Origin of the sequence: Pseudarthrobacter raffinosi (assembly GCF_023913735.1) — a bacterium.
Classification (GTDB): Bacteria; Actinomycetota; Actinomycetes; order Actinomycetales; family Micrococcaceae; genus Arthrobacter; species Arthrobacter raffinosi.
Genome location: NZ_JAMXBH010000005.1, coordinates 1 through 57671, shown reverse-complemented (window position 1 = coordinate 57671; position 57671 = coordinate 1). Strand labels below are relative to the sequence as shown.

The following is a 57671-nucleotide window of genomic DNA, read 5'->3' as shown; positions in this document are numbered from 1 at the left end:
CAACCTCCCGGCAAGGACGGCGTCCGGTACTTCGTGAACGCGATCCGGACGGCGTTCCCCGATATTAAAGTCAAGTCAATGGAAGCGTCATTGGCTGACGGAAACATGGAGGCGTGCCACGTAATTCTCACGGGCACTCATCGTGGCGAGATGGCCGGCATGGCAGCAACCGGCAAAAGCGTCGAATTCGGCACCACCGACATTATTCGCGTCGAGGACGGCAAGGTGGCTGAGCATTGGGGAACCACGGACAACCTGAGCCTCATGCAGCAGCTCGGTGCCATCCCTACCTAGGGCTCATCTGACGGGCGTCCGCAATCGGGCCAACCCTCGAAGGGCCTTCCGCCGTCGTCCTAGCCGACGGCGGGAGGCCCCTTTGTGCGGCAGTGTCCGCATCGTCGACACCCGCTGGGACCCGCCGGTCACTCTCGGGGTGCGGCTGGTCAGCACTATTGCCAATTGCCTCCAGCACGTGGGGCAGGCCGCGTACGCCAAGGGCCTGAACCCCTGACTGATACTGCCGAGCTGCTGGTGTGAGATCCGCCGTCGTGGGCCAGACGGACGGCGCACCGGGGAGATGAAGTCATGGTGAAGATGTTGAACATTCCCCAATAACTGCAGGTCCGCGTAGTTGCAGCGCGTCAGCTACCAACAGTCACTCAGCCGCCACGAAAGGCCTACCAAACATGGTCCCGAGAACGGGCCATCCGGTTTCGTCCCGGCCGAAGCTACGCGTCAGCATCAGGTGTCGGCCGTCCTTTACAGCCACAACGACCACTAAGGCTTCGTCACGATCGGCCCTGATGTGTTCACTGCGTGAAACGATGTGCTTATGGAGATTCCAGGGACGTTGGACGCGCATCGCCTTGGCGACGAACATCCTTCCGAAGCGGACATCGATCTGTACCGCGTGCTCAGCGCTGACATCTCAGCCGGCGTCGCCGTGGTTTCTACATTGCTGCACAAGCGCGACTACGCAGCAACAGTGACTGCTTTTCTCTCCGTCTCCTATGATCCGCCTACGATGCTTGTCAGCCTCTACGCGGGCTCACGCATTGGCGAAGCAATTGCCACGAGGGGTACGTGGGCGTTGAGTCTGTTGCGCAGCAAGCATCAAGGCGCAGCGGATTGGCTGGCCAGTCAAGGGACCCCCGTTGAGGGCCTGCTGGCCCAGGTTCCCTACCGCCGCGGCCCGGCCACCGGATCGGTGATCCTCGATGGATCGATCGCGTACTTCGAGCTGCGAACGGTTGCAATCCATCCTGCGGCAACGCATCTGCTCATCGTCGGAGAGGTACTTGCGATGGGTAGTGACGCTCCAGCGGCGGAAGTACCGGACCCCCTCATACATTTTGCTTCTGCCTACCACCGGCTGGCGCCCTAGAAGTTACCCACAAAGGCGGCGAAGACCGCTGATCTCCCGGGTTACCACCTGCCCGCACACGGCACCCCGACCTGAATCAAAACCCACCATTGCCGGAGGCACAGCGGCACCTCAAGTGCCGGATGGGTCCAGTTCTGCCTCTTATGGCGGGTCTGTACCAACAATTATTTGTCGGCCTCTTGCGGCATTCACGTCGACGGGGCGGCAAACTAAGGAGACCCACCATGGGTTTGGGTGAGAAGATCCATAACGCTGCCGGGAAACTTCACGGCAAGGCAAAGAAGCAGCAGGCGATGCCACCGGCAACGACCGGCTGAAGCACCCCGGCTGGATCCTCAGGGCGTCATGGAATCCTTCGCCTGCAGGGCAGCGAGTGAGACACACCGGACTTCAGCCCGCCTCGACGGTGGTCAGACGTCGTTTTCGTGGTTAGCTCGCGGCTGGCAGTGCGTCAGGGATCCGGGGTTTCGTGTTTCCTGCGAACGTGAACTTGGCGTCGTCGCCTTCGCCGTCCACGTCCACTACAACGATGTCGCCGGCGTGGAGCTCGCCGAACAGGATCTTCTCGGAGAGCTGGTCCTCGATCTCGCGCTGGATGGTGCGGCGCAGCGGCCGGGCACCCATGGCCGGGTCGTACCCGCGGGTCGCCAGGAGCACCTTGGCCGCGGTGGTGAGCTCGATGCCCATGTCCTTGTCCTTGAGGCGCTTCTCCAGGCGGCCAACGAACATGTCCACGATCTCGATGATCTCGTCCTGGGTGAGCTGCGGGAACACCACAACGTCATCCACACGGTTCAGGAACTCCGGACGGAAGTGCTGCTTGAGCTCTTCCGTCACACGGGCGCGCATCCGGTTGTAGCCGGTCTGCGTGTCTGTGCCGGACTGGAAGCCGGTGGCCACGCTCTTGGAGATGTCCCGGGTGCCCAGGTTTGTGGTCATGATGATCACGGTGTTCTTGAAGTCCACCACCCGGCCATGGCTATCGGTCAGGCGGCCGTCTTCCAGGATCTGCAGGAGTGAGTTGAACAGGTCAGCGTGTGCCTTCTCCACCTCGTCGAACAGGACCACGGAGAACGGACGGCGCCGGACCTTTTCGGTCAGCTGGCCGCCCTCGTCGTAGCCGACGTAGCCAGGAGGGGCACCGAAGAGCCGCGAAACCGCGTGCTTCTCGGAGTACTCGGACATGTCCAGCGTGATGAGGGCGTCTTCCTCGCCGAACAGGAACTCAGCCAGGGCCTTGGCGAGCTCGGTCTTGCCGACGCCCGTGGGGCCGGCGAAGATGAACGAGCCGCCCGGACGCTTCGGGTCCTTCAGGCCTGCACGGGTACGGCGGATAGCCCGCGAAATCGACCTAACCGCCTCCTCCTGGCCCACCACGCGCTGGTGCAGCTCGTCTTCCATCCTCAGCAGACGGCTGGATTCCTCCTCGGTCAGCTTGAAGACCGGGATGCCGGTGGAGTTCGCCAGCACCTCGGCGATGAGTTCCTCATCAACTTCGGAGATGTCGTCCATGCCGCCGGTCTTCCAGTGGCGCTCCTTCTCTCTGCGCACCTCGACGAGCTTCTGCTCCTGGTCGCGGAGCGAAGCGGCACCCTCGTAGTCCTCCGCATCCAACGCGGACTCCTTCTCCAGCTTCACGGCGGCGATCCGCTCATCCATCGCCTTGAGCTCCGGCGGGGCGGTCATCCGGCGGATGCGCAACCGGGCACCGGCCTCATCGATCAGGTCGATCGCCTTGTCCGGCAGGAAGCGGTCCGAGATGTAACGCTCCGAGAGATTCGCCGCTGCGACCAGCGCGCCGTCGGTGATGGTGACCCGGTGGTGCGCCTCGTAGCGGTCGCGGAGGCCCTTGAGGATCTCGATCGCGTCGGCCACGGAGGGTTCCTTGATCTGGATCGGCTGGAAGCGGCGCTCAAGCGCGGCATCCTTCTCGATGTGCTTGCGGTACTCATCCAAGGTGGTGGCACCGATGGTCTGCAGCTCGCCGCGGGCCAGCAACGGCTTCAGGATCGAAGCCGCATCGATCGCACCCTCGGCCGCACCGGCACCCACAAGCGTGTGGATTTCGTCGATGAAGAGGATGATGTCGCCGCGGGTGCGGATTTCCTTCAGGACCTTCTTCAGGCGCTCTTCGAAGTCACCGCGGTACCGGGAGCCGGCCACGAGTGAACCGAGGTCCAGGGTGTACAGCTGCTTGTCCTTGATGGTTTCCGGGACGTCGCCGCGGACAATCGCCTGGGCCAGGCCCTCGACGACGGCGGTCTTGCCGACGCCGGGCTCACCGATCAGGACAGGGTTGTTCTTGGTGCGGCGCGACAGGACCTGCATAACGCGTTCCATCTCGGACTCGCGACCGATCACCGGGTCCAGCTTGTTCTCGCGCGCAGCCTGGGTGAGGTTGCGGCCGAACTGGTCCAGGACCACGGAACCGGCGGGAGTGCCCTCGGGCTGGCCGGGGCCCGGGCCCTGGCCCTGGCCCTGGCCCTCGCCTGCGCCCATGGTCTCCTTGCCCTGGTAGCCCGAGAGCAGCTGGATAACCTGCTGGCGGACGCGGTTGAGGTCTGCGCCCAGCTTGACCAGCACCTGGGCGGCCACACCCTCACCCTCACGGACGAGGCCCAGCAGGATATGCTCCGTGCCGATGTAGTTGTGCCCCAGCTGCAGGGCCTCGCGCAGAGCCAGCTCCAGCACCTTCTTGGCCCGCGGGGTAAAGGGGATGTGGCCGGATGGGGCCTGCTGGCCCTGGCCGATGATCTCCTGCACCTGTTCGCGCACGCCGTCGAGCGAAATGCCCATGGACTCAAGAGCTTTGGCGGCAACGCCTTCACCTTCATGGATCAGACCCAAGAGGATGTGTTCGGTACCAATGTAATTGTGGTTCAGCATGCGTGCCTCTTCTTGGGCAAGCACAACTACGCGACGGGCACGGTCCGTAAATCGCTCAAACATTTTCGCCACACTCCTGGCTGCCGCCTATCTTGATCCTACGTCGCCGCGGGCCCTCATGGGGGGGACTTCGCCGAGAGGCAAGGTATTTGTGACTTCAGCGGTACGTGTCCTCTTTTTCGCAGCATTAGTTGTCCTGGCGCATCAACTGGTGACTTGATGAACTCGCGACCTTCCGACTGCTGAGGTGCTTGATGGGATGCCTTTGTAGCCACAGACCTCCCGTCTCAACTGCTGAGTAGCTTCCGCGTACGTTAGCGGAACAACTAGACCGAAGTTACGCAGGTTGAGACGCCGGAATGGGAAATCGTAGTCCCCCTCTCAAAGGCTGGGAGACTATTTGGTGTCAAGTTCCCGTGGCTGTCGGTGTCTGTGGTGCAGGGCGTAGCTGTCAAACACCTCCGACGACGTCGTTTCTGGATGGCCGAACTTGCCGCGGAGTACCTCTGCGAGATCGTCCAGCGCTGCATGAAGTATCCGTCCGGCAAACCGTAGTTCCGGGTTTTCACTGAGCTTGGCCTCAGACGCCAACTGGTAGGCGTAGGCAACGGTAGCCGGCAGGGAACCCTCTTCTCGACTTCGCGGAAGTAGTAAGTTTCATGGAACGACAGCAAATCTATGCTGACGGAAGCCACGTTTTGGGCCAGTGATTCGAGACTTGCTGGTGGAGGCTAGCAGCATTGGCGTCTGGGCGGTCATCGGGCGCCCGGAGTCGTCGGCGCGTCCAAATGCGGCGGAGTGCACCTGGACACCGTCCCGGACGACGGCGATCGCGGCGCCCGGCGATCAGTTGGCGGTCGCGCAATCTCTTCTTCTCCCGGTTTGGGTGCCCCGCCGGTGAAGATCGTGAACATATCAGAAATAGCTACGAATGTTCACTATCTTCACCATTTGTTTCTCATGCCTGTTATGGTGAATATATGGAACATCCGGCTGAAACTCCGTTCTTCCGTGCCATGGATTCGAAATCCTTTGGCGCTTCGGTCCGTAGCGCCCGTCAGGAGCGGAAGCTGACGCAGAGCGGCTTGGCCGAGCTCATCAACGCGAGCCGTCACACCATCGTCCGCCTGGAACAGGGCGAGAATGTTTCTTTGGAGACGGCCATCGCGGCGGTGCGGGCCCTTGAGCGGGACATTGCCCTTATTCCGCGGTTTTCACGTTTGGACGTCAAGCAGTGAGGCGGAATGAGCGGCTGGCCGTCTGGCTGCATGGCCGGCGGATTGCCTGGCTCACGGGAACGTCGTTGCGTCCGCGGCTTGGATACCTCCCGGACCTTGTAGCTGAGTACGGTGCCGGCGCTGCCCTGCTCTCGTTGTCCTTGCCGTTGCAGTCCAAAGCCATCAACGGTCCGGCAGTGCTGAACTTCTTCGATGGACTCCTCCCGGAAGGTCAGGTTCGTGCGCACCTGGCCGACCTGCACGGCGTTGCTTCCACGGACATCAAAGCGTTGCTCGCGGCGGTGGGCGCTGACTGTGCCGGCGCCGTGCAGGTCCTTCCCGACGGCGTGGATCCCGAGGAGGGGGGAGAACTGCTGCCGATGACCGAGCAGGAAGTCGTGGCCGCCGTCGAGTCCCTCCCCACTTGGGACCTCCCTGAGGACTTCGCCATCACCACGTCCCTTGGCGGTGTCCAGTCCAAGGTCCTGTTGTCCAGCAGCTTGTCGTCAGGCGACAGTGGCTGGTATTGGCCGGCCCGGGGCGCCGCCTCCACGCACATCATCAAACCCGACCCGCTTGATTCACCGATTCCGGACTTGCTGGCGGCCGAACATTGGGCGCTTGAGCTGGCCAGGGCGGCAGGCCTTCGTGCGGCACGGACACGGATGGAGACGTTCGGCACCCGGGATGCCCTGGTAGTGGAACGCTATGACCGAACCGAGGACCACAAGCGGATTCATCAGGAAGACTTCACGCAGGTTCTGGGGATTGCGTCTGCGGCAAAGTACGATCAGTCGACCGCGGCACCGTCACGCCTCGCGCAAGTGGCTGCGGTCGCGTCGCCGCACAGCCGAAATGCTGCGGCTTTCAAGAGTGAGTTGTTGAAGGCTGTGGCTTTCAATGTCCTTATCGGCAACGGCGACGCCCATTCCAAGAACTACTCGGTGCTTATCCGGGAAACGGGCGAGGTGCAGTTAGCGCCCCTGTATGACGTCGCGCCAACGCTGCTGCTCTATGCGCGCAGCTCCAATGCAGGGCATTCAGTGGCCGGTCAGGCCCGGCTGAACTACATCACCCTGGACCATCTTGTGAGGGAGGCTGGCAGTTGGGGGATGGACGTCGAGGAAGCCCGCTCCGGCGTGACGGGCATCCTCGTTGCGGCGGCGGAGGCTCATGCGTCCGTTCCCCAGCGCCTCGCGCACCTGCCCGCCCTCGTGGCTGCTCGTGCAGAAGATCTCATTGCCGGAAGCACGGCGCGCAGGCAGCTGTAACCGGTCCAGGTGCCGCCGTCGGTCGCCTCAGGTGTACATGAGGGAGCCGGGCGTGGTGAGCTTTTCGCCGGTTTCCAGCCAGGTTTTGAGGCCGGAGAGGATCATCGGCCAGCCGCCGTAGAGCTGTTCGTTGGCGCCTTCGCGGAGCTGGTCGTGGGTGACGGTGAGGTGGCAGGAATCGCCCACCGGTTCGATTTCCCAGGTGATGCGTGAGGTGCCTTCGGCCTTCACGTCCTCGCCCCACAGGGCGCGCATGGTCTGGACCAGGCGGCGCGGGGGAACAACTTCAATGTTTTCGCCCTCGCCCAGGAGCGCTCCGTCCGCCTTCGGGTTGCCCATTTCGAAGCGGCTGCCCGTGGTCCAGTCCGATTTGATGCTGTTGCCGAACTGGTACTTGCTGCGGATCTCGCTGTCCGTAATGGCTTCCCAGAGCCGCTCCGGAGTGGTCTTGATATAGATTTCGAAGATCTTTTCCATGGGACTTTCCAATCTGGTTTTGAGGTCGCTGAGGGCAGCGGCCCATGGTTGTGCATATTTGCTGACCCAGCGGTCGTGGACCAGGCGGATGGGCACCGGATTGAGGAAATGGAGTTTCTCGCGGCCCCGACGGCGGGTGACCACCAGGCCGGCTTCCTCCAGCAGCTTGAGGTGCTTCATGACCCCATAGCGGGTCATCTCGAAGTGCGCCTCGAGCGCGTGAAGGGTCTGCCCGTCTTCCCGGAAGAGCTCATCGAGCAGGTCCCGGCGGGTGGGGTCGGCGAGGGCCTTGAATACGGCGTCCACGGCTCAAGAATAGGTGACCATTTAGTCACATGTCAACGGGTTTTAGAAGTCGTTTCCCATAAGCACATGACTCGGGAAATGCGTGTCAGTGGGCGGGCGCAGGTGGGACGATGAATCCGTGGACCAATTCTTTGACTTCCTTCGCCACTACTGGTGGCTCGTCTTCCCTCTCGGCGGAATGGCCGGAGGGTGGGCAAGGCAGTGCTCCAAGGCCAGCGAACGCCGGCACCGTCGCCGTCTGGAGCTGTACAAGCTCAAGAACCAGGCGGTCCAGGCGGAACAAGCCAGCCAGGCCCAGGTCGCCGCCCTGGTGGCAGCGCATGATGCCGTGAACCGGCGGTGGCTGGACTACGAGCTCGACGTGGGGAAACTTATCGATTTCCCGGTCATGACGGATGTGCGCGAACCCCTGACGGTCGCCTTCCTCCGGGCCAAGCGGGAGGCCGACGGTTTGCGGCCGGCCAAGCCGGAGGAGATTACGACGGCCGCCCGGCTGACGGAATACCGGGCGGCCGTGCACAGCTTCCGAGCTGGCGTTCGACGTCGCCGAGCGGGAAGCCAAGCGGACCAAGGACAGCAACTTCACGGGGCCCGAACGCCAGCGGCTGGCAACGGCCAGGAAGCTGCTCAACATCGCCTCCGACAACGCGGCGACACCTGCCGAACGGCAGACCGCATACAAGCGCGCCCGGCGGGAACTGGACGGTCTCATCGTCCTGCCCGAGGCCACGGTAGCGGCGCTGGAAGTAAAGATTGCCGGCGAACTGAACGCACCACACGCCCCGGAATAAGGGAGAGTACGACGGCGGTACCAGGGTTGGGAGCGGGCGCCATTCGACTGACCTGCGCCCAGGTAGTAACTAACCATTGACTACGGGTTCCAGCGGTCTAACATGAGGCGCATCAGGACATTTCAAGGAGGAGATGTGTGATGTCACGCGCCGAAGTAGAGCAGCTTGACGACCGCGGAATGGCGGCCTGGGACCAGCACGATACGGCGGCGTTCGCCGACCTGCTGGCCGATGATTTCACTTTTACGGACGTGATGGCCCCCGAGCCGTTCCGCACGCGGGAGCAGGTCCGGGCCTACATGGACACCTGGTTCATGGCGTTTCCGGATATGCGCATCCGGGCCACCCGGCGGGTGATCAGTGATGACGAGGTGGCGGCGGAAGTGGAGTTCACCGGCACGAACACCGGGCCGGTGCGGATGGGGGACCAGGAAATTCCGGCCACTGGCAAATCCGTAGTGGGAACAGGAACCTATTTCGCCTCCGTCACCGACGGAAAGATCACCTCGTTCCGCGCCCACCCGGATGTTGCCGCACTGATGGGGCAGCTTGGGCTGATGCCCGGGATGTGACCGGGGCACGAGGCTGGCCAGCGCCGGCGCCCAGGGGGTGGTGAGCCTTTCGCCGGTTTGGGGCGAGCTCGACTCGCCGCACGCCCCGGAGTAGGTCCGTGACCCAAGGCAACGATGCACCAGACTTAGGGGCGTGACGAACAAACCCCGTCCCGGCCTCGCGATCGCTGCGCTCAGCCTCGGCACCTCCCTGAACCCGCTGAACTCGTCCATGATCGCCGTCGCGCTGGTGGTCCTGCGGGAGGATTTCGCGCTCGACGTCGCCACCGTCACTTGGGTGATCACCTCGTTCTACCTCGCGTCCGCAGCCGGGCAGCCGCTCATGGGCAGGCTCGCGGACCGCTTCGGGCCGCGCCGCCTGTTCACGTTCGGAATGGCCCTGGTGGCGGTGACGTGTGCGCTGGCTCCGTTTGCGCCCAACTTCGCGCTGGTTTGCGTGGCCCGCGCGCTCATGGCCGTGGGGACCGCGACGGCGTACCCGTCCGCCGTCGTGATGGTCACCGAACTGAGCCGCCTGGCGAAGCTGCCCTCCACCCGCCCGCTGGGCCGGATCCAGATGGCGAACACGTCGGCGGCCGCGGTGGGACCCGTCGTCGGCGGATTGCTGGTGAGCCTGCTGGGCTGGCAGGCGCTGTTCGCCGTCAACGTGCCGCTCGCGCTGCTGGCGCTGATTGTGGTGCACCGGGCGGCGCCGGCCGATGCCGGCCGCGAAACCGGGAAGCTCTCAACCCTGATCCGTGACTCCGACATCCCTGGCATCCTGGCCTTCGTCGCCTCGCTGATGCTCGCGATGATGGCGCTGCTGAACGTGATGCCGGGATACCGCTGGTGGCTCCTCGGCGCCGCAACCGTCATTGCCGCGCTGTTCGCGTGGCGGGAGCTGCGCTTCCGCCCGCCGTTCCTCGACTTGCGGCTGCTGGGCCGGAACCGGCCGCTGCTGCTGGTGTATCTCGTGTTCGTCGTCTTCAGCGGCGTCTACTACTTTGCGTTCTTCGGCCTGCCGCAGCTGCTGCAGGAGGCAGGACATTACGACGCCGGACTGGTGGGCTTGCTGATGCTGCCCCTGGCGGCGATGTCCGTGCTGGTCACCCCGGTGACGGTACGGCTGATTGAGCGGTTCGGCGTGCGTTCGGTGTTGATCGCCGGTGCGCTGATCCTGCTGGTTGCCTCGGGCGGACTGGGGGCGTTGACGGTGTCCCTGTGGCCGCCCTTGGTGTTTGTGCTGACCGCATTGATGGGTGTGCCTTACGGGGTGGTGAGCACGGCGTCGAACCAGGGCCTGTACGTGTCCGCCCGGCCGGAGGAGAGGGGAGTGGCGGCCGGCATTTTCCAGACCTGCCGCTACCTTGGCGCCATCACAGCAACGGTACTGATCGGTGTGCTGTACGGGCCCGGGGTGAACCAGTCGAACTGGGGACTGATGGTTCTGGTGATGCTGGGGCTGGGCGCCGTGGTGCTGGCGTTGGCGGTGGCGTGGCAGCGGAAGGGCGCTTAGCTGCAGCTTCGAAAAGCTGCCGCCCGGCCGCGAACTCCAAGCCAGGGAGCCTAGCCCTTAACCTCGTACGCCTTGGGCAGCTTCAGGCCGCGTTCCTCCATGAGGGTGCGCAGGCGGGTGGGGTAATCGGTGATGATGCCGTCCACGCCGAGGGCCATCAGGCGCTCCATGTCCGCGGTGGTGTTCACGGTCCACGGGATGACGGGCAGGCCCAGTTCGTGGGCTTCGGCGATCATCGCGGGGGTGACGGAGCGGAACGTGGGGGAGACGACGTCGTACCCCTGCGCGGCCGCTGCCTTGGGGAGGGAACCATCGTAGTCGTCGATGTCGATGCCGCCTAGATTGGGGCTCGCGCCGGGCTGGCCCACGCCCATCCAGGCGTCGCCGCTGGAGAGCGCCACCAGCGGGAGTTCGGGCGCGATCTCGTTGGTGAGGTTCAGCGAGGACCAGTCGAAGGACTGCAGGGTGGTCCGGTCCGCCATGCCGGAGGCCTCGATCTCGGCCACCACGGCCTTGGTGAGCGCTTCCATCCCGGCGCCGCCCACCTCGCTGTTCTCCACCTTGGTCTCCACGTTGAAGCGGACCTTGGCGGCGTCGGTGTCGCGGACCAGCTGGTAGACGTCCTTGAGCTCGGCGATCCGGTTGCCCTCGATGACGTCCTGCGCCGGGTAGCCGGGCAGCTGCACGAAGCCGCAGTTGAGCGTCTTGACCTGCGCGAGTGACAGCCCGGCCACCCGGTCGCCCACGTAGGGGAACTCAGGGTCATTGGCGGTGGCGGGTGCGGTGTCCACGCACTTGTTGGCCTGGATGGTGTCGTCGTGCCACACGATGACCTTGCCGTCCTCGGTCAGGTGCGTGTCCAGCTCCAGGGTGCTCACGCCCAGGGCCAGGGAGTTCGCGAACGCTGCCAGGGACTCCTCGGTCCATTCGCCGCGGCCGCCGCGGTGGCTCTGCAGATCGAAGGAGCCGTTGCGCTCGTTCACCTTGATCGCGGACGTGGCGGTTCCGGCAGCGTTCGACGACGGCGTGCCGGCTTCGTTCTCCGGGGCGGCGACGCCGGGGCTCGCCAGGGCGGCGATCAGTGCGGCGGCTGCCGCTGCAGTCAGGACTGGGCGCATGAGTGGTTTCCTCCTGGGGTGACGGGGACCGGCAGATGGCCGGTGACCCATCCACGCTAGGGAGGGCAGGTGGCGCGCGTGGGGCCTTGAGTTGGAGGGGAGGTTAACGCGGAGCGGAGGTTACACGGGGTTGTTCGGCCGGCTGTCCGCCGCAATAGACTCGGAGCATGCCAATCTCGCGCCTTGACCTAGGTATCCACACTCAGCCGTCCGCCCTCGAGCATCTCGGGGCCGATCTGTGAGCGGCGGTCTCGTCGCCCTGCTCGACGACGTCGCAGCCCTGGCCCGCATAGCCGCCGCCTCGGTGGACGACGTCGCGGCCGGAGCCGCCAAAGCGGGGGTCAAGGCCGCCGGCGTGGTCATCGACGACGCCGCCGTCACCCCGCAGTACGTGTCCGGCGCGGACCCGTCCCGCGAACTGCCGATGATCAAGAAAATCTTCTGGGGCTCGCTCCGAAACAAGCTGTTGATCATCCTGCCGGCACTGCTGCTCATCAGCGCCTTCGTCCCATGGGCCATCCCGTTCATCCTCATGGCGGGCGGCACGTACCTCTGCTACGAGGGCGCCGAGAAGGTCTGGCACAAGCTCCGCGGCCACCACACCGCGGAGGAAGACGCGCCGGCGGTTGAACGCGGTCCGGAGGCCGAGGCCAAAGTCATCAAGGGCGCCATCACTACCGACTTCATCCTCTCCTGCGAGATCATGGTCATCTCCATGAACGAGGTGGCCCAGGATTCCTTGTTGTCCCGGGCGATTATCCTGGTGGTCGTGGCCCTGGTGATCACGGTGGCCGTCTACGGGGCCGTCGCACTCATCGTCAAGATGGACGACATCGGGATGCACCTGGCCGCCAAAGATTCCGCCGGCTCCCAGCGCACCGGTGAGCTGCTCGTCAAGGGGATGCCCGCCGTGCTGGCCGGGATAACCTTTATCGGGACAATCGCCATGCTCTGGGTGGGTGGCCACATCATGCTGCAGGGTGCACACGACCTCGGCTGGCACGCACCCTATGACCTGGTCCATGTCCTCGAGCACCCCTTCGCCGGGATCGCTGTTGTGGGCGGCTTCCTGGCCTGGCTCGTCAATACCTTGTGCTCGGCCGTCATCGGACTCGCTTGGGGCCTCGTCGTGATGGCGATCGTGCATCCGCTGCTCAACGCGCTGCCGTTCGGCAAAAAGAAGGGCGGGCACGAGGAGGGCGACATCCGCGCCGAACTTGCCGGCTATCGGCCGACGAAACGTGACGAGGATCCGGCCTCCTAGCCAATCGGCGGCGCGGCGCCCGGTCCGTCGAACAACGCGCTGGTGCTGCTCTGGGGCACCACGACGTGGACGGCGTTGCGCTGGACGGTGAAGTCGGTTGGCGTGGTGGTCGCGATCTCGCCGTCGAGGTTCACCGGCAGCGGCTGGTCGGTGACCAGCCGGACACGTCTGGTGGTCAGGTGGTACACCCGGTCGTGTTTGATGAAGCTTCCGTCCTTGAGCAACCGCGCGATACTCACATGCTCCCGGAGCGGTCCCGCCAGGATGGCGTAGATGTCGAGGGTGTGGTCGTCGATCCCTGCCGTGGGGGAGACCGTGTTGCCGCCGCCGTAATGCCGGCCATTGCCTACGGCCACCTGAAGCAGGCTGTCGAGTTCCATCGGCTCGTGGTCCCCGTCGGGGAACTCGAGACGGGCCCGGAACGCCTTGTGCCGGGCATAAGCCGTTAGCGTGGCGATGCTGTAGGCCAATGGCCCGATGTACCGCTTCAGGCGGGGGCTGAGAGCTTCGGTGACAGCCACCGACAGGCCCACGGACGCGACGTTGAGGAAGGGCTCACCGTTGGCCCGGCCGAGGTCGATGTCCACTACTTTCCCGTCGGCGATGGTGGCGCAGGCCTCGGCAAGGTTGTTGGGTATCTCCAGCGTACGGGCGAAGTCGTTGGCGGTGCCCAGCGGAAGAACGCCGAGCACAACGTTGGTGCCGGCAACCCGGCCGGCGGCGTAGGACACAGTCCCGTCGCCGCCGCCGACAACCACCAGGTCGTGCCCGTCCGCAAGCACCCGATCAAGCGTCCCGGCCAGGTCTGCCCCCGAGTGCACATGGTGCACGGCGGAGACCGGCACGCCTGCCTTTCGCATCGTGTCCACGGCAAGTTCGTGTGCCGCCCCTCGGCGTGATCCGGCGTTGATCACCACGGCGGCAGAGCGTGCGTCCCGGGCAGATTTCATGTGGGCCATGTTAGGCGCCGGACCTGTGCGTTTCCTATGGTGCCGGCGGAGGAGTACGACGGCGGCGACTGAGTTCCAGCCGAAGGAACCTGCTTGTGGGGGAACCCAAGGTACCGCGGCACCTTTATTCTGTGAACGGAGCGGGGGCCGGGAAGCGGCAGGGGACGGAGCCTGGCAAAGAGGAAATCGAGGGCCATCGCTGCCACAACGGCCGGCGGCAGCGGAAGGTTCTCGTAGACCGACTTCACGCGTCCCAGGATGCATAGAGAACTGCCGTCGGCTGCCATGGGTTCAGGGTACGCCGGGTGAGCCGGGCGGCCCCGTGGTGTGGCCGCCTCGTTGTGCAGTTACTCGGTGACTGCCGCCAAAACATGGCCGCCCTGGCGCGGAGCAGGAGTGCTGCGGCGGCGCCAGTAGGCGGCCAGCACGGCACCGGAAACGTTGTGCCAGACGGAGAAGATAGCGCCGGGGAGGGCCGCTTCAGGAGTCAGGTACTGCCGTGCCAGCCCCGCTGCCAGGCCGGAATTCTGCATGCCGACCTCGATCGCTGTGGTGCGCCTGGAAGGAATCGGCAGCCTGAACAGACGGGCCGCGCCGTATCCGAGGGCGTATCCGAGGGCGTTGTGCAGGATCACGGCTGCGAGGACCAGCAGGCCGGCGGAGAAGATGGCCTTTGCACTCCCTGAAACTACCGCGATCACCACGATGGTGATGGCAATGACCGAAATCCACGGAAGGGCGGGCAGTGCCTTGTTGACGAGCCGGGGCAGGAAGAGCCGGATCACAAGTCCCAGCAGTACGGGGAGCAGCACGATCTGGACAATGGACCACGCCATGGAGCCGGCGTTCACCGGCATGTACTGGCCGGCCAGCCAGAGTGCCAGCACAGGGGTCAGCAGCGGAGCAATGAGGGTAGAAACAGTGGTCATTGCCACGGACAGGGCGACGTCGCCCTTTGCCAGGTAGGACACCACGTTGGAGGCAGTGCCGCCGGGGCAGCAGCCCACCAGGATGACGCCGGCGGCCAGCGCCGGCGGCAGGTACAGTGCCATGGCGATCAGCAAGCCGAGGAACGGCATGATGGCGTACTGCGCCACCACGCCGATCACCACCGGAACGGGGCGCTTCGCAATGATGGCGAAGTCAGGCGGCGTGAGCGTAAGGCCCATGCCGAACATGATTATTCCCAGCAGCGGGTTGATCCACGGCGCCAGCCCGGTAAAGGCGTCCGGGGCGGCAAGCGCCACGGCGCCTCCGGCCAGGATCAGCAGGGGAAACAGGGTGACGGCCACGCGGGCGCTGCGTTCTTCGGCAGCGGAAGCCGTAGTTGAGGGTGCGGATGATGAAGACATGCCTACCTGAGTATCACAATGAGAGTTCTGTTTCGGAATCAGCCGGGTTGATGACGGGGAAAAGTGCTGGTCAGCAGCTCTGTACTGTGCGGGGTGCCTTGCCGGATGGAGCCGGGGAAGGACCAAATCGACGACGGCGGCACCCGCGTGAGTGCCGCCGTCGCCCGTTACCCCGACGAGTGGTTACGTGCCTGTCCCCTTCCCGTGGCTTACCCGTTGGTGACCGTTTACCCGGCCCTGTGAGGGTGGATGCGCCGGCTAGAACGGCCGGCAGCATTCACTCGACCCGGAGGATCTTCGTGTACTTGATTGCCAGACCGTCCAAGCTCCATCCTGCCCGGCCGTTGGCCTTGACCGCCGGCACCCTGGCCGTCATTGCCGCGGCCTCCCTTCTGAACGCTTCCACCGGCAACGCCGCCGAGCCCAGCGACTGGGCCGACTCGGCCTACCGCGGCAGCGTCAATGTAGTGGCGGGGCCTGACGAGAACCAGCAGGTGATAGACGGCGTCGCCTTTGTGGACGCGGACCAGGACTCCGTGCAGGACGGCAACGAGCGCGGTCTGACCGGGGTGACCCTATCAAACGGGCGTGACGTCACGAAGACCGACAGCCAGGGCCGCTACGAGCTGCCGGCGTTCGACAACATGACCGTGTCCGTGACCCAGCCCCGCGGCTACCAGGTTCCGGTGGATGCGGACAACGTGGCCCAGTTCTTCTACCACCACCTGCCCGCGGGTTCCCCGGAGCTGAAGTTCGGGGGCATCGAGCCCACCGGACCGCTGCCGGACCAGGTGAACTTCCCGCTGGCCAAGAGCGGCCTGACTCAATCGCCTGAGCAGCACTGCGTCATCGGCGGCGACGTCCAGACCTACGACCAGGACGAGGTGGAATACGCCCGTACCGGCGCCTTCGCCGACCTGGCCGCGCGCACGGACTACGCTGGCTGCGGCGCCTTGTTCATCGGCGACGTGGTGGGCGATGACCTCTCGTTGTACCCGCAGACCCGTGAGCTGTCAGGCATGCTGAACGGCCCGGCCCGTTTCCTGCCCGGCAACCACGACCTTGATTTCGACGCCACCAGCAGCGAGCACACGTTCGACACGTTCAAGGCCCAGCTCGGTCCGGAATACTACTCCTACGACGCCGGCAAGGCCCACGTCGTCGCCCTGAACACTGTGGAATTCCCCACCAAGCTTCCGGCAGCCAAGGGCGACTACACCGGTTCGCTGGATGAGCAGCAGCTTGAATGGCTCCGCAATGACATCGCCCAGGTGCCGAAGAACCAGTTGATCGTCCTGGCCGCCCACATCCCGCTGCTGGACTACGCCGACCAGGGCAGCAGCAAGCACCAGGTGGAGCAGGTCAAGGAGGTCTACAAGATCCTCGAAGGCCGCGAAGTGGTCGCACTGGGCGGACACACCCACAGCATCGAGAACCTCCGCGAAGGCGACTCGCTGGCGGGCTGGTCCGAGCTGTTCGGCATCGACGCCCTGCCGTTCACCCACATCACCGCCGGCGCCATCTCCGGCGACTGGTACTCCGGACGCCAGACCGCCGAAGGCTACCCGCTCGCATACCAGCGCGACGGCGGCCTGCCGGGCGTGCTGACGCTGGACATCAAGAACACCGAGTTCCAGGAGCGCTTCACCGTCCGCGGCGAGGACGAATCACTGCAGATGTCACTGGGCCTGAACACGCCGCGCTACCGCGACTGGTACGCCCAGAACCTAGCCAAGAAGGGCAGCGCCCCCGCATTCGCCGACCCGCTGACGGTCTCCCGCGACGACCTAGCCAACAGCACCTGGCTGACCACCAACTTCTGGATGGGCAGCACCGGATCCACGGTGAAGGTACAGCTCGACGGCGGCGAGACGGTTGAGGCGGTCCGCACGCAGCAGATGCAGGGCGAAGGCCAGCTGGTCGGCGCTGAATACTCCGACCCGGTTGCTGTTCAGGAGCAGCTGGTCAACGGCGGAAGCCTGGCCGACCGCATGATGCACCTGTGGCGGCTGGAAGTACCCAACGACCTCGCCGCGGGCGAGCACACCGCAACTGTCACCGCCACGGACGTGTACGGCCGGATCTTCACGGAGACCCTGACGTTCCAGGTTGCTGGCTAACGACTCTCAGCAGTTCCGCTGCTTGGCGGACAGGGAAAGGCCCTGGCACGAGGATTGAACTGCTCCCCGAAATTTGGACTGAAAATTCAGTTCTAACTTACGGGGAGCAGTTTCATGTTAAGGGCAGTTCGTTGTCTGAGGAGTAGCGCGAAGCCGCGGTGGCGCTGTTTGTGACCGGGGTGGGGTCCAGGGCCCTAGCGATCCGGTCACGCCAGCCAGCGCCACCAGCGTGACCGCTCCGGTTCCGGCGTCGGCTCCGGCTCCGGCTCCTCGCCCAAGGCCAGCGCTGCCTCGACGATGTCGTCCGCGGTGAGCGTCATGACGGCCTCACGATCGAGCGCGTCGAGACTTTGTTCCTCGTCGAGCGACAGCCGCAGCGCCTGGCGGTTGATCGCCTGCTCGAACAGCGTGCGGGCGAACCGGGCGTTGCCGGAGTCCTCGCCCGCGTGAAGTCCGGTAAAGATGCGGCGCAGCACCTGGTCCGCACCCGGCTCCAGCATGTACTCGTGCTGGGCCAGCATCTGGTGGAAGATCGTCTGGAGTGCGTCGACGGAGTAGTCGGGGAACGTGATCTCGCGGGCGAACCGGGAGCGCAGTCCGGGGTTCGAGAGCAAGAAGGACTCCATCAGCCGCGGGTACCCGGCCACGATCACGACCAGGCGGTGGCGGTGGTCCTCCATCCGCTTGAGCAGGACCTCGATCGCCTCGGGGCCGAAGTCCATCCGGCCGTCCTCCGGGGCCAGCGCGTAGGCCTCGTCGATGAACAGGACGCCGTCCAGCGCACGCCGGATCACCCGGTCCGTCTTAATGGCGGTCGCGCCGACGTACTGCCCCACCAGGCCCGAACGGTCGACCTCGACCAGGTGGCCTTTCTGCAGCAGACCGACCGCGCGGTACATCTCGGCCAGGAGCCGCGCCACGGTGGTCTTGCCCGTGCCCGGGTTTCCGAGGAACACCAGATGCTGTGATGTGGCCACCTCCGGCAGGCCATGCGTCTTACGGCGGGCCTGGACCTGAAGCAGTGCGACGAGGGCCCGCACCTGTTCCTTCACGGTCTCCAGCCCGACCAGGGCGTCGAGCTCGGCCTGCAGCTCGGACAGCGGCCGGGCCGGCCCGGGCCTCCCACCGATGAGATCGCCGACCAGATCATCAACGCGCTCCGAACCGTGCAGCCTGAGCTGATCGGTCAGATGGCCGACGGTTTCGCGCAGGTCGTCAAGCGGATTGCGGCTGGCAGCCATGCATCCACTGTAGTACTCGATTCCCCACCGGGATGGGGTTGGCCTCACCAGTATCAACTCCCTTTTGGTCGTAGTACTCATGCAGGCACTGGCCGTGCTTTCGGTGTTGACTACGGCACCAAGGATGAGGCAGAAGTTGCAGGCCGGGAAGCGGCCCAGGCCGACAAGGTAGAGCACGTCATCAAGGCCAGGACGGCCAGATCGGCTCCAAGAATAGCTACGGCAATGATCCCGGGAACAGTTCAAATGTGCCGGGGCTTTTCGCTGTCCGAAGCCATGATGCCTCCGGGGCCTTAGCGAGGTACGACGGCGGCGCCAGGCTCCTAGCCCTTATCCGCGCCGTCTCCGGTGTCCTCCCACATGACATCCAGATTGTGGAAGATCACGGGTCCGTCGCACAGTTCCGCCATTTTGGCAGCGAACTCCGCCGTTTCCGGCCGGCCGGAGTTCTCCATCGCCGACTCAAAGGATTCGAAGTCGACGATGGTGAAGTAGGTGCCCGGGTGGTCCCTGTCCGCCGTGGCAACAATCCGGCGGAACGTGGCCGGAGCGCTCCCCTCGGTTCTTGAGGGACGGCCCAGTTCTTCAATCTCCTTGATACGGGACGTCTTGAATTCGATGATCTGCACAAACCCGGCCATGACGGCTCCTTGACGGCGGTGGACGTTGATGCGGATCAGACTAGTCCCCGCATCGGATGGCGAACAGCCGCCTTGCGTAAACGTGAGCCTTCCCACGTTATTTTGAGTAGCTCACGATAAGACGTAAAGTTAGGTACAGGCCATCATAGCCCTCGAGTGCCGCACCGGTGAACATACCCGGGCCAGCGGGGCAAGCGACACAACGCGCAACCGCCCTCCTGCTTGAGCGGCACAAGAACCCGAATGGCCCTCATCCTGAAACGCCAAGGAGAACCCATGACATTGCTGACCCAACGCCCCGCAACATCCTCATCCACCACCGAAACCACCCTCAAGACCGCTACCGGGATCACTGTCGCTGACACCGCAGTACGCGGCGGCAGCTACGTGACTCTCCCCGCCGGCAGCGTCCCCGCCGGCGTCGAGGGCAGCTATGTCACCGTCGCCGGTGCCCGAAACCTGCCCCCCAGCACCCGTGGCAGCTATGTCACAGTGGACGGCACTCCCGTTGTTGCCGCCAGCGTCATCGAGGGCAGCTACGTAACGCTTCCGACGGCGGCCTAGGGTCCAGCGCCCTGCGGGGATAGCACCACCGCCGGGCATCAAAGGAGGCCGACGGCGACACTGGGTGTCGTCATCGGCCTCCTTTTTCGTGCCATCCGGGCAGTTAGCCCGCCACTGCCGCCTTCGCCGCCCTCGAGGCCTCCATCCATTCGCTCAGCCATGGGGCCCGGACGCTCGACGTGATGCGGCAGTCGGCCACGAAGGTTCCCTTGGCGCCGGCATCGATCCAATCCGTGAGTGCGGCAAGGTCCGCCAGTGAGTGGATGATCGCCGACTCGGCACCGAGCGCGCGGGCGATGCCGCTGAAGTCCACCTCGGGGATCAGCATGGGCTTTTCGGTCAGACCCTGGGAGCCGTACTGGTGGATTTCGGCTCCGTAGGCGGCATCGTTGTAGATCACGACGACGGCGCTGCTTGCCGCACCAATGAGCGATTCGAGATCGGACAGGCCCATCAGGAAACCGCCGTCGCCGGAGGCCAGCACCAGGGTGCGGCCGTCGTCCACTGCGCGGGCTGCCCCGACGGCGCTGGCAAGGCCGAGCCCGATGGCCTGGTAGGCGGTCCCCACCATGACCAGGTCCTGGGGCCTGGGGATGCGCCAGTACATGGGTGCCCAGCCGACGAAGTGCCCGCCGTCCTGGACCACCGTGCGGCGCTCCGGCAGCACGGCGTCCAATGCTGTGGCCAGGGAGCGCGGGTCCAGCCGGCCGTCCGGGGTCTCGTCGGAGCCTGGGTGGTGGGCCGGTCCTTCGGCCAGGCGGTTGCGGGCTTCCGCGCGCCAGCCTTCTGCGCGGCTGGGGTCCGGCGAGGCCAGGCCATCCAGCATCCTCAGGATGTGTCCCGCAGCAGACTTCACGTCCGCGCTGACGAACGTATCCACCCGGGGGTGCGTCGGCTGCAGGGCGGCATCGATCTGGATGACGGTGCTGTCCGGGCCGAGCAGGTGCCCGAACCGCATGGTGAAGGGGCTCAGGCTTGCCCCGGCCACGAGGACCACGTCGGCCCCACCCATGAGCCCGGCCGCGGTGTCGGTGCCGAAACCGCCCGCGACGCCCAGGTACCCCTCGCCTTTGAGGAGGTTGAGCGCCAGGGCGGTTCCGGCGGTCAGTGCGCCGAGGCGGTCGGCGAGCTCGCGGAGCTCCGGACCGGCTCCGGCGAGATGCGCACCGCGGCCGGCGAGGATCAGCGGCCGTTTCGCCCCTGCGAGCAGGCGGGCTACCTGCCCAAGGCCGCCGTCGACGTCGTCACTCACCGCCGGTGCCGGCGGCTCGGAAAGCTCTTCGTCCGCTGCCTCGAGTGCCGCGAGGTCGTAGGGGATGGCAATCACGACGGCGGTCCGCTTGGTCAGTGCGTACTCCACTGCCTGCCGCGTGATGGAGCCCGCGGCTTCGCGGGTGACGGTGAAGGTCGCCGCGCCGAGGCCCGCCGCGATTGCCGCCTGGTCCACGTCCTGGGGCCGGGCGCCAGTGCTCGGAGCGTCCCCGGTGACCAGCACGACGGGGATTTGTGCCTGGACCGCCTCCGCGAGGGCGGTGAGTGCATTGGTGTAGCCGGGGCCGTAGGTGGTGGTGCCCGCTGCGAGACGTCCTGACGTTCGGTAGTAGGCGTCGGCCGCGGCGATGGCGGCGCCTTCATGGCGGACGGGGGAGAATCGGAGGCCCAGCTTTTCCGCGGCGTCCAGGAAGTAGACGTTTCCGTTGCCCATAACGCCGAACACATCGCTGAGATAGCTGCTGAGAACCTGTGCCACGCGGCCGGAGACGGTAAGTGAAGTCATGCAGGAATCTTGTGCGCTGGTCAACAGATAGGCAAGAGAGTCGAGTTCGATTGGGATATTTGGCAATAGAAGGCAGCCAGAAGTGAAAATTTGCGCACTTGTGGCGTGCATCACCCGCACTTAGGTCGAAGGGCGGGATTCCTGCTCCGAGAGCCGGCTCAGGAGGCCGTCGTAGCGGGGCGGCATGAGTTCCAGCACGGAAATGGCCGTGCTGGTCCGTTGGATCCCCTCGATTTCCAGGATCTGGTTGGTGATGCGGTAGAGATCGGCCGTACTGCGTGCCACCACCTTGGCCATGAGGTCCGCGTCCCCGGTGGTGGCGTGCACCTCGATGACCTCCGGAATCGCGGCGAGCCCGTCTTCCACCGCACCTGTCCGGGTCTGGCTGATGGACAGTGAGAGGAAAGCCATGAGGTCATAGCCAAGCGCGGCGGGATCCAGTCTCCGGCTGAAGGAGCGGAGGGCGCCGCTGCGCTCGAGCCGTGCCAGCCTGGCGTGGACCGTATTCCGTGCGACGCCGAGCGTCCGCGAGAGTGCCAGGGCGCTGGCTTCCGGGTCCTTGTCTAGGGCCAGGATGATCCTGCCGTCGAGGGAATCCAGAGTGCGAGAGTTCTGGATGGTCATATTTTCACCACAGTCAGTAGAAGTTGAGCAGAAGTCCCAATGCGTTGAGGGTATCTTGCAATGTGGGCAGGGTCACAACCATGATCGGTCCTCATGACCCGTGATCAGCTCCTGACTGCACCGGAAACCGCACTTCCCACCGTTCGCGGCGCGGTGGCCGGCCTCCCGCCCTACGTCCCGGGCCGGCGCAGCGCCGGCATGGACATCGCAGCCCTCGCCAGCAACGAAAGCCACTACGAGCCACTGCCCGCTGCTGCCGCTGCGGTGGCCGAAGCGGCCGGCACCATGAACCGCTACCCTGACTCGGCCGCCGTCGAGCTCCGCGAAAGGATTGCGCGCCACTTCGGCGTCACCGCGGGGGAGATTGCGGTGGGACCGGGCAGCGTCGGCGTCCTCCAGCAGATCATCACCGGACTGTGCGACGCCGGCGATGAGGTGATCTTCGCGTGGCGCTCCTTCGAGGCCTACCCCATCCTGGTTGAGCTGGCAGGCGCGCGGCCGGTCCGCATCCCGCTGGACGGCGCTGAGGGCCACGACCTCGATGCCATGGCGGCAGCCGTCACTGCCCGCACCAAGGTGATCCTGCTCTGCACCCCCAACAATCCGACGGGCGTGCCGATCAGCCACGAACGCATCGAGGCCTTCCTGCGAACTGTCCGCTCCGACATCCTCGTGGTGATCGATGAGGCCTATGTGGAATACGCCGAAGCGGGCAGCGGCCCCGATTCCCTGGCCCTCTACCGCCAGTACCCGAACGTCGGCATCCTGCGCACCTTCTCGAAGGCCTACGGACTCGCCGGCCTGCGCGTGGGATACGCCGTGGCGGCGCCGGCCATCGCCGAGGGACTGCGCCGGACCGCCCTTCCCTTCTCCGTGAGCGCGCTGGCCCAGAAGGCGGCCATCGCTTCGCTGGACGCCGGGGAGGAGATGGAAGCCAGGGTGGCCGAGGTCAAGCAGGAGCGCGGCCGCATGGCCGCGCAGCTCGAAGCCCGGGGCTGGAACCTGCAGCCGAGCCAGGGCAATTTCCTGTGGATCCGTGCGGATGACGATCTCTGCGCGAGGCTGGTGGACGCGTTCGACAGCGCCAGCATCCTGGTCCGGGCGTACCAGGGCGACGGCGTGCGGATCACCGTTGCCGATCCCGCCTCGAACGACCGCGTGCTCCGGCTGCTCGAAGCCCACGCTGCCTGACAAATCGACTGACCTGAAATTCAATCCGTTCCACCTACAAACCAGAGGACTCCCCATGGAACAACAGACAAAGACGTCTGGCCGCGCACTGGGCGCGGCACTCAAACCCCGCCAGCTCACCATGATGGGGCTCGGAAGCGCCATCGGCGCGGGCCTCTTCATCGGCTCCGGCGCCGGCATCCAGGCCGCCGGGCCGGCCGTGCTGATCTCCTACCTCGTGGCCGGCACCCTCATCATCCTGGTGATGTGGGCCCTCGGCGAGATGGCCGCCGCCAATCCGGACAGCGGTGCCTTCTCCGTCTATACCGCCAAGGCCTACGGGCCCGTTGCCGGTGCCACGGTGGGCTGGCTGTGGTGGCTGCAGCTCGTGATTGTCATCGCGGCCGAAGCGCTCGGTGCGGCAGGCCTGCTGTCCACCATCTTCCCCGCCCTCCCGGTGTGGCTCATGGCCTTCGTGTTCATCGTGGTGCTCACCGCTGTGAACCTCACCAGTGTGAAGAACTTCGGTGAGTTCGAGTTCTGGTTCGCCCTGCTCAAGGTGGCAGCTATCGTCGGGTTCCTCCTGGTGGGCGCCGCCCTGCTCTTCGGCTGGCTGCCGGGCGTGCAGTCGCCGGGCCTGGCCAACTTCACCGGCGACGGATTCGCGCCCGATGGCTTCGCCGGGATCGCCACGGCACTCTTCGTGGTGGCATTCGCGTTCGGCGGCACCGAGATCGTGTCCGTGGCGGCAGCTGAGACCGCGGAACCGGCACGCAGCGTGCGGACAGCAGTCCGCACGGTGCTGTGGCGCATCCTGGTCTTCTACATCGGTGCGATCTTCGTTATCGCGGCGGTGGTTCCCGTAGGTTCGGCAGGGCTGAAGAGCCCGTTCGCCGCGGTGTTGGAGGCCGCCGGCATGCCCGGCGCAGCCACCGCCATCACCCTGGTGGCCGTCGCAGCGCTGCTCTCCGCCCTCAACGCCAACCTCTACGGTGCCTCCCGGATGGCGTTCTCCCTCGCCGAGCGGGGTGAAGCGCCGCGTCTACTTGCTTCTGTGTCCAAGGCCCAAGTACCTGTTGTCGCAGTCCTGGCCAGCGTCGCTTTCGGCGTTGTCACGGTTGTGCTGGAGTTGGCTTTCCCCGAGAAGGTCCTCCCCGTCCTGCTCAATATCGTGGGTTCGACCTGCCTGCTGGTGTGGACGTCCGCGCTCCTCGCCCAGCTCGCGCTGCGCCTCCGCGCCGACCGCGAGGGAACCGTGCTTCCCCTGCGGATGCCCGGCTTCCCCTGGCTCACGGGCATGGGTCTCCTCATCCTCGCGGCGATCTTCACAGTGGGCTTCATCGGCGAGGATTCCCGTCCCCAGCTCCTGAGCACGTTCGCACTCGTAGCGCTTCTGGCGGTGGCCAACTGGCTCCACCACCGCTCGGGCAAGGTTCCACCCATGATCGAAGCTTCGGACGGTGCCAAGCAACCGGTGCTCATCGACTAACTCAGGCGCTGGAGGCCTTTCGTTGGGCCCTTGTGTACCAAGATGTCCGGCTTAGGCCGGGCATCTTGGCGGATACCATGGGGGTGGTGGATGCCGATTTCGGGTTGGGGCCTGGCATTCGGCGGTGGATCTGTCGCTAGAGACAGTGGCTCTCGGGTGCGGGAGCTGTTCCCGATGTTCCGGCAGCGGAGGCTGCCGTAGCCCTGGTCGACCTTGCTTGCCACGGAGCACTTAGCCGGGTCGGGGTGGCTAGCGCCAGCCGCTCCGACCCGCGGTTCGGGGTGGAGCAGCACAATTCCGAGGGCAGCATCACTGGTTCGGTGCCCAATCTGACGGCGACACAAAGTCAGTCTTCCGCTCGCAGTCCCGGGAACACCCTGGGCCTATCCCGGGACGTGGCCTCGGCCAACCCGAGCTCCCGGCCCTGTTTCGAAGTGCGCGGCCCCGGGAAGTCCCAGCAAACTACTAGGGCATCCGTGCCCGGATGTTGCCGAGCCGTCACTGCTATTAGCTGGTGACGGAACGGGCGACGTCATGGTTCTCCAGCGCCCATCTAGGGGCGGCACCATACTGTTGTTGGGCCCGTCGAGCTCGTTGGTTCCAGGTGAGAATCCCGACAGGGTGAGGTCGTGTCGGAGGGCACGGAAGCGGAGTGCGCCGCTAAGGCGCGAAAGTCCAATAGATTTCCGACTGCCCATCCAGACAACGTTGCCGAAGTCCCTCCCTCGTCTTCGGATCCCTATTTCCGTCCAGCAACGATTTTATGTCCTGAAGTAATGGTCTAGATTCTGCGTAATAGTCGTGGCCTATGAAGGACTGGTCAAGGCCGGATACCTCAATCGTATCGATTCCAGGCAGGACAGTAATGGGCGGGGCGTAACCCACTCGTACGCCTTTTTGAAGGAAGGCGGAGGCCTGTAACGCGCGGTCGGCATCCGAAACGTACATAACGGAATGACTTGAAATGGTGGGATAGCTGACAGCAAGTTGAGTAAAGAGATTCGGCTCCAGATCCGGCGCGGCAAGAATCAGAACATCAAATTCAATGTTGTGCGGGGATGAACGAGTGCTCAGTATCTGAATTGCGCGAGCAACGACAAGGTTACCCATGGAATGTACGACAAAGTTCACCTTATCGAGGTCAGTGTCCTCGAAAAGCGTTTCTATGAACACGGCAAGGTGCTGAGCCGCCGACTCCGCGGCGTTACGATCTGCAAGGTAGGATCGCAGACTTACCTTTGCTCGGGAAGGCCAACTAAAAAAAGCGGTTAGGCCCTCAAAGTTTAAATCATAACCTAATTGAGCCGCCCGCACCGCGGCAGACGCAAAAGAATTATTGAAGCCATGAATATAAACCAAGGCTGATCTACTTCCTGGCTCATTCTCAGCAAATTGGAGCCGAACAGATGACTGAAAAAGCTCACGCTTAGTGTGAGGAATGATTTCTTCGAGTGTCAATCTTTCACGTTTGGTACTCGGTTTGAGTATGCGTCTGATTAGTGATGGTCCCACGGTCCCAATTTTGTGAGATTTTGGGATATTTACCAGACACTCCCCGTAATTCAACTTATCAGAAGAGTCGTTGCCGTTCAGGAATCCAAGTCGATGATTTCCTGGGTCTTGGGCTCGTCGGTTTGTGCCGTACCAGATTCGATGGACAACCCCGTCTTCACCCAATTTAGGCCGGAACTCATCTACGTTCGTCGTTGGTACAGTCGGCGGGGATATCGGTATGGGTTTGTGAACCGTTGGCGGTTTAGGGCCAGTTTTCCACTTCCGTGTGTCGCGCCTATTGGCCGGGCCGTCGGAATTGTCTTGGGCCGTTCCTGGGCGCATCGGCCGTTCTTCAGCGGGTGGAGTTTTCCTGTAAAGCCAGCCTTGGAGCGCGATGGTTCCTGCCGTTTCGAGTGCTTGACTTAGTTGAAAAACCTGCAAAGTTTTTGGAGCGGTAACTGTTATATCTCCGATGTTGAATCTCAGGGGCGCTCCCAAGCTGGACTGCTGATCTGCTTCAAGGTAGGCAAGAAAATCAAACCTTCTATTTTGGTTCCTTTCTTCCCGCGGAGCTAAGTTAGGGACGTCAAAGTTGGCAAGGAATTCAAGAGCCTCCCATGGTAGCCGAGCCCGGCTGGCTTCAGTTGACGCAACGTAACCTGTTGTGGTCGATATATCAGCCGCAACTTGCTCGAGTGCCTGACCTCGGATACCTCCGGACTTCTCAACCAGGTTAAGAAATGACTGAACCTGAAATAGCTGTCGTTCACGTGCCGCCGTACTTGCTCGGTTTGCTGACTCGGAGAAAGCTCCCACAGTTACTATGGAATGTTCGATCCAATCGGTAGGGCGCGAAATATTCATCGAGCCCATCATGGGCTCCTGTTCCCATAGTGACGTCATAAGAAAGCCGAATGCCTGGGTCGGTAGCGAGGCATTAGGGCGATGCGATGCCGTAATTGCGTACATAGCAACCGCGACCGCTGTCCGAAGGAGATTTTGAATATACAAATCTGCGGTATTGGTGCGTTGTTGTGGGGTATCGGCTGCAAAGTATGTCGATTCAATATTTCGACGCAAAATGGTAAGGTTCGTGAGCACCGGTGTTTCCTCATATTTAGCTGGCAACGTTTGTCTGTGCATGCGTTATACACTTGGACGGAAATTCTGATTCGTGGTCCCAGCTGGTCCTGACAGCGTGTCCCCAGCTGATATTATCTTCCACGGCCAGCAGGGGCATGTCCTAGGGTCATCCGACATGTACAGACCAGGGTTATCAACGGAGTCTAGGCGCCGCAAACCAGACTGCCAAAGTAATCGATTAGTCGCTGTTGGAGATCAAAAGGGGAAACTGCAATGGCTTTAGGTCTTCCGGTGTCGGTTCCAGTAGTCCCTGGCTCCGAGGGCCACGAATTGCTTTTGCCACGTGCGTGATATTGGACTGTGGTTGATGCCACCGCCCCTTGCCTGCAACCGGTCATGCCGAGCTATCGGGCGTCATGCTGTGGTCCCTACCTGCGAGCTCCGGCAACGCAAGCCAGCAGCGGGGGACTTTGCCCCGATCAGTCAGTATTGTTTCTCGGCGATGGACGCATTTCCTCGGTGAATTTGCAGCAGAAATGGTGCTCGCCCAAACCTATACGCCTGTCGGGCGTTAAGCTCGTCGCGCCGCGGTCAGTGCCTAGAGATGCCGGAGCCAGCTCCGTCTTAACAACCCGGCGGGACGCTGGCGGAACAAGCCTGCTGCTCCTCCTGTCACTGGATTCAGCGGTCATGGCGGAGTATCCGACCAGCAGGAGAACCGTGGTGGAATCACGGGCAGGTAATTGAGCCGGCCGAATGTCAGAGAGACTTATCGTTTGGGGCGTATTGAGCCGTATCGCCGGAGTCAAGAACGGAGTGGCATTTCTGGAGCAGATCATCGGGCTGTCCGGTGGATTGCCAGCGCTAGTGATCAGCCCGTCAGTTCAACCACTTCGAAGCCTCGCGGCACATCCCAGAATTCGAGGTCAATCCCGTTGGCTCGCGACTTTGGATTCAGCCATTTTCGGACACGTGGCCTCCGTTTCCCCTAGAGTGCTGGCAACCGCCTTGGGCCAGACCGTAGGGCGCGGGGCCCTGGCGGGAAGCGTTATGAAAGATTTCGGGCTTTGCCCACTCTGTGAAAGATAGGCCGTCCTCGCGGCGTCATAAGCAACCGAACCGGCCTCCAGTACATAATGGCTGGGGAGTCATTGGTCGTGCGAGGTCGGCATCGAGCCAGCAAGCCGGGCGAAAGCTCTACATTGGGGAACCACGAAGTACAGGAGCAGGTCTTGACCGTTACAACCACACACCGGGAACTCAACGTCGCACCCGGTTCGGTGGTCCGCGTCCGGGACGAGGACTGGCTCGTCACCAGCGTTGAGAAATCGGTAGACGGCACCCTCATAAGGGTCCAGGGCCTCAGCGAGCTTGTCAGGGACACCACGGCCGCATTTTACTCCGCGCTAGACACTATCGAGGTCGTGGACCCGGCCAAGTCCAAGGTCGTGGCCGATGGCACCCCCAACTACCGCCGGGCTCGCCTGTTCCTGGAGACCACCCTTCGCAAGACGCCGACGCCCCAGTCGGCGGAGTACCTGACTGTCTCCACTCGTATGCTGTCGCGGAACCTCAAGTACCAGCAAATCGCCGTCGCGAAGGCCCTGGACACCAAGAACATCCGCCCGCGCATCCTGATCGCCGACGCCGTGGGCCTGGGTAAGACCCTCGAGATCGGCATGATCCTCAGCGAGCTGGTCAAACGTGGCCGCGGCGAACGCGTCCTCATCGTCACCCCGCGCCATGTTCTGGAGCAGATGCAGCATGAGCTCTGGTGCCGCTTCGCTCTGCCGTTCGTCCGCCTTGACTCCGCCGGCATCCAGAAGATCCGGCAGAAGCTCCCGGCCACCCGCAACCCCTTCACGTACTACAAGCGCGCCATCATCTCCATGGACACTCTCAAAAGCCCCCGCTACCGTGCCCAGCTCGGCAAGCTGCACTGGGACGCGGTGGTCATTGACGAGGCCCACAACGTCACGAACACCCAGGCCATGAACAACGAGCTCGCCAGGGTGCTCGCGCCGAACACCGAGGCCCTCATCCTGGCCTCCGCCACGCCACACAACGGACGTAACGAGTCGTTCGCGGAAATCCTGCGCCTCCTGGACCCCACCGCCGTCCGACCGGACGGCACGTTTGACCCCAAGCACGTGGAGAATCTCATCATCCGTCGGCACCGGCATAGCCCGGAAGTTGCCCAGGAAGTCGGCGCGGATTGGGCAGAGCGGGAAGAACCGGACAATAGGCTCGTGTCCGCCTCCGCGGCCGAGAATGCCATCGCCGAGGAGCTCTCCGACGTCTGGCTCTACCCCGAAGGTAGGCCGGCACCGTATTCGGGCCAGAACGGTGCGCTGTTCTCCTGGATCCTTGCCAAGGCTTTCCTCTCCAGCCCCGCCGCACTTCTCGAAACGGTCACCGAGCGCCTGAGGAAGCTCGACGCCGATTCGCCTTCCGAGGCCAAGGAAACCGAAGCGCTCAAACGCCTCAGCAAGCTCGCCGAGGCGGCCAACAGCGGTGAATCCGCCAAGTACGCCGAGCTCGTCAGCTACCTGAAGAAGATCGGCGTCGGCAAGGGCTCCCCCATGCGGGCTGTGGTCTTCGCAGAGCGCGTTGCCACCCTCAAGTGGCTGCAGGAAACACTGCCCAAGGCTCTCGGCCTCAAGCCGGAAAACGTCGGCCTCCTGCACGGTGGGCTCAGCGACGTCGAGCAGCAAAGCATCGTGGACCAGTTCAAGCGCGGCAACAGCCCGCTGCGGGTCCTGGTCACCGGCGACGTCGCGTCCGAAGGCGTGAACCTGCACGCCGAATGCCATCATCTGATCCACTTCGACATCCCCTGGAGCCTCATCCGGATCGAACAGCGGAACGGCCGCATCGACCGGTTCGGCCAGCGCCAGAAACCGCAGATCACCACCTTGCTCCTGAACCCGCACAACACTCGGTTCTCCGGCGACGTCAAGGTCCTCACACGTCTGATGGAACGCGAGTACGAGGCGCACACGGTCCTCAACGACGTTGCCTCCCTGATGGGGCAGTACAGCGTCAAGCAGGAGGAAGACGCCATCCGCGACGTCCTGCTCGGCAAGAAGGACTTCGAGGACGTCGTCGGCGAGCCCGACGCCGATCCGGACTCGGGCGACCTCTGGGACTTTCTCGACTTCGAGGCCCTGAAGGACAACGGGGAAACGAACACCATTCCAGTCGAGAAACCGCTCGGTCTCTACTCCACGGACCTGGACTTCCTTGACGAAGCCCTCAACGAGGCGTTCGGCGATCCGCACAAGGTCCTCGGCTGGACCATCCACGCCGGCCACGGCCTCGCCGAGCTCAACCCGCCCGTTGACCTCCAGCACCGCCTTGGCTACCTCCCGCAGGACTATCTGTCGGAGCGGCGCGTCACCGAGCGCCTCAAGCTCGCCACCACCGTCGACGCCGGCACCCGCGAACTGAACCGCGCCCGCGAATCCGATGACATGAGCTGGCCCGAGGCCCACTACCTCGGCCCGCTCCACCCCGTCCTGGACTGGGCCAGCGACCGGGCACTGTCTTCAATGTCCCGCAGTGAAGTCCTCGTGGTCCGCGGCGACGTGGACGCCGCCCAGGTCCTGCTCATGGGAACCCTGATGAACCGCCGCGGGCAGGTGGTCTCCAAAGCGTTCATCGCCGTGGACTTCCCCGACCCCGCCAACCCGACGTTCTGTCTCTCCGAACCGCTCGAGGATCTAGGCGAGCACCTGAGCAGCATCGGCGTCGACGCCAAGGCGACCAACCCCGGACCGGTCACGGTGAACGGGCTACAGACCCTGCTGCCGCAGGCGGTGGAGAGCGCTCGGCAGACCATGCAGCTGACCTTTGAAGCGGCTGCCAACTCTGCCAACCAGCGGCTGCAGGCGTGGAAGGACCGGGCCACGGGCTGGACCCAGCTGTCCTTCGATTTCGCGCAGCGGGCGGAAGTGAAAAAGCAGCGCGAGCGTGTCAGCGAGGAGCAGCGCATCGCGGAGTCGCTCGCCCCGGCCCAGCGCTTGGTTCGCCCGCTACTGATTGTCGTTCCCCGTTCAACCCCTGTCGCTGTCCCGGAAGGTGCTGACCAGTAATGGCGTCTTTTGATTCAATCGTTGTAGGCGAAGACTGGATTAGCGAACACTTCTTCACCACGGACTCCACTAAGGAATCCTTCCAGGCCGAGGTCGTCAAACTCCGCAAGAACTGGGACGAGGAAGGCAAGCAAGGCCACTCCACAACCCCGACCCGCTTCGCCGAGGTCCGCGGACGCCTTCAGATCCTGCTCGCGGGGCTCTCGGAAGACCCGGCGGGTGCTTCCGAGGCCTACGCCCTGCTGCGCGGCGCCCTCGGTTTCAAGCGCACGACGGCGGCCGTCACCTTTGAGCGCAGCGGCACCGAAACGCTCGTCCCCGGCGTGTGGGCCACAGAGAACTCCGAGGTCCTGTTCGTCGAGGCCGCTCCCGCTGACGCCCTGGAAGACGTGCTGTCCACGGTGCTGCCGCTTGGGCGGGTTCTGGTGGACGGCAAAGACCCGTCCCCTGCGCTGACGGTGGCGAAGGCCGTGTCCGAGGCGTATCTATCGGATAAGGCCCCGAAGTTTGTGGTGGTCATGGCCGGCCGGTGGCTGGTTCTGACCGAACAAGAACGATGGGCCGAGGGCCGATACCTGGCTGCGGACGCGCTCCTGGTCGCAGACCGCAACGACACCAAGAAGAACGCCGAGACAGACCGGTTCCTGGCGATCTTCGGCCGCGACTCGCTCATGCCGGCACCGGACGGTGCCATCTGGTGGGACGGCATCCTCGAGGCCTCCGTCAGACATACTGTGGGCGTCTCCCAGGACCTGCGCGAAGGCATCCGCCGCTCCATCGAAATCATCGCCAACGACGTCCTGGACCGCCGACGCGCAGCGGGCCTCGGCGTGGAGGATATTGATGGTCAGGCCCTTGCCCGCCAGTCCCTGCGGTTCCTCTACCGGATCCTCTTCCTGCTTTACGCGGAGGCCTCCCCGGAAATGGGCGTCCTCCCAGTCGGAGCCGGAGAATACAACGAGGGCTATGGCCTGGACCGGTTGCGGGAACTGACCCTGGTCAACATCCAGTCCCCGGAATCCCGTCGCGGCACCCACATCTACGAATCGCTCGCGCAACTCTTTCACCTAGTGGACAACGGCCATGCTCCGGCAGCATCAAACCCCTCCGACGATGCCTCCGGCGAGAACGAAGGCCTGGTCTTCCAGCCGCTCAAGGCCGACCTCTTCCACGACGCCGCAACGTCGCTCATCCACGGCACCAAGCTCAGCAACGCCGAACTGCAGCGGGTCCTGCAGCACCTGTTGCTGAGCAAGGAGGCCAAGGGCAAGGACCGTGGCTTCATTTCCTACGCGGAACTCGGCATCAACCAGCTCGGGGCCGTTTATGAAGGCCTGATGTCCTACACGGGGTTCATCGCCGCTGAGCCCTTATATGAGGTGGCCAAGGACGGGAACCCGGAAAAGGGTTCCTGGGTGGTCCCGGTGGACCGGTCCGAGTCCATTGACGCGAAGCACTTCGTGGTGGAAGTGGACGAACGGACGGGAGAGCGCCGCCCCGTGCTTCACCCTGCAGGGTCGTTCGTCTTCCGGCTCGCCGGCCGCGAACGCCAACAGTCCGCCTCCTATTACACCCCCGAGGTGCTCACCAAATTCGTGGTGTCCCAAGCGCTCGAAGAACTACTGGACCAGAACGACCAGAAGACCGCCGCCGACGACATCCTGAACCTGACGGTCTGCGAGCCGGCCCTGGGCTCTGGCGCGTTCGCTCTGGAAGCTGTCCGCCAGCTCGCCGACGAATACCTGAAGCGCAAGCAGGATGAGCTGGATGTCCGAATCCCAGCGGATGAATACCCGCAGGAGCTCCAGAAGGTCAAAGCACAGATCGCCCTACACCAGGTACATGGAGTGGACCTGAACTCGACGGCAGTGGAACTCGCCGAAGTCTCGCTCTGGTTGGACACCATGGTCAAGGACCTGCAGGCGCCGTGGTTCGGGCTGCGGCTGCGGCCAGGCAACTCGCTTATCGGAGCCCGCCGGGCCACGTATTCACGGCAGTCAGTGAATGACAAGTCATGGCTGAAGAGCGCTCCGCAGGACGCACCCTTGACAGGGCTCGTCGGGGCCATGAATGCCGAGACCGACGATCCCAACGTGGTGGGCCGCGTCCACCACTTTCTGCTCCCGGCCGAGGGCTGGGGCGCGGCGGCCGATGCCAAGGAGGTCAAGGACCTGGCAGGGGAGGCCCAGAAGGACCTCAAGGCGTGGCGCACCAAGGTCAAGTCCAAGCTCAGCAAAACGCAGATCGACCGCACGATAAACCTCGGGCGCCGGGTCGAAACCCTGTGGAAGCTCACGCTGCGCCGACTGCAGGTCGCCGAGACCGAGGCCCGCCGGGACATCGACTACTTCGGCAAACAACCCTTAACTGTCGAGACGGAGAATGAGGGCACTCCGGCCCAAGCCGTCACCCGCGAGCAGATCGAGGAAACGCTCAACGACCCGAACGGCGCCTATCAGCGCCTTCGCCGGCTCATGGATGCCTGGAACGCGCTGTGGTTCTGGCCATTGACAGAGCGCGCGACTGGCGGGGCAACACCACCGATCCTGGACGAATGGCTCGCCGCGCTCGAAGCGATTCTTGGCCTGCAGGGCAAAGAATCGAAGATGGCAGGGCAGCAGACCTTTGGTGCCGCATCGACCTGGGCCGAACTGAACGACGCCGAACGGGCCGACCTTGCCTTTGCCCTGGCCTCCGACATCGACATCATCAAGAAGCAGCATGGTTGGTTAGACGTTTGCGAGAACATCGCCGCCGAGCAGGGCTTCTTCCACTGGGAACTCGACTTCGCGTCCGTTTTTGGACGAGGTGGGTTCGATCTACAGGTGGGTAACCCGCCGTGGGTAAGGCCGCGGTCGGATGAGGCCGCGCTTCTTGCCGAGGGTGATCCGTGGTGGCAGCTGGCGGAGAAACCGACGCAGGCACAGATCAAGGTCAAGCGCGGCGAGACGCTTGCGAGGCAGGGCATGCGGGAGTACTTCGTTGAAAACGCGATTCCTACGGCCGTCCTTGCGGAATTCGTAGGATCAGTCGGTGACTACTCCGTGTTGGCTGGCCTGCAACCGGACCTCTATCGAGCGTTCATGGTCCGCACCTGGCGTTCCGCGTCAAGTATCGGTGCCGTCGGTTTATTACATCCGGAATCGCACTTCACTGAGAAGCGTGCGGCTCACCTTCGGACCGAGACATACCGGCGTCTACGCCGCCATTGGCAGTTCCGCAACAAAAAGAAGCTTTTTGCCGACCTGACTGACCAGCTTGAATTTGGCGTACATATATATTCCGGTCGCCGGGATGAGCCCGGTTTCAAAATGGCTGCTTCGCTGTACCAGCCGGACACGGTGGAACGCTCCATGTGGCATGACGGTTCGGGGGAAGCGCCCGCGCTCAAGAACGCTGCCGGAGAGTGGGATATCCGACCGCATTCCGAACGCATCGTCGACGTTGATCTGTCCGTACTCCGGGTCTGGGCTGACATTCTCGATGAACCAGGAACCCCTGCCATACAGGCTCGGATGGTATACCCCGTGAACTTGGCCAGCTCTAGTGTTCTTGAAAAGCTGAGCAAAGCGCCGCGTTTTCGGGAACTGTCTCTGCAGTACTCAGCAGGTTGGCACGAAACGGCGGATCGCAAATGGATACTTCGAAATAGGGTCGGGCTTCCCAACCTCGTGGAACGATGTCATCCTGCAGGGCCCCCACTTTACGGTCGCCAATCCGTTTTCAAAGCAGCCAAGAAAAGTCGTTAGGAGCAACAACGACTGGGACGAAGTTGATCTCGAGGCTATCCCTTGTGACTTCCTTCCTCGCACGGCGTATCAGCCCAACGGCGATCCTGATCGTTATTCTCGCGACTATGGCATGTGGCTTAGCTCTGACGGGGTCTCGGTGCCGGTTCGCGACCACTTCCGGTTGGCGTGGCGTCGTATGGCTGCCATCGCAAGCAAGCGCACTCTCCATATTGGGCTTATTCCTCCCGGCGCCGCGCACGTAAACCCCGTGTATTCGGCTGGACCGTTTTCGGACGCACGATTAATGCTGGGGCAACTTGGAGTTCTAGCAAGTTTGCCTGCTGACTTCTTGATCAAGTCTTCGGGTTCCAGCGAGATTCAGTTTTCACTCCTTGGACAGCTTCCGAGATTCAACCGTGAGAGTCTTCTCGCCGATGCAATCGTCGAACGAGCAGCTCGACTTGTATGTCTGACGGGCACTTACTCAACTTTATGGACTGAAGTTATGGGCTCAGAGTGGTCCCTCGAACAGGCATTAAGGACTGCTGCCATGCGGCGTCAGGCCGAGGTGGAGCTGGATGCCCTAGTTGCAATCGAAGTCGGACTATCCGCTGACGAGCTTTGTGCGATTTACCGCACTCAATTTCCGGTCCTTCATGCCTATGAACGAAATGACCTATTCGACGTCAACGGCCGTAAAGTGCCAGGAGAAGTCAACAAGCAGTATAGGTTGCGCGGCGAGAACCTCACTCGGGAAGACCGGACTTGGACGCACCCGCAAAGTGGCGTCGAGTACGTTTTCGAGTTCCCGTTCCAGGGTTTTGACCGCGAGGAAGACATGCGAAAGGCTCACACGCAGTTCTCGAGCATGCTGGAGGGGAAGTCTTAATGTCTGAGCTCTTGCCCACCACTCAGGCCGGGGATCTGCGCCGGGGGCTCTCCGATTACCTCGCCACCACGTTCGCGCTCACGGACGGCAATGCTCAGTCCGCCATCAAAGACTTCCTCGCGAATCCTGACCGAGGGCTCTTTAAGGGCGCATACGTCCGGCTGCGGCTTCCCTTCGAAACTGCCGAGCATGGCTGGCGAGACTGCTTCGACTGGTACGAGGGATTCGAGCCGTACGGCCACCAGGCCAAGGCCTTCCAGCGGCTCAGCAGCAAAGGCATTGGTGGGGCGCGCCGTCGCCCCGAACCCACGCTGGTTACCACTGGCACAGGCTCGGGAAAGACCGAGGCGTTCCTGTACCCGATCTTGGACCACGTGCTGCGCGCCAAACGGGACGGCATCACCGGCACCAAGGCGCTCATCCTCTACCCGATGAACGCTCTCGCCAACGATCAGGCCAAACGCCTGGCCGAGCTGCTGACCACCTACGCGGAGCTATCCGGGATCACCGCCGGCATCTACACCGGCCAAAAGGACACCAACCGCACCAGGGTCGCCCCGGACGGTCTGATCAATGACCGCGATGTCTTCCATCAGGACCCGCCGGACATTCTACTGACGAACTACAAAATGCTGGATATGCTCCTGCTCCGTCATGCCGACGCGCCGCTCTGGCAGAAGTCTGCGACCAGCCTGCAGTACGTGGTCTTGGACGAATTCCACACCTACGACGGCGCCCAAGGCACAGACGTCGCCATGCTGCTGCGGCGCCTCGGACTGACGCTCAAGAGCTACTGGCCGGACGACCTGACGGACCATCCCCACGGGCTGAGCGAGGAAGACCGGGCCCGTCCGCTCGGCCGGGCCACACCAGTCGCCACATCCGCCACGCTGGGCAGCAAAGGCGACCCGGGCGCCATGCTCCGCTTCGCAGAGACTGTGTTCGGCGAGGTGTTCCCACCAGACTCCGTCGTCACCGAATCCCGGCTCACCCAGCAGGCCTGGTCAGAGCTCGGCAACGGAACCGTTCAGGGCCGGGACCTGCACACCGCCGCCCTCGGCATCACCACCACCAACAACGCCGTCGCGGAACTGCGCGAGGCAGGCGACGGCCCGGAAGCCGTCGTCGGACCCGTCCTGGACGCGCTCTTCGACGAACGCCCCACCGACCTTCTGGACGCGATCCGCACGCACCCGCTGACCGCAGCCCTGCTGAAGCATGCGAGCACCGCGGTTGCACTTTCAGACCTGACGAACGCGATCTTCCCGTCCCATTCACTGCCTGCAGGGGTTCGGCCGGACGCCGCCGAAGAATTTATCTCCCACGTCATCGCACTGCTCAGCCACATCCGCGCCCGCCACGGCAGGGCCGCGGTGACGGTGGAGACGCACCTATGGATCCGCGAGATGTCCCGCGTGGACGCCGCCGTCGACACGTCACCACGCTACCGCTGGGCCGACGACGGAGTGGACCAGTCCCATGACATGTTCCTGCCGGCGCTCTATTGCCGGCACTGCGGACGCTCGGGCTGGGGAGCCGTCCTGGCCCCCACCGGTCTGGACCTGGAACTGGACGACTCCAAGATCCGTGAAGCACGCGTCACAAACAACCCGCGCTTCCGGACCCTCATCTCGGCGGCTGCCGAGGCGGACATCATCGAATTCCGCCAGGACGGCTCGGAGCAGGTGCAGGGCCTGCATTGGCTCCACACTGTCAACCGTGGTCTCTCCACCATGCCTCCGAAAGCGGACAGCGCAGACCTGGCCGAAGGGCGGATCATCCCCGTCCTGATGCTCGCGGGGAAGGACTCGGACGACCAGTCCAAGAAGGACGTCTGCCCATCCTGCCTGGCCAAGGACGGCATCGCCTTCATGGGTAGCGCCATCGCCACCATGCTCTCCGTGAGCATCTCCAACCTGTTCGGCGCCGAGGGCCTGAATGACGAGGAAAAGAAGGCCCTCGTCTTCACCGACAGCGTCCAGGACGCAGCGCACCGGGCCGGCTATGTCCAGTCCCGCTCCCACACCATGACGCTCCGCACCGCCCTACGGCGCGCCCTCGGCGAGCAGCCAGCCACACTTTCGGAACTCGTCGACGCTGCGATTGCCCGCGCGGACACACCGGGGGCGCGGTACCAGCTGATCGCCCCCGAATTCGTGGACCGGCAAAGCTTCCGGCCGTTCTGGGACCCGAAGGCCTCCCCGGCGGAACGCGTCCGGGCCCGGCGCTTCGCGAAACGCCGGCTGCAGTTCGACGCCCTATTGGAGCTTGGTCTTCAGTCCCGGACCGGCCGGACTCTGGAACTCACGGGGTCCCTGGCCGTCGAAACCGACGCCGGCAACCCCACTCGCATGCTCTCCGTGGCCCGGAAGGCCTATGAGTCGGCCCTCCAACAGACCATGGTCGGGGAGAACGCGCCCACGCAGCAGCAGCTGCTGCAGTGGATCCGCGGCACCGTTGAGAGAATTCGTCTCCAGGGCGGCGTCCACCATGAATGGCTCAAAGGCTACATCTCGACCGACGGCAAGCGTTGGCAGATATGGGGCGGGCGGCCCAAGGGTGAGGGCATGCCCGCGTTCCCCTCCGGCCGGCCTGCGCCGGCCTTCCCCCGGATCGGCGCTGCCGCCGCGGCCTCCGACAATCTGGACGGCGTCACGTCCTCGGCGTCCTGGTACGCACGCTGGACCGCCCGCTGCCTCGGCGTTGCCCCGGCAGACGGCAGCTACCTGGCCAAGGCACTCATCACCGCACTCGCCGATGACGGAACACTCGGCAGCTCCAAGACGAACTCAGGCGCCGATGTTTTCTGGCTCGACCCGGAGAAGATCGTGCTCTCTGTCCCGGACGCCGAGGATTTGGCCGCAGGACGCCACACGGTCCAGTGCAAGGTCTGCCAGGCCATCACTCCCGGGAGCCTGACGGTCATCGATCAGCTCGTTGACGGCCCCTGCACTCTGGTCCGCTGCAGCGGGACCCTCCAGCGGCACGCCGCCGACGCCCGCAACTTCTACCGGGACCTCTACTCCTCACGCGAGAGCAAGCGGGTCGTTGCCAGGGAACACACCTCGCTTCTCGATGACGCGACAAGGATTCTTTACGAAACGCAGTTCAAGTCCGGCGCTGACAACCCGCAGGCTCCCAACGTCCTGGTCGCCACTCCCACGCTGGAGATGGGCATCGACATCGGGGACCTCTCCTGCGTCATGCTGGCCTCGCTCCCGACGTCCGTGGCCTCCTACTTGCAACGGGTGGGACGGGCCGGCCGCCTGACCGGCAACTCGCTGGTCCTTGCCTTCGTGCGGGGCCGCGGCGAGCACCTGCCCAAACTCCACGAACCGCTCTCTGTCATCAACGGGGAGGTCCGGCCGCCGGCCACGTACCTGGATGCCGAAGAAATCCTGGGACGCCAGTACGTTGCTCACGTCGCGGACCGCTTCGCCCGGGCTGCGGGCCGTCCGCACCCGGTCGACGCCATCCAGGCCCTCGGGAGCGTCGGGCCGGGATCGTTCATCGGGGATCTGATCGAGGACGCCACAGCGCACGCTCCCGACTATCTGGCAGAGTTCCTGCATCAGTTCGGCGAACGGATTTCCGCGGATAGCGCCGCCCGCCTGACAGCGTGGGCTTCACGGCACGACGACGGCGAGCCCAGCGGCCTCGCCCGTCACCTGGTCCGGGCGGCGGGGGAGTGGAAGGCCGACGTCGACGAACTCGACACCCGCCGCAAGGAAATCGGCAACGCCCTGCCCGAGCTGGAGGCCGCCGCCGCCCTCGCAGAACGGCTGGACGACAAAACCTCCGACGCTCACCAGGCGCTTCGAACCGCCAAGGCCACCCTCAAAATGATCCGGGACCAGCTCAAGCAGCTCCGCGGCCAGTACTGGATTTCGGTCCTGGAGGCCTACGGTGTGCTTCCCAACTACACACTTCTGGACGACTCGGTCAGCCTGGACGTGGGGCTGTCCTGGAAAGACGCCGACACGCAGGAATTCGTCACGGACACCGTCTCCTACAACCGCGGCGCCTCGGTGGCCCTGAGCGAATTCGCGCCCGGCGCCACGTTCTACGCGCAGGGCATGGAAATCCTTATCGACGCCGTGGATCTGGGTCCCCAGCAAAGCCATATCCAAAAATGGCAGGTCTGCCCACAATGCGGCTGGATCAAGACCGACCTCGGCGCCGCCGCGGCTGTGCAGAACTGTCTGCGCTGCGGCACGTCGGCGATCGCGGACATGGGCCAGGTCCTCGACGTCGTGGTCATGAAGAAGGTCTCCGCCGAGGTCCGCCGGGACGAGGCTGCGATCAACGACCGCCGCGACAACCGCGTGCGGGAACGCTTCACGATTGTCGCCGCGGCGGACATCGACCCGCAGCACCTGCAGAAGCGCTGGTTTGTGGAGGGCTACGACTTCGGCGCCGAATACTTCAACCGGGTGGATATCCGATGGCTCAACACCGGACGGACGGCCTCCAACGGCGGGGTGCGGACCATCGCTGGGGACGACGTCCGGACGCCGATGTTCCGGCTGTGCTCTTACTGCGGCCAGCTGGACCAGTCCGCCAAGGAGAACATGCCCACCGAGCACCGGTTCTGGTGCAAATACCGCAAGGCTGCCCAGGAGAGCGTCAAAGAAGTAGTGCTCGCCCGGGAACTGAACACCCAGGGCGTCGTGTTGCACCTGCCCCTGGACGTGACCTACGGCGACGACTTTTCAGTGCCGAGTCTCCAGGCAGCCCTGCTGTTGGGTCTTCAGAAAGTTCTGGGCGGGGCCCCTGACCACCTCGGAGTCCTGCGGATCAACGATCCGGCGCACGGCGGCAATCGAATTGCCCTCATGCTGCACGACAAAGTCCCCGGCGGCACCGGCTACCTGGCCGAGTTCGCCAACGCCGAACGCGTGTGGGAGCTGCTGCACGCTGCGTGGCAAACGGTGCGGGACTGCAGCTGCCGCCTTGAAGACCGCCTGGCGTGCCACCACTGCTTGCTTCCCTTCGCCGAACCGTGGACGGTGGACAAGGTGGCCCGGGCCAGTGCCGAACGCCTGCTGGGCCTGCTGCTGCGCTCCGGTGAGGCCGCCAGCGACAGTGCCGTCCCGCCGTCGTTCACCAACTGGACGGTTACCGAGGACGCGCCCGACGCCGAGACATCGATCGAATCGCTGCTGGAAAAGCGGTTCCGGAAGGCCTGGATGGACCGGCTGAAAGCCGTCGGCGCACACACGAAGGTCACCCCCGGTGCGCTGGCGGACACCATCACTTTCCGGATCCCCGGGCAGCAGTTCCAATGGCAGCTCATCCCACAGGTGGATGTCGCGGGAACCCGTCCCGACTTCCTTCTCAAGGGACCGCCGGACCCGAACTTCCCCGTTCTGGCGATCTACACGGACGGCTTCACCTTCCACGCGTCCCCGGAACACAACAGAATCGCGGACGACGCCACCAAGCGCGACATACTCCGGCACAGCTCTGAGCTATCCGGGGCCGCGGTGCCATGGGCCGTAACGTGGCAGGACGTGGAAGCATTCGAAGCCGGTCCTTCGGCGCCGGTGGTGCTGCCTTCCTGGGCCAACGCCAAGCTCAACGCGCAGCTCATGGCCAACTACCCCGTGAATGCCGCGATCATGGACCTGCTGGGCCGGGACGGGATGACCATGCTCTGGGAATGGGTCAACCGGCCGGATCCCGAGGCATGGACGAACTTCTCGGAGCTGGTGCCCCTCATGCTGATGGCAAAGCGGCCCGAGCCCGGTGACGCCGACGCGATGTACGCGCACGCGGCGGCGCTGTCCCAGGGCACGAAGCCAGCTCTCCCCTCTGGCATCGTCACGGCCTGGACGTACAGCTCCGGAAGCCTGGGGTTCGCGGCTGCCGGATCGCCCAAGAGCCTGTCCACGATCGCCGTCGGCCTGTGCCTAGACGACAGGGCGCAAGTGGTTGGTTCTCCGCCAAATGAGGCATCCTGGCGCGAATGGCTGCGGCTCTCGAACCTCTTGGCGTTCAAGCAGATCGGTCTGACGATCGGGTCGGTGATGTCTCCGGTCAGCTCCGGCGGATCTGTCGAGGAAGAGGCCGCCCGGCTGGAGATGTCCGACGGGCTTAGCCCTGCCTGGCACGAGCTGCTGGAACAGTCCACCGAGTTCGAAAAGACCCTTCTACTGGCTATAGCCAATGCGGACATCAGTGTCCTACCGGAACTCGGGTTCGAGGTGGACGGACTGCCGGTCTCGATCGCCTGGCCGGATTACCGGATCGCCGTCATGTTGGACGGCGATGACGGGCGCGCCGAACTTGAGGCCGCCGGCTGGGTCATCGTCGGAACGGACGTTGACGCTATTCGCGAACTACTGAAGACGAAGGGAGCTTGATATGGCGCTGGTGACATGGATCAAGCAGAAAGACAAGATCGACGGCAGCATGAAGAACAAGGTGTACTCCTTCTTCGAGAAACTCCAGAAGGACGACACCGCGCCCGGGCTCCATATCGAACCCATGCATGCGCCCGCGGACCCCCGGGTGCGGACGGGCCGGATCGACCAAAACTACCGGGCCGTGCTCTTCAAAGTCGCCTTCGACACCATCCCGCACTACTTCTACTACGGCGCCTGGCCGCACGACGAGGCAATCGACATCGCCCGCTCCAGCGTGCTTCAGGTGAACTCGGTCAACGGCGTCCTGGAAGTCATCCGGGCCTCCACGCCCGACGGCGATACGCCTCCTGCCGCGAGTGTCCCTTATGTTGCGGTTTTTCCTGACGCTCCGACTCCGCAGCCCGACGTCGAGTCTCAGGTCCCTGTAGGGGAGACCTTGTCGCGCCGGGAGGAGAATCCCGAAGCCTGGATCAACCCGCTTCTGGGTTGCGGCATGGAGCCGGCTGAATTGGTTTCAGAACTTGGCCTCGCCTCGGATCTTGTGGGCCGGGCATTCGTCGCATCCTCGGACGAGGATCTACTGAACGTCTTGGACGAGGCCCCGGAGTGGCAGGCAACCGCTCTCCTGGAACTGGCCGCCGGCACCTCCGTCCAGGAAGTGCAGGACAAGCTCGCGTTGAGCCGCTACGTGGACGACCCGCAGGCGACAGAAGAGGAGAAGATCCGGAAGTCACTGGAGCATCCGGCCACGAAGATGCAATTTACGTTCGTGGGAGACAACTCCGATGAGCTCAAAAAGGTCATCGAGGGTGGAGACTTCGATTCCTGGCGCACGTTCCTTCATCCAGAACAGCGTGTCTATTCCGAACGTCGCTACAGCGGCTCCTTCCGTCTCTCCGGTGGTGCCGGAACCGGCAAGACGGTGGTCCTACTCCACCGCGCCCGGATGGTGGCCACGGCCGAACCTGCGTCGCGTATTGTCCTGACTACCTACACAACGACCCTTGCCGACTCGCTGGAAAGCGGCTTGTCGAAGCTGGATGCCGATCTTCCCCGGGCGGCAAAGCCAGGAGCTCCCGGCATCCACATTTCCGGTGTGGATTCACTGGTCAGCAAAGTGTTTCGCGGTGCCCAGGAAACCGAGCAGCGCCTCGCCATGAAGGATCTCTTCGGGCTGGAGGTCTCTGCCCCGGGGAAGATTCTGGACGCAGATAGTGCACGCCAGCAATGGGAGTCAGCACTGGTCGACACCGACCATCAGCTGGAACTCGAGCTCGCCAATCCGACATTCCTCCAGCAGGAGTACGAGACAGTGATCCTGCCCAACTTCATCAGTGGCAAGGATGAGTACCTGAAGGTGCCCCGCGCCGGCCGCGGCACAGCCTTGAACCGGGCGAAGCGGCTTGCTGTCTGGAAAGTCGTCGAAGCATACCGCTATTACAACCGGATCGAGATGCATGCCTCGTTCGTGGAGCTGGCGCACCTCGCTGCTCTGGTGCTCCGTCACCGTGCAGACGCCGCTGGAGCACGTCTTGTTGATCACGTACTGATCGATGAAGCCCAGGACCTGCACGCAGGCCACTGGCTGTTTCTCCGGGAGCTGGTAAAGCAGGGACCGGATGATCTTTTCATCGCGGAGGATTCGCATCAGCGCATTTATGGCCAAAAGGTTCCGTTGTCCCGCTTTGGAATTGGAATCGTCGGCCGTTCACGCAGGTTGACGCTCAATTACCGCACCACCCAGCAGAACCTTGCGTACGCCGTCGGACTTCTTAGCGGAGCCCCGGTGACGGACATTGAAGGCGATCAGGAATCAATTAACGGATACACCTCCTCGCGGGTAGGGCCGCGGCCAGAAGAGATAGCTTCGGCTTCGATCGCTGAGGAACTGGACAACCTTGCCGACTACCTGCGGAAGTGGAAGGACGAGGGGGTGCCGCTGGAGACGGTCGGAATCCTGGTCCGCTCCAATTTCCAGATCGGCAAAGTCATCAACGGGCTGAATGAACGTGATCTCGAAGCCAGAACGGCGAGTGTGGCGACCGTGCCCGGTGTGCCGTCAGTCATGACCATGCACCGGTCAAAGGGCATGGAATTCACGCGGGTGGTTCTTTTTGGTATTTCGGACCAGACCCTTCCGGCTTCCTATCAGGTCAAGGGTCTGGCGCCGGCGGAGCGGGCCGACGCTATTCTCCGTGAACGCTCGCTGCTGTACGTCGCGGCAACACGCGCACGCGACGGACTTGTCGTGTCGTGGAGCGGCAAACCGTCGGAGCTGCTTGGTACAAAGTAGGTTCAATATTTACGAATATCAGTGCAACCATTTGGGGGAGTAATGACTGTTAGTTCGGTTGGGAACAAGGCGCGCTGGTGGGACGGCGACGCCTCGCAGCGTTACTGGATGGAACTGGTCACCGTTGACACTTGGGGGAGTGAGCTCATTGCACCCGACACGTCTCGTTACGACTTGATGAAGGACATTCGAATTGGCGATGTCGTTCTCCATTGGGTGGGGAAAAACAATCCCATGGGCTTCAAATCGGGGATGTACGGCGCCTCGATTGTGGCGGGCGAGTTGCAGCCCCGGGCGGGGGACTGGTTCGGTAAGCCTGCCAATACGATTCCCCTCACGAAGTACACCGCCCTGCCTCGGCCCTACCTGCTGACGGACCTTCGGGCGGACCACCAGGAAGACATTCTGGGCGTCAAAAGTGACCTTGAACGCGACTTTTCGGACACGGCTGGCCTCACTATTTACTTTCCGTTCCAGAAGCATCCGACCAGCGGACTCAAACCGAATCAGGGCTATCTCTTCAAGCTGCCCGCGCAAGTAGTCAAAACGGTTTACAGGTTGCTGCCCGACAGTGACTGGGGCGGATTCGACATACCGCTGGTTGCGCCGCCCGTCGGCGGACAGAATGGCGTCAAGCAGCGCTACGCGGGCTTCTGTGCTGACCCGATACTGAAGAAGGCGATCGAGATGCAGGCCGTCCGCCAGGCGATTGCTCACTACGAAACAGCCGGGTACAGCGTCGAAGACGTGGGCGCCTACCGGTCCTACGACTTGCTGGCCAAGCGCGGAGAGGAAGAGCGTCACATCGAAGTTAAGGGTTCTCAGGGCTACGTCCAGAAGGTCATACTGACGCGCAACGAGGTCACGCACGCGAATGACTATGGCCTGACGGACCTGGTTGTGGTGGCGGATATCCAGTGGGAGCGCCACCTCGATGGTTCAATAACCACGGATGACGGGACCATGAGCGTTTACCCTGATTGGCGACCCTCGCCGGAGAACCTGAAGCCACTGAGCTACGAATACTTCCTGGACTAAGACGTGGAGATGTGAGGGTCGGAGGTCCGACCCCCACCGGGCCTCAGTAGGCCTTCTCCGCCAGCTTGTCGGCTAGATCGCCGGGGGAGAAGTCATTGGTGTGGTAGATCGTCCAGCCTTCCTCGGCCAGCCAGTCGTCCCGTTTCTCGTCTCTGTCCTCTAGGACAGCGACGCGTGCGCCTGCCCAGGAGAGGTCGATCTGCCACTGGTTGTCTGGGCCGATGTCAGCGCCCCAATCGCCGGGTTCGACGTCGGCCTCAACAAGCTCGGAAATGAGCTCGCGTAGGCTTGGGCCAGACTCAGCAAAGACAGTTAGCCACGGACTCTGGCGGACACTGTCTGGGACATCGTCGACCACGGCGTCCGCCTGACTATTTGCCGCATTGCCCGACGATTGAATGGGATTCAGCTCAGCCCAGTCTCGGAACCCGAGACCGATCTGCCCATGCACCCCGAACAGAGTTCCGCGGTCGAGGTTCGAATTGAATAGTTCGCAACTGGTTTCCGGGACCAGCACACAGCAGTGACAAGCAGCGAGGTTCCGGGCGTCCGTGCCGGAACCCCGGGATTCAATGCAGACAGGATCAGCAGAGCACCATGACGTCCTGAACAGGCCTTCGTCGAGGGCAGCGCATAGGCGGCCCGGACCGGCCTGGGCCGCGATGCCGCCCAGACTTCCGGCGGAGTCAGAGGACGCCGTGTACAACAGCACGCCGACCTGATCCTCTCCAACGTAAAGGCGTTCCCGAATGGAGGATGCCGGATATCCCGCGTCCAACGAAAGCTGGTCGATGACGATGTGGGAGAGCGTATGAATCAGCGTTTCCACGATGCTGACAGGGACCGGGTCTTGGCCACGTTGTTCGGCTGACCGTTTCGCGTTGTATCGGAGCGTTTTCTGCCTTCCGGCTGCGAAGTCCGTTTCCGCCCACGCCTCGACGTGTTGCCGGTCGAGTGCAATGAACAGACCCTCACCCAGGGTCTCAATTGCTGGCAGCCAGTCCTGACGGTTGTCGTCAGGAAACAGCGGAGATGGCTTGGCCTCCGGGTTGTCTTCGCTTCGGGGGTGCAACCGGCTAAAGCCATACAACGCCCGAACCTCCCGGAGGCGCGTGACTTTTCGAGTGGCCTTGATCCAGTGGTCATGGGACTCGGGCACAGCGACTTTCTCGGCCACGAAGTCTGTATCTGGGCTGTCGCGGCGGCCGTTCATCAGCGCCATGAATTCCTGCTCGCGCAGCTGGTCCTCGGACAGCTCGATCTCGTCACTTCCGTGGAACTGGCGCTTTATTTCTGCGCGGAGCTCGTCGACGGAAAAACGCCCGTCAAAGCTCTCTACGATTCCTTCAAGCACCCAGGTGGAGCCAGGCTCGAGTGCCTGTGGTTTGCTGAGCTGTGAAGCGTTAGCCGTGACAACCTTGGACAGAAACTCGGAATAGGGCGGAATGGAGATTGCCGAACGAACGACGGGAAACCAGACGTTGGACGCACCTCGTTGGACAGTCTTGGGCGGTTTCCCACACTCCCGTTCCCGGTAGCCCCATCCAAGCCATGGGCGGTTGCCCTGGCACTTCATTTCCTTGAGGGCGATTGAGTTGAAAGCGTCCACCATCGTCCTGGACTTGCTGCACGAGCAGCGCACAACCATGTCAGCAAGCGATGACGTGCGTCCCTCGGACGCGAGACTCAGCAAATGCTCGGCATCGTCATTTGGTGAGTAGCCGTGGACCCAGTACGCGTAGGGGAAATCATCGATGTGCCCGTCTTCGCAAGCGATGACAAAACGGGATGGCGTCAGCGGTGCTAGGGACTTGCATAGACCACACTTGGGATCCTCGTATGAGGCCTGCAGCTGTTTCACTGTGCCGATTCGATCGCAATTAGGGCAGACAAGCATCTGAGGAAAGCGCACGACCGGAATCTTTCCCCGTGCGCCGGCCGGTGGTAGCAGCAGCTGGGAAACATTCAGGCTCCGGGCCAGACGAGGTTCGCTGACCGGCTTGAGATGCTTCTGGTCCCATTGATCGATGCTCGTGATCATGAAGCTATTGTTTTCTGCTGGGAAGAGGCTTCCCACGCCGAACGTGGAGATCAGCTGGCTGCGCCGGGCGGCGTATGTCTTCTTAGCCAAGGGAGGCGTCCTTCCTTAGGGGGGCCGGGCGGAGGGTCGTTTCGGCATCTACATCGCGCATGCTCCGCGGCGTGGGCCATGGGATGGTGCTCGTACTGTAGACGAAGTCAGGGTCCTCGAGGGCCTTGCTTGAATCGATAAGTAGTGCTTGCGGGGATTTTTTCGTTGCCTGATACGGCAGGTCAGCGTCGGCAAGAGCAGCCTTCCGCCAGATGTTCAGGAGCCGCTCTAGCTCTTCGCGCGTTGCCTCGGCTTCCTCCGGATCGATGGCTTCCACCCTGTCCCCGATTAGGGACATGATCTGATCGACCACATGGGACTCAACACGTACCGGGCCAGCCACCACTCGGAGTTCCGGGACGAGCATCCGCAGCGACGACACTAGTGTGGCGTGAAGACCGCGGTCGCGGGAACGGGCTGCGAAGGGCGTGGCGCTGGTGGCTTCCACAGCGCGGTAGAGGGCCCCATGGAAGTCGTTGAACGACTCGTAGTGCGATCGGTCCCGAGTCCGGGCGGCGTTGAAGATTGTCACGACCAGACCCGGGTGCTGCCGTCCGACGCGGCTGGTTGCCTGGATATATTCGGCGCTGGATTGAGGCTGGCCCATGACAGCCATGAGGCCCAGCCGGTCCACATCGAGGCCAACGGAGATCATGTTGGTGGCAAGCACCACGTCCTCTGGCGTGAGTCCACTCATCAGACTTTTCTCAAGGGATTTCAGCGCTTCGGGGATCTTGTGGTTTTCGACGCGACTGGTGAGCTCGTTGAGCTGCACTATCTCACGCGACTTTTCCGTCCCTCCACGCCTAGCCAAGAGCGTGAGTCGGGCGCGGACGTCGTCACGGACTTGAAGCAGTGCTGAGCCCAAGACCCGCAGGCTATTGAAGTACCCAACGAGCGTCCAGTAGGGGTCGCGGTCCGTTTCCTCTGCGGCATCGATGACGGCGGCCGAGTGGAGCAGCGAGGCGTAGGTGCGTACCATCAGCGTCGCGTGGCTTGTCCCCGACGCCAGGACGCCGACGTACTGCCGAGTGCCGTACTCATCTGATGGCGCCTTCTCCGCGAAGAATGAGTCGTCCGGGTCGAGCCCGGGTGGAGGGAAAAGGCTTGATCCTCGGTTGAAGACGGAACGAATTTGCTGCTCTGATCTGCGTATGGTAGCCGTAGAGGCAATGATTTTTGGCTTACGATGAGCCGAACCACCAGTGCGATTTATCCCACTTGCCGCCAGATCGACTGCGGTCTCGAAGAGGCCAACGGTCGAGCCCAGCGGCCCGGAGATCAGGTGGAGCTCATCCTGAATGATCAGGTCGGGGCCAATATCGGATGCCGAGTTGCGTCCAAAGAGCGTAGAGACTTCGCCCCTCCAGGACATGCCAGCAAACTTGTCCACGGTTCCGATCACGAGCTCGGGCCGCTCCCGGTAGACATCGGTGTCGATGATGTGGACCGGCAGGCCGTCCACGAACTGGCACTGCTTGTTGGCACAGCTCACGATCATGCGTTCAAAGGGGACCTTGACTATCCGGTAGTCATCGACCGTGAGCCGAGTTCCGCACCAGGGGCAAGCTTCGATCTGTCGAGGGTTTCCCTCAACTACGTCTTCATTTCTTCTCAGCTTGGCGAGATTCGTCTTGGCCGTACCAATGTCGTTCGGCGTCGCGCCACCACCGACCCATAGCCCGATGCCGAACGGCTCATCGCCGATGCGACCTTCGTTCTGCTGCCGAACGGATTCGAGTGAACAGATGAGCATGGCAGCGCGTTCGAACTGCTGGATCGTCAAGAGTCGCAAGGTGTACCGCATGATCACGGCAACGCCGCGTACGGTGGTGTCCCGTAATCGGCGTAGCAGGAGAAGGTACGCGATCAAACCCAGATATGCCTCGGTCTTACCTCCGCCGGTGGGAAACCACAACAAGTCGGCAATGTCGCGTTCAGGATGCTGATCGCCGGTGACGGATGGCAGGTTGATGAGGATGAATGCAATCTGGAAGGGACGCCAGGCCTGTTCGCCAAGGGCAAACTCGTCTTTTGCGCCCTTGCGGACCCAGTCCTGACGTGAGCGCTGCATGTGCATCGCCTTGTTGGCCAGCTGAAACGCCTCGAAGGCATCGTCGTCGGTTGCCAGAACGCTGATGCCAGCAGCGATCCTTTCGTGCGCTTCAGCGGCCTGATTCATGTGGTCAGTAGCCACTCCCCGAAGGTGCTCTGCGACGTGGGAAGGCCCGTCGGCGGTCATTGAACCGGAAGTGGAATCGATCCACGACGAGTAGTCCTTGGCCAGCTGGGTCAGTTGAGCAACAACCTCTTCCCGAGTGGCGGAACCCAGAAGCGAAAGTGACAGGTTGGCGTTGCATCCTCCTGCCATGGACCGGTGGACGTCTTGCCGGGGGACAAACGTTGTGGCAACGCGCTGGCAGAGGCGATTCTCGACGTCGTTGTCCTCAACTTCAACAGCACAGCCGTGACCGGCGCCGAAAATCATGTGGTTTCGGTACAGCAATTCTGAGGAAGCCAGGTCCGGGTCCCTGGGGAGGTCCAGGCGAAGCTTGGAACGATCAACCAACGCGGGTCGCTCCGTGCGGACGGTCAGACCGGCCTGGAACCAACAGGCAACGTCTTTGTCCTCGGAAGCGCCCGGCTTCGGCTGGGTGTTTCGGAGAACGACGGTCACCGTCACAACGTTGTCCTCCGCCGGGCGGACCAATGCATACAGTTCGAGCGTGCCCCCGTCGAGTAAATGGTGCTGGGGGCCTGGCGAGTGCAGCTCAACGTCGACCGGGCCTAGGTCGGCCGCCTGCCTCTGCCAGTCATACACGTCACGCTTTTTGCTTCCGCTCTGACGGTCGGTTTGCACGGGTGAATACCGGGCTGCGGCCGGTGAAACCTGAAGTGACGACGATAACCGGGTGTCGACGGAGACCGTCATGCCTACGCTGCTGGGGTAGGTCAGCCGCGCGTTCGCCACCGGGCTGTCGACTGAGGCTTCACCGGCCACAGCGGACACGGATTCGGGCTCGTCTGGCGCCTCCACGTAGCTTTCGTCGGCCGCGGGCCACAACACACCGGTGACGTACCGTTCGAGGGGCCGCTCGGTGATCAGCTCGTCCGGAGATACCGGGCCGTACAAATCGGTGACCAAGCGGTCCACCATTTCGCGTCGAAATGCGTATTTGGCGTTCAATATTGACAATGAATTCTCCTAGTCGCGGATCTGGCGGATAAGACCGGTAAGGCGGGGCACGAGCCACATGCCCGATGCCCCGAGGCCCGAGAGCCTTGTTTCTTCCGGGTGCCCGGTGGCGCATTCAATCGAGGTCACCCGCGCGCCGGTGAAGCCCGCGGGCCATTTCCAGTTCCGGCTGTACTTGAAACCGAAGGATTTTTTGAGGTCATATCCGAACGACTGACTCGTTCGACCTAGCAGCCTTCCATCGCCGGTGGTGAGAACGTACCGCGGGACCTCGCCGGGGCCAGGTTCGTCTCCCTGGAGGGTTCCGGACACTATCTCGCCCAGAAGGTCATCGAGGACGAGGTTGTTCTGTACCCCTTGGGCGTCTCCGGTTACCGGGTAGTAGGGGGACACGTCGTCGATGTCCGAATTCGTGAATTCCATGCGGTCCGTGTACGGTCCGTTTTTTCCGTACGCCTTCTCCAGCCAGCGCCCGTTTACTGATTCCATTCGTTTGAGTAGATTCTTTGGAAGCTTGGTGGATATGACCTCTTCGCGGGCACGGCTCAAAGCCACGTATTTCTGCTTCAGCGTGTCCGCGTTTATTTTTGCCGCTGGCGCACCCGATGGCGGCTGGAGGTACAGGACATTCGTGAACTCAAGTCCCTTCGCCCGGTGGACTGTCGAGATTACTAGCGGCGATGCATCATCCACGGTCAGCGTCAGGGGGACGGACCGGCTGCGGAGCCGCTGGCTGAGCTGGGGCACGTTCAGTGAGTCATAGGCCGTGAAATTTCCTTCCGCGGTCTTCAGCGCAAGCCAGCGATCGCTCGCATCATCGCCGTAGAGCGCATGCAGCCTAACCTTGATCTCGCTTGAGCCGTAGGTCCTGTCTTCCAGATCCTTGAAAACCTGGTGCACCCAGGGGGCGACACTCATCTCCTGTGCCCTGCGCCGGATCAGGTGCGGATAACCGCTTTCCCAAAGGAGCTCGCTTGCAACGAGGACTTCGTAATTAGTCGAACAAAGTAGGGCCGTCGTGTCGCCTTCATTCGGGCTGAGCGCCCCGGACTCATTAAGCACGGAGGTGCTGGAAACCTCCCTGCGGAAGTCGTCGAGGAGGCCGTGTGCGGCCTCGCACGCTGGATCGTCGAGTGCTCCCAGGCTGCGGATCTCGTCGCCAACGGAGATGAGGTCGCGCGTGCGCTCCGTTATAGCCCGATAGTGCTTCTTCAGTGTTTGGTGCTCCGCCCCAAACACGTTGACAAGGGTCTCGATAAGCTCTGCCGATGTGAGTTTGGACTCGGATTCATCGAGCTGGAAGTCGTAAATACCTTGCAAAGGATCGCCGAGCACCGTGAAACCAAGGTCGTCGCCGAGAGCGGAGAGCAACGCCAAGACTAGCTCCGCGCGGTCTCCTACGAGGTCCTGAGCTTCGTCCACCAGCACATGCTTCAGGTACGTGATTCGGTCGGGGGTTTCCTCGCCCGCGATGTACTTGGTGGCCTTTCGAATCCGGTCATCGAAGCTGTCGCCCAGAGTCTCCACGTCCATGTCGATCAGAATCTGGGCCGCAAAGGAGTCGAAAGTGCGGATTTGAAGGCCGTCGAGGTCATGGATCCGGGCCCGTTTCCTGACTGCCTCGATGGCAGCGCGGGAAAAGCTCAGGACGAGGATTTCGTCGGCAGGATTCAGGCCATCCTCCACGAGGGTCTTCACACGAGCCAGCAAGACCTCGGTCTTTCCTTGTCCGGCAGCAGCCGTGACGAACATCCTCGCATCCGGCTCGGCTTCCGCCACGTCTCGCTGACTTTCGTCCAGTTCAATCTCGGCGAGCACTACGAACCGTCTTTCCACAGGTGGTCGAGCTGGGTGAACGCCAGTTTGTCGCCGTACTGGTCCAAATTGTCCTTGACGTTGACGATCAGGACCTCTTGGCTTCCCCCGTTGAGCGGTCCGCGGAGCCCGCGGCCGATCATCTGGATGTATTTATTCGGCGAGAACGTAGGCCGGCAGACGTATACCGCGTCGACCTTGGGTGCGTCGAAGCCCTGCGTAAGCACATCGAAGTTGGTCAGTACGCGGATCTTTCCGTTGCGGAAATCTTCGATTATGGAACGTCGGTGGCCCAAGTCTGTTTTTCCCGAGATGGCCGCCGCCGGAATGCCCTCAACGGACAGGACAGCTGCGAGTGCCTCGGCGTGTTCCACTGAAGCGGCGAAGACCAGAGTCGGCCCCTTCGTCTCGGATGCCTTGATATGGTCAAGGATCGCTTCATTGCGCTGCGTGCTGTCCGCTACGTGCTGCAGGTCGATCCGCGCCTCAAGCATTGCACTTTGGGAGTCCTCGTCCGTGGCCGAGCGCATATCTTTCAGCTTGAGCTCAATACCCTTCAGCTCGCGATGCTTGACCTGGGCCAGAACGCCCATGCCCTGGAGATACTCGTGGGCGTTTTCCGCGCTGAACTCATCCGGCTCGATGAGATTACGTCCGAATCGGGCAACAAGTCGCTCAGTCTCCTTCTCGTTCGTGCCCCGATACGGCGTGGCCGAAAGACCAAGCAGTGAGCGGGACTTTTCGGTGAATGAGCGGCCGAACCAGGAAAGAACGGGGGTGTAAGACGTTGCGGTCGCCCCGTGGGCTTCATCAATGATGACAAGATCGGGGTTAGACATCCATTCGTACATGGACCGACGGGTCTGTTGGATGCTGGCGAGCGTTTGAATGGTTGCAACGACTAGGTGAAGTTTGGTTTCCTCTCGGACGGCGCTGTTGCCACCCCACAGCCGGCTCACCGCCATCCGCTCGCCAGGAACTCCTGCCGCTTGCCAGACGTAGGTCCACGTTTCGATGGCCTGCTCGCAGAGTTCTTCGGATTGAGCTATCCAGACGACCAGGCGGTGTTCCTCCTGTGGCGTGACTCTGATATCCCGGATCACCGATTCAACTGCTACGCGAGTCTTGCCAGCGCCCGTGGGCAACTGCACCAGACCGCGGCTGTGCTTGGTGTCCCCGGCAAGGAGGTCAACGATCTTCTTACTGGTTGTTTCCTGGTATTGGTGAAGAGGGTTCAAACCCACCGGTCCAACGAACTCCTCGCGCTCCGGTTTCTTCTTGATGGATTCACCGGCCATTGCGGGGGAAAACCCGAGTTCCCTCACGAACTCCTGGGCTGTACGGCCGCCACGGAACTGCTCTGGTGCTTCGATGCCAGCCTCGGAAAGTGCCGGCTTGAGCACTTTGAGGAGGCTGCTGCCATGCAAATTGCTTACGATCTCGAACAGGCGTTCGTCGGTGAGCTCAAGTTCACGGGCATCCAGCATCTTCATGACCGCGTCTGGAATTAGCTTTCGAAGGGTGTCACGACCAACAAGTTCGGCGATCTTGCCGGCATCCGTCTTTTGCTTGTTGACTCGTCCAATTCGAGCTTGGGCTTCGTCGTCCTTTTTGAGCTGTCGCATTGCCTGCATAACCTGCCCTGACGCGCGTTTACTGCCGAAGGCACCGAGAATGGTTGTGAGCAACGCCTGGTCGCCCTGCGGGGCCCGGTAGTAGAGGACACCATCCTGAAGGTAAGACGCTTTGGGCGTAGCTTCCGAACGCGAGTCGAAGCTGTTTGTGCGCACTTCATCTACGGAAGTGCAGGGAACGCATAGGGTCTGGACGGCAACTTCACTGGCTGTGCGTTTAAGGAACGGAAACTTCAGCTTGATACTTTCGGGTGCCGCCCCATCTATAGGCGTTGCACGGGCTGAGGTATGGAATTCGACCGTGACCGGCTTGAGCCCCCAGTTCTCGGCTAGAGCTTCGTCCAAATCTGGATGACCGGTATATATGACGGGCACGTCCGCTGTATCAACGAGGTAATTCCGGGAATCGAGTTCCGTAGCCAAGATTACATCCGACGTCAGGTAGCGTGTGTTTCGGCCTCCGCTGAGAGGGGTAAGGAGCTCCTTCGGTGGACGCACGTCGAGGACTGCTAGCGCCCCATAAAGTTCATGCAACTGAAGAATGGGCAGACGCTGCTCTGCCAAAGAGAGGACAAAGCTCCACTGGACCTTGCGTGTATCGGTGGGAAGTCCTAACGCCTTAGCTTCTTCATCTCCAGGAAATGGCAAGTAGTCTGTGGGAATCCCATCGATATTGCCCAAGCAGTGCTTGGTGTCTACTAAGCCGAGAGGGGTCTCAAAAGCGCCGTGGTTTTTCACCCACCAAAGATCTGGCCCGTCGATGGTTTCACTGGTCCGGAAGCCGCTGCTGAACTCAACTTTTGTCGGGTACTGCGGCCGGCCCAAAATGGTTCGAGTAACCTTTGCGCGGGTAGCTGCAGACGCATCCGCCAACAGATTCAGGCCGTCTGTAGTCAATGCCTGGCTAAAGCGGATCCCGGCTTCGGAAAGACGGACCGGTCCGTTCCGAGACTCATCTGAAAAGCGGTTTGCCTCCTGCCCTTTCCACAAAAGGTAGGTGCCCCCGGCGCGGACCATCTTCGCGTCTTCAAGTGACGTTCGTGCCCCAAGATTTCTCAGCAGGGCGAGGTCGTGGGCATGGAACTGATCGTCTACAAGGAGGTGCTCATCCCCGATGTTGGTTTGGGGAATCAAGCTACCCGGCAGCCAGACATCACCGAGCGTGCGCCACATGTGATCGCGACAGCGAACAAGAATTTTTGTCGGTTCTGTCCTCTCACTAAGTATGGAGAGACTTTCCGGGACGGACAGCGACCGGGTTAATCTCCAAAGAGATCCGGCCAGCTCCGGATCTCGATAGTCTCCGGCGACGTCGCTCGCGACGCGATTGACGATACCCCTGCCGTCTTGCGCGTGGAGGTCGAGGGCGCGAAGGTAAGCATTCGCATTTCCATGATGCATGAGCTCGTAAGACACAACATTGGCTGACTCGTCGTCAGCCTTCATGGGCAGAAAGACCCTTGAGGTGATTGGCGGTTGGACGCTGCCATCTGACATGAGCACAATCCGGCTTCGTCGCATTGCGAGCCGGTAGTCTGTGTAGGACTTGTCGATCATCGCTGCGATTTGCAGTGCGTTTTCGTAATCCTGGAGCTCTCCACCTGCGACAACTTCTTCCAGCCAGTCCTCAATGGACGCGCGCTTGAAGTTCGCTTCCTTCAATATGCGTATTACCTGTGATTCCCGCCGCAAGGCCGACGAGTGTAGCCAGTGCCGGTCGGCTGGCACCCATGTGTCCCACAGAGCGATGAGTCGAGTGGCTTCTTCAAGTGCAGGTTGTACTTTGATTTCACTGGGGAGCCTGAGTACGCCTGATCTGTCCGGCAGACACGGTGCGAACGGCAGAATCTCAAAAATGGGTTTGTTGATCACGGAGTCGGCCCACGAACTTGACTCCTTGTCACGCGACGGCAGAATGTCGAGAAACAGTGCCGGATCCTCGGGGGTTCTGAGATCGTTCAGGGCGCTGGCCACCATACGAGGAAGCGTACGGGTGAGAATTTCCCGGTTGTAGAGGGTCTCCAGCATGCTGTGCCGGTCTTCGTTCATTTTGAAGGCCGCGTTAACGATGCCGCGAAGCGAAGTCTCGTGCTGAGTCGGGAAGTAGTTCCAGAAGCGACCCATTTTGCGCCGCTGGTTGCCTGTCAACGGCACAGCCCAAGTCACGTCGACATTTTGCCGCGCGACGATGCTTCCTGCTTCGACTGCAGCTTGAGCGCTGACTTCGTGCTTCTGTTTGAATATGAGCCATTCGCTGCTGCTGGCTCCGTCATAAAGGCTGACGCGGCTGCCGTCCCGCGCTGCTGTCCACGTCCAGGAAGAGCCTTGGGCCCGGTCCTCAAACTCAAGGGAACCAATCTTGTCCGAGAAGAGGAGGAACTCCTCGGGAAACTTCTTCATCTCGTCTGAAAGCCAGGTGACGCTGCCACTCAAGGGCAGTTTGACCACCGTGGTGGCCCATTCGAAAAGCTCCGAGAGAATGGCGTCCTTGGCGGCTTCGATGTCGGGGTCCACAGGAGTGGCCAAGCGAAGAATGGGATAGGTGGTCAGGCCCGGGTACAGGTCTTCCAGAAGATTTCGGCTTTGATCTTGGCTCCACGAGACCGAGCCGCTTCGGCTGAAGATGCGGGGTTCCGCAGTTACCTGAATAACCGATTTGAACCCAAGGCCAAACCGGCCGATCTCGTCGTCTCGTTTCTCGGACGAGTGGGACAACATTAGTGTCCTGAAGCCTGCCTCGGTGAAGGGCTGACCTTCGTTTGCGCAGTAGAGGGCGTCTTCCGCTAGGACAACGCGGATGCGGCCGCCTGGTTCCTTGATGGCGTCGGCTGCGTTTTGAACGAGTTCGTTAAGCTGCTTGCGGCCGTAGCCGCCCTGGGAGATGGCCGCCTCGATATTGCTGTGCTCGCGGACAAGATCAGGGCGAGCCCGGTAAGCATTCAGCGCACTCGCGGTTTCTGCAGCTACAAACTGGCTGAGCGACGACGTCGTTCCAGCCCATGAATCTTGAACCACCATTGGTTCCATCCCCCAAACAGACGCTAGTGCTCTCGGCCACCGCCGAAGTCTTCAGATAATATCTACCATCCAAAGGGGCTCTCCTGACTCTTCCGTGGGCGTTTTGAGCGCGCCTTAACGGACGCACGCCGCTTTCCGTCTATAGGTTTCTGACTGTCTAAGGAAAGAAACTTTTAGA

The 57671-nt window shown here is 62.8% G+C and carries 31 protein-coding genes and 3 pseudogenes (1 of these 34 running past the window's edge); 19 read left to right on the top strand and 15 right to left on the bottom strand.

The genetic code is table 11. The features are described 5' to 3' along the window. The 3 genes and pseudogenes from NG698_RS05800 to NG698_RS05795 form a co-directional block, all read left to right on the top strand. Positions 1-294: the 3' portion of an ester cyclase gene (locus tag NG698_RS05800; protein ID WP_252608718.1), read on the top strand. Its footprint begins 123 nt before the window's first position; only the last 294 of its 417 coding nucleotides appear in the window; the start codon falls outside the window, past its left edge; the stop codon is at positions 292-294. A 97-nt stretch (positions 295-391) separates the two neighbouring features. Then, positions 392-511 (top strand): annotated as a pseudogene (locus NG698_RS21640) (mycothiol transferase); the annotation flags it as partial. Positions 512-832: 321 nt separating this feature from the next. Continuing rightward, positions 833-1384, top strand: a complete 552-nt coding sequence (locus NG698_RS05795; RefSeq protein WP_252573739.1) for a flavin reductase family protein — start codon at positions 833-835, stop codon at positions 1382-1384. A 429-nt stretch (positions 1385-1813) separates the two neighbouring features. Here the strand turns inward: NG698_RS05795 and NG698_RS05790 are convergent, their stop codons facing one another. Both NG698_RS05790 and NG698_RS21925 read right to left on the bottom strand, forming a co-directional pair. Then, entirely contained in the window at positions 1814-4333 is a 2520-nt protein-coding gene (locus NG698_RS05790; protein ID WP_252608715.1) for an ATP-dependent Clp protease ATP-binding subunit, read from the bottom strand. 651 nt (positions 4334-4984) lie between these two features. Continuing rightward, positions 4985-5113 (bottom strand): annotated as a pseudogene (locus NG698_RS21925) (serine hydrolase); the annotation flags it as partial. A 137-nt stretch (positions 5114-5250) separates the two neighbouring features. Here NG698_RS21925 and NG698_RS05785 point away from each other — a divergent pair. After that, complete coding sequence (locus NG698_RS05785) at positions 5251-5508, top strand: helix-turn-helix transcriptional regulator (protein WP_252573733.1); 258 nt, start codon at positions 5251-5253, stop codon at positions 5506-5508. Further along, positions 5505-6758, top strand: a complete 1254-nt coding sequence (locus tag NG698_RS05780; RefSeq protein ID WP_252608712.1) for a type II toxin-antitoxin system HipA family toxin — start codon at positions 5505-5507, stop codon at positions 6756-6758. Before NG698_RS05785 ends, NG698_RS05780 begins: the two co-directional genes overlap by 4 nt. A 27-nt stretch (positions 6759-6785) precedes the next feature. Here NG698_RS05780 and NG698_RS05775 read toward each other — a convergent pair whose 3' ends face one another. Beyond that, on the bottom strand, positions 6786-7541 hold the full coding sequence (locus NG698_RS05775; RefSeq protein WP_252608709.1) for an ArsR/SmtB family transcription factor: 756 nt from the start codon (positions 7539-7541) through the stop codon (positions 6786-6788). Between the two features lie 118 nt (positions 7542-7659). Here NG698_RS05775 and NG698_RS05770 point away from each other — a divergent pair. The 3 genes and pseudogenes from NG698_RS05770 to NG698_RS05760 all read left to right on the top strand — a co-directional run bounded on the left by NG698_RS05770 (position 7660) and on the right by NG698_RS05760 (position 10399). After that, a pseudogene (locus NG698_RS05770) lies at positions 7660-8332 on the top strand (hypothetical protein). Positions 8333-8472: 140 nt separating this feature from the next. Then, on the top strand, positions 8473-8904 hold the full coding sequence (locus NG698_RS05765; RefSeq protein WP_252608706.1) for an ester cyclase: 432 nt from the start codon (positions 8473-8475) through the stop codon (positions 8902-8904). Between the two features lie 133 nt (positions 8905-9037). Continuing rightward, positions 9038-10399: an MFS transporter gene (locus NG698_RS05760; protein ID WP_252599270.1), complete on the top strand. Its 1362-nt coding sequence runs from the start codon at positions 9038-9040 to the stop codon at positions 10397-10399. 50 nt (positions 10400-10449) lie between these two features. Here the strand turns inward: NG698_RS05760 and NG698_RS05755 are convergent, their stop codons facing one another. Further along, a complete protein-coding gene (locus tag NG698_RS05755) occupies positions 10450-11517 on the bottom strand; it encodes a glycerophosphodiester phosphodiesterase family protein (protein ID WP_252608704.1) in 1068 nt (355 codons plus the stop codon). 238 nt (positions 11518-11755) lie between these two features. Here NG698_RS05755 and NG698_RS05750 point away from each other — a divergent pair, with 238 nt between their 5' ends. After that, positions 11756-12781 carry a DUF808 domain-containing protein gene (locus NG698_RS05750; RefSeq protein ID WP_252608701.1) on the top strand — a complete coding sequence of 342 codons (1026 nt, stop codon included), beginning with the start codon at positions 11756-11758 and terminating at the stop codon, positions 12779-12781. Here NG698_RS05750 and NG698_RS05745 read toward each other — a convergent pair. Together NG698_RS05745 and NG698_RS05740 are read right to left on the bottom strand one after the other, a co-directional pair. Then, positions 12778-13731, bottom strand: coding sequence for a lipid kinase (locus tag NG698_RS05745; protein ID WP_252608698.1), 954 nt, complete (start codon positions 13729-13731; stop codon positions 12778-12780). The two genes, NG698_RS05750 and NG698_RS05745, sit on opposite strands and share 4 nt — an antisense overlap. A gap of 347 nt (positions 13732-14078) precedes the next feature. Next, on the bottom strand, positions 14079-15083 hold the full coding sequence (locus NG698_RS05740; RefSeq protein ID WP_252608695.1) for a bile acid:sodium symporter family protein: 1005 nt from the start codon (positions 15081-15083) through the stop codon (positions 14079-14081). Between the two features lie 299 nt (positions 15084-15382). Between NG698_RS05740 and NG698_RS05735 the strand changes: the two genes are divergently transcribed. Continuing rightward, positions 15383-17203 (top strand): calcineurin-like phosphoesterase C-terminal domain-containing protein, encoded by a 1821-nt coding sequence (locus NG698_RS05735; RefSeq protein WP_252608692.1) that lies wholly within the window; start codon positions 15383-15385, stop codon positions 17201-17203. Between the two features lie 206 nt (positions 17204-17409). Here NG698_RS05735 and NG698_RS05730 read toward each other — a convergent pair whose 3' ends face one another. Next, positions 17410-18444: an AAA family ATPase gene (locus tag NG698_RS05730; RefSeq protein ID WP_252608689.1), complete on the bottom strand. Its 1035-nt coding sequence runs from the start codon at positions 18442-18444 to the stop codon at positions 17410-17412. Between the two features lie 323 nt (positions 18445-18767). Beyond that, the gene (locus NG698_RS05725) at positions 18768-19085 is read right to left on the bottom strand and encodes a hypothetical protein (protein WP_252608686.1); all 318 of its coding nucleotides are present in this window, start codon (positions 19083-19085) and stop codon (positions 18768-18770) included. Positions 19086-19361: 276 nt separating this feature from the next. Here NG698_RS05725 and NG698_RS05720 point away from each other — a divergent pair, with 276 nt between their 5' ends. Beyond that, a complete protein-coding gene (locus NG698_RS05720; RefSeq protein WP_252599264.1) occupies positions 19362-19649 on the top strand; it encodes a hypothetical protein in 288 nt (95 codons plus the stop codon). Positions 19650-19752: 103 nt separating this feature from the next. Here the strand turns inward: NG698_RS05720 and NG698_RS05715 are convergent, their stop codons facing one another. Both NG698_RS05715 and NG698_RS05710 read right to left on the bottom strand, forming a co-directional pair. Further along, entirely contained in the window at positions 19753-21426 is a 1674-nt protein-coding gene (locus tag NG698_RS05715; protein WP_252608683.1) for a thiamine pyrophosphate-binding protein, read from the bottom strand. A gap of 120 nt (positions 21427-21546) precedes the next feature. After that, positions 21547-22050 (bottom strand): Lrp/AsnC family transcriptional regulator, encoded by a 504-nt coding sequence (locus NG698_RS05710; protein ID WP_252608681.1) that lies wholly within the window; start codon positions 22048-22050, stop codon positions 21547-21549. A 93-nt stretch (positions 22051-22143) separates the two neighbouring features. Here NG698_RS05710 and hisC point away from each other — a divergent pair, with 93 nt between their 5' ends. Both hisC and NG698_RS05700 read left to right on the top strand, forming a co-directional pair. After that, positions 22144-23241 (top strand): histidinol-phosphate transaminase, encoded by a 1098-nt coding sequence (hisC, locus tag NG698_RS05705; RefSeq protein ID WP_252608677.1) that lies wholly within the window; start codon positions 22144-22146, stop codon positions 23239-23241. Positions 23242-23296: 55 nt separating this feature from the next. Continuing rightward, on the top strand, positions 23297-24709 hold the full coding sequence (locus NG698_RS05700) for an amino acid permease (RefSeq protein ID WP_252608674.1): 1413 nt from the start codon (positions 23297-23299) through the stop codon (positions 24707-24709). 660 nt (positions 24710-25369) lie between these two features. On the opposite strand, the gene NG698_RS05695 is transcribed toward NG698_RS05700, so the two are convergent. Continuing rightward, positions 25370-27346 carry an alpha/beta hydrolase gene (locus NG698_RS05695; RefSeq protein WP_252608672.1) on the bottom strand — a complete coding sequence of 659 codons (1977 nt, stop codon included), beginning with the start codon at positions 27344-27346 and terminating at the stop codon, positions 25370-25372. A 1172-nt stretch (positions 27347-28518) separates the two neighbouring features. On the opposite strand from NG698_RS05695, the gene NG698_RS05690 reads away from it, so the two are divergent. The 6 genes from NG698_RS05690 to NG698_RS05665 all read left to right on the top strand — a co-directional run bounded on the left by NG698_RS05690 (position 28519) and on the right by NG698_RS05665 (position 45699). Beyond that, the gene (locus NG698_RS05690) at positions 28519-31380 is read left to right on the top strand and encodes a helicase-related protein (protein WP_252608670.1); all 2862 of its coding nucleotides are present in this window, start codon (positions 28519-28521) and stop codon (positions 31378-31380) included. After that, the gene (locus NG698_RS05685; protein ID WP_252608668.1) at positions 31380-35129 is read left to right on the top strand and encodes an Eco57I restriction-modification methylase domain-containing protein; all 3750 of its coding nucleotides are present in this window, start codon (positions 31380-31382) and stop codon (positions 35127-35129) included. Before NG698_RS05690 ends, NG698_RS05685 begins: the two co-directional genes overlap by 1 nt. A gap of 178 nt (positions 35130-35307) precedes the next feature. Continuing rightward, positions 35308-36000: a hypothetical protein gene (locus NG698_RS05680; RefSeq protein WP_252608665.1), complete on the top strand. Its 693-nt coding sequence runs from the start codon at positions 35308-35310 to the stop codon at positions 35998-36000. After that, the gene (locus NG698_RS05675; RefSeq protein ID WP_252608662.1) at positions 36000-42365 is read left to right on the top strand and encodes a DEAD/DEAH box helicase; all 6366 of its coding nucleotides are present in this window, start codon (positions 36000-36002) and stop codon (positions 42363-42365) included. The genes NG698_RS05680 and NG698_RS05675 overlap by 1 nt, the downstream gene beginning before the upstream one ends. 1 nt (position 42366) lies before the next feature. Continuing rightward, a complete protein-coding gene (locus NG698_RS05670; RefSeq protein ID WP_252608658.1) occupies positions 42367-44661 on the top strand; it encodes a 3'-5' exonuclease in 2295 nt (764 codons plus the stop codon). A 42-nt stretch (positions 44662-44703) separates the two neighbouring features. Next, positions 44704-45699 carry a protein NO VEIN domain-containing protein gene (locus NG698_RS05665; protein WP_252608656.1) on the top strand — a complete coding sequence of 332 codons (996 nt, stop codon included), beginning with the start codon at positions 44704-44706 and terminating at the stop codon, positions 45697-45699. A 43-nt stretch (positions 45700-45742) separates the two neighbouring features. Here NG698_RS05665 and drmB read toward each other — a convergent pair whose 3' ends face one another. From drmB to NG698_RS05645, 4 genes are read right to left on the bottom strand one after another with little or no spacing between them, the layout of a single operon-like run. Further along, on the bottom strand, positions 45743-47830 hold the full coding sequence (gene drmB / locus NG698_RS05660) for an MrfA Zn-binding domain-containing protein (RefSeq protein ID WP_252608655.1): 2088 nt from the start codon (positions 47828-47830) through the stop codon (positions 45743-45745). Further along, positions 47823-51026, bottom strand: coding sequence for a helicase-related protein (locus tag NG698_RS05655; RefSeq protein ID WP_252608654.1), 3204 nt, complete (start codon positions 51024-51026; stop codon positions 47823-47825). Before NG698_RS05655 ends, drmB begins: the two co-directional genes overlap by 8 nt. 9 nt (positions 51027-51035) lie before the next feature. Further along, positions 51036-52844: a UvrD-helicase domain-containing protein gene (locus NG698_RS05650; RefSeq protein WP_252608653.1), complete on the bottom strand. Its 1809-nt coding sequence runs from the start codon at positions 52842-52844 to the stop codon at positions 51036-51038. Then, on the bottom strand, positions 52844-57493 hold the full coding sequence (locus tag NG698_RS05645; protein ID WP_252608652.1) for a DEAD/DEAH box helicase: 4650 nt from the start codon (positions 57491-57493) through the stop codon (positions 52844-52846). The genes NG698_RS05650 and NG698_RS05645 overlap by 1 nt, the downstream gene beginning before the upstream one ends. Positions 57494-57671: the final 178 nt, after the last annotated feature.

Bases quoted from the DNA above. Each gene is read 5' to 3' on its own strand.
- NG698_RS05755 (WP_252608704.1), bottom strand. From the start codon at position 11,517: ATGCGCCCAGTCCTGACTGCAGCGGCAGCCGCCGCACTGATCGCCGCC.
- NG698_RS05685 (WP_252608668.1), top strand. From the start codon at position 31,380: ATGGCGTCTTTTGATTCAATCGTTGTAGGCGAAGACTGGATTAGCGAA.
- NG698_RS05725 (WP_252608686.1), bottom strand. From the start codon at position 19,085: ATGGCCGGGTTTGTGCAGATCATCGAATTCAAGACGTCCCGTATCAAG.
- NG698_RS05785 (WP_252573733.1), top strand. From the start codon at position 5,251: ATGGAACATCCGGCTGAAACTCCGTTCTTCCGTGCCATGGATTCGAAA.
- NG698_RS05710 (WP_252608681.1), bottom strand. From the start codon at position 22,050: ATGACCATCCAGAACTCTCGCACTCTGGATTCCCTCGACGGCAGGATC.
- NG698_RS05670 (WP_252608658.1), top strand. From the start codon at position 42,367: ATGGCGCTGGTGACATGGATCAAGCAGAAAGACAAGATCGACGGCAGC.
- NG698_RS05790 (WP_252608715.1), bottom strand. From the start codon at position 4,333: ATGTTTGAGCGATTTACGGACCGTGCCCGTCGCGTAGTTGTGCTTGCC.
- NG698_RS05680 (WP_252608665.1), top strand. From the start codon at position 35,308: ATGGCTGCCATCGCAAGCAAGCGCACTCTCCATATTGGGCTTATTCCT.
- NG698_RS05740 (WP_252608695.1), bottom strand. From the start codon at position 15,083: ATGTCTTCATCATCCGCACCCTCAACTACGGCTTCCGCTGCCGAAGAA.
- NG698_RS05665 (WP_252608656.1), top strand. From the start codon at position 44,704: ATGACTGTTAGTTCGGTTGGGAACAAGGCGCGCTGGTGGGACGGCGAC.
- NG698_RS05700 (WP_252608674.1), top strand. From the start codon at position 23,297: ATGGAACAACAGACAAAGACGTCTGGCCGCGCACTGGGCGCGGCACTC.
- NG698_RS05715 (WP_252608683.1), bottom strand. From the start codon at position 21,426: ATGACTTCACTTACCGTCTCCGGCCGCGTGGCACAGGTTCTCAGCAGC.
- NG698_RS05795 (WP_252573739.1), top strand. From the start codon at position 833: ATGGAGATTCCAGGGACGTTGGACGCGCATCGCCTTGGCGACGAACAT.
- NG698_RS05765 (WP_252608706.1), top strand. From the start codon at position 8,473: ATGTCACGCGCCGAAGTAGAGCAGCTTGACGACCGCGGAATGGCGGCC.
- NG698_RS05720 (WP_252599264.1), top strand. From the start codon at position 19,362: ATGACATTGCTGACCCAACGCCCCGCAACATCCTCATCCACCACCGAA.
- hisC (WP_252608677.1), top strand. From the start codon at position 22,144: ATGACCCGTGATCAGCTCCTGACTGCACCGGAAACCGCACTTCCCACC.
- NG698_RS05730 (WP_252608689.1), bottom strand. From the start codon at position 18,444: ATGGCTGCCAGCCGCAATCCGCTTGACGACCTGCGCGAAACCGTCGGC.
- NG698_RS05645 (WP_252608652.1), bottom strand. From the start codon at position 57,493: ATGGTGGTTCAAGATTCATGGGCTGGAACGACGTCGTCGCTCAGCCAG.
- NG698_RS05675 (WP_252608662.1), top strand. From the start codon at position 36,000: ATGTCTGAGCTCTTGCCCACCACTCAGGCCGGGGATCTGCGCCGGGGG.
- NG698_RS05745 (WP_252608698.1), bottom strand. From the start codon at position 13,731: ATGAAATCTGCCCGGGACGCACGCTCTGCCGCCGTGGTGATCAACGCC.
- NG698_RS05695 (WP_252608672.1), bottom strand. From the start codon at position 27,346: ATGCACAGACAAACGTTGCCAGCTAAATATGAGGAAACACCGGTGCTC.